Origin of the sequence: Arthrobacter sp. SO5, assembly GCF_020532805.1 — a bacterium.
In the GTDB taxonomy this organism is placed as follows: Bacteria; Actinomycetota; Actinomycetes; order Actinomycetales; family Micrococcaceae; genus Arthrobacter.
The window spans coordinates 1-56,681 of the sequence record NZ_MQTQ01000006.1 but is presented as its reverse complement, the minus strand read 5'-3'; the positions used below and the strand labels follow the sequence as shown (position 1 = coordinate 56,681).

General features: G+C 68.2%; 52 protein-coding genes and 1 tRNA gene (1 of these 53 running past the window's edge). 21 read left to right on the top strand and 32 right to left on the bottom strand.

From position 1 onward, the window contains the following. The 6 genes from BJG92_RS01305 to BJG92_RS01280 form a co-directional block, all read right to left on the bottom strand. Positions 1-996, bottom strand: partial view of a TIGR01906 family membrane protein gene (locus BJG92_RS01305; RefSeq protein ID WP_232082212.1) — the 5' portion only. 342 nt of this gene lie to the left of the window's left edge; 996 of the gene's 1,338 nt are visible here — the first part of the coding sequence; it begins with the start codon at positions 994-996; the stop codon falls past the left edge of the window. A 186-nt stretch (positions 997-1,182) separates the two neighbouring features. Further along, on the bottom strand, positions 1,183-2,475 hold the full coding sequence (locus BJG92_RS01300) for an Ig-like domain-containing protein (RefSeq protein ID WP_374199749.1): 1,293 nt from the start codon (positions 2,473-2,475) through the stop codon (positions 1,183-1,185). Between the two features lie 71 nt (positions 2,476-2,546). After that, the gene (locus tag BJG92_RS01295) at positions 2,547-3,782 is read right to left on the bottom strand and encodes an Ig-like domain-containing protein (protein WP_269461622.1); all 1,236 of its coding nucleotides are present in this window, start codon (positions 3,780-3,782) and stop codon (positions 2,547-2,549) included. Between the two features lie 151 nt (positions 3,783-3,933). After that, positions 3,934-5,412 (bottom strand): adenosylhomocysteinase, encoded by a 1,479-nt coding sequence (gene ahcY, locus BJG92_RS01290; protein ID WP_232082210.1) that lies wholly within the window; start codon positions 5,410-5,412, stop codon positions 3,934-3,936. 144 nt (positions 5,413-5,556) lie between these two features. Beyond that, positions 5,557-5,814 (bottom strand): Trm112 family protein, encoded by a 258-nt coding sequence (locus BJG92_RS01285; protein ID WP_232082209.1) that lies wholly within the window; start codon positions 5,812-5,814, stop codon positions 5,557-5,559. Between the two features lie 82 nt (positions 5,815-5,896). Beyond that, positions 5,897-6,301, bottom strand: coding sequence for a DUF3499 domain-containing protein (locus BJG92_RS01280; protein WP_232082208.1), 405 nt, complete (start codon positions 6,299-6,301; stop codon positions 5,897-5,899). 106 nt (positions 6,302-6,407) lie between these two features. Between BJG92_RS01280 and BJG92_RS01275 the strand changes: the two genes are divergently transcribed. Continuing rightward, positions 6,408-6,935 carry a metallopeptidase family protein gene (locus tag BJG92_RS01275; protein WP_232082207.1) on the top strand — a complete coding sequence of 176 codons (528 nt, stop codon included), beginning with the start codon at positions 6,408-6,410 and terminating at the stop codon, positions 6,933-6,935. 42 nt (positions 6,936-6,977) lie between these two features. On the opposite strand, the gene BJG92_RS01270 is transcribed toward BJG92_RS01275, so the two are convergent. From BJG92_RS01270 to BJG92_RS01260, 3 genes are read right to left on the bottom strand one after another with little or no spacing between them, the layout of a single operon-like run. Continuing rightward, positions 6,978-8,675, bottom strand: a complete 1,698-nt coding sequence (locus BJG92_RS01270; protein ID WP_232082206.1) for a DUF5719 family protein — start codon at positions 8,673-8,675, stop codon at positions 6,978-6,980. Beyond that, positions 8,668-12,045 (bottom strand): glycosyltransferase family 2 protein, encoded by a 3,378-nt coding sequence (locus BJG92_RS01265; RefSeq protein ID WP_232082205.1) that lies wholly within the window; start codon positions 12,043-12,045, stop codon positions 8,668-8,670. The genes BJG92_RS01270 and BJG92_RS01265 overlap by 8 nt, the downstream gene beginning before the upstream one ends. Before the next feature lie 29 nt (positions 12,046-12,074). Continuing rightward, the gene (locus BJG92_RS01260; RefSeq protein ID WP_232082204.1) at positions 12,075-12,617 is read right to left on the bottom strand and encodes a WhiB family transcriptional regulator; all 543 of its coding nucleotides are present in this window, start codon (positions 12,615-12,617) and stop codon (positions 12,075-12,077) included. 350 nt (positions 12,618-12,967) lie between these two features. Here BJG92_RS01260 and BJG92_RS01255 point away from each other — a divergent pair, with 350 nt between their 5' ends. Continuing rightward, a complete protein-coding gene (locus BJG92_RS01255; protein ID WP_232082203.1) occupies positions 12,968-13,672 on the top strand; it encodes a TIGR03089 family protein in 705 nt (234 codons plus the stop codon). A 38-nt stretch (positions 13,673-13,710) separates the two neighbouring features. Here the strand turns inward: BJG92_RS01255 and BJG92_RS01250 are convergent, their stop codons facing one another. Further along, the gene (locus BJG92_RS01250; protein WP_232082202.1) at positions 13,711-14,274 is read right to left on the bottom strand and encodes a GtrA family protein; all 564 of its coding nucleotides are present in this window, start codon (positions 14,272-14,274) and stop codon (positions 13,711-13,713) included. Positions 14,275-14,540: 266 nt separating this feature from the next. Here BJG92_RS01250 and BJG92_RS01245 point away from each other — a divergent pair, with 266 nt between their 5' ends. From BJG92_RS01245 to BJG92_RS01225, 5 genes are all read left to right on the top strand, one after another. After that, positions 14,541-15,686, top strand: coding sequence for a 5-(carboxyamino)imidazole ribonucleotide synthase (locus tag BJG92_RS01245; protein WP_232082224.1), 1,146 nt, complete (start codon positions 14,541-14,543; stop codon positions 15,684-15,686). 83 nt (positions 15,687-15,769) lie between these two features. Then, positions 15,770-16,300 carry a 5-(carboxyamino)imidazole ribonucleotide mutase gene (purE, locus tag BJG92_RS01240; protein WP_232082223.1) on the top strand — a complete coding sequence of 177 codons (531 nt, stop codon included), beginning with the start codon at positions 15,770-15,772 and terminating at the stop codon, positions 16,298-16,300. Between the two features lie 10 nt (positions 16,301-16,310). After that, positions 16,311-17,963 (top strand): LCP family protein, encoded by a 1,653-nt coding sequence (locus BJG92_RS01235; RefSeq protein WP_232082201.1) that lies wholly within the window; start codon positions 16,311-16,313, stop codon positions 17,961-17,963. Between the two features lie 76 nt (positions 17,964-18,039). Next, positions 18,040-19,344 carry a mannose-6-phosphate isomerase, class I gene (gene manA / locus BJG92_RS01230; protein ID WP_232082200.1) on the top strand — a complete coding sequence of 435 codons (1,305 nt, stop codon included), beginning with the start codon at positions 18,040-18,042 and terminating at the stop codon, positions 19,342-19,344. A 4-nt stretch (positions 19,345-19,348) separates the two neighbouring features. Next, positions 19,349-20,320, top strand: a complete 972-nt coding sequence (locus BJG92_RS01225) for a GNAT family N-acetyltransferase (RefSeq protein ID WP_232082199.1) — start codon at positions 19,349-19,351, stop codon at positions 20,318-20,320. Positions 20,321-20,517: 197 nt separating this feature from the next. On the opposite strand, the gene galE is transcribed toward BJG92_RS01225, so the two are convergent. Continuing rightward, positions 20,518-21,492 (bottom strand): UDP-glucose 4-epimerase GalE, encoded by a 975-nt coding sequence (gene galE / locus BJG92_RS01220; RefSeq protein ID WP_232082198.1) that lies wholly within the window; start codon positions 21,490-21,492, stop codon positions 20,518-20,520. A 111-nt stretch (positions 21,493-21,603) separates the two neighbouring features. Beyond that, positions 21,604-22,641, bottom strand: coding sequence for a class II fructose-bisphosphatase (glpX, locus tag BJG92_RS01215; protein WP_232082197.1), 1,038 nt, complete (start codon positions 22,639-22,641; stop codon positions 21,604-21,606). A 196-nt stretch (positions 22,642-22,837) separates the two neighbouring features. Here glpX and BJG92_RS01210 point away from each other — a divergent pair, with 196 nt between their 5' ends. The 3 genes from BJG92_RS01210 to BJG92_RS01200 all read left to right on the top strand — a co-directional run bounded on the left by BJG92_RS01210 (position 22,838) and on the right by BJG92_RS01200 (position 25,701). Beyond that, the gene (locus tag BJG92_RS01210; RefSeq protein ID WP_374199748.1) at positions 22,838-23,554 is read left to right on the top strand and encodes a DUF4245 domain-containing protein; all 717 of its coding nucleotides are present in this window, start codon (positions 22,838-22,840) and stop codon (positions 23,552-23,554) included. Positions 23,555-23,563: 9 nt separating this feature from the next. Next, positions 23,564-24,178 carry a carbonic anhydrase gene (locus BJG92_RS01205; RefSeq protein WP_232082196.1) on the top strand — a complete coding sequence of 205 codons (615 nt, stop codon included), beginning with the start codon at positions 23,564-23,566 and terminating at the stop codon, positions 24,176-24,178. Positions 24,179-24,249: 71 nt separating this feature from the next. Further along, entirely contained in the window at positions 24,250-25,701 is a 1,452-nt protein-coding gene (locus BJG92_RS01200; protein WP_232082195.1) for a class II fumarate hydratase, read from the top strand. A 76-nt stretch (positions 25,702-25,777) separates the two neighbouring features. On the opposite strand, the gene BJG92_RS01195 is transcribed toward BJG92_RS01200, so the two are convergent. From BJG92_RS01195 to BJG92_RS01185, 3 genes are all read right to left on the bottom strand, one after another. Then, positions 25,778-26,392, bottom strand: a complete 615-nt coding sequence (locus BJG92_RS01195; protein ID WP_232082194.1) for a VWA domain-containing protein — start codon at positions 26,390-26,392, stop codon at positions 25,778-25,780. 214 nt (positions 26,393-26,606) lie between these two features. Beyond that, on the bottom strand, positions 26,607-27,077 hold the full coding sequence (locus BJG92_RS01190; RefSeq protein WP_232082193.1) for an NUDIX domain-containing protein: 471 nt from the start codon (positions 27,075-27,077) through the stop codon (positions 26,607-26,609). Positions 27,078-27,157: 80 nt separating this feature from the next. Continuing rightward, positions 27,158-27,721, bottom strand: a complete 564-nt coding sequence (locus BJG92_RS01185) for a prepilin peptidase (RefSeq protein WP_232082192.1) — start codon at positions 27,719-27,721, stop codon at positions 27,158-27,160. 59 nt (positions 27,722-27,780) lie between these two features. Between BJG92_RS01185 and BJG92_RS01180 the strand changes: the two genes are divergently transcribed. Beyond that, positions 27,781-28,596, top strand: a complete 816-nt coding sequence (locus BJG92_RS01180) for a hypothetical protein (protein ID WP_232082191.1) — start codon at positions 27,781-27,783, stop codon at positions 28,594-28,596. A gap of 47 nt (positions 28,597-28,643) precedes the next feature. Beyond that, positions 28,644-29,288 carry a GNAT family N-acetyltransferase gene (locus BJG92_RS01175; protein WP_232082190.1) on the top strand — a complete coding sequence of 215 codons (645 nt, stop codon included), beginning with the start codon at positions 28,644-28,646 and terminating at the stop codon, positions 29,286-29,288. Positions 29,289-29,488: 200 nt separating this feature from the next. On the opposite strand, the gene BJG92_RS01170 is transcribed toward BJG92_RS01175, so the two are convergent. Both BJG92_RS01170 and BJG92_RS01165 read right to left on the bottom strand, forming a co-directional pair. Then, on the bottom strand, positions 29,489-30,931 hold the full coding sequence (locus BJG92_RS01170) for a PhoH family protein (protein WP_232082189.1): 1,443 nt from the start codon (positions 30,929-30,931) through the stop codon (positions 29,489-29,491). A 234-nt stretch (positions 30,932-31,165) separates the two neighbouring features. Next, positions 31,166-31,927, bottom strand: a complete 762-nt coding sequence (locus BJG92_RS01165) for an isoprenyl transferase (protein WP_232082221.1) — start codon at positions 31,925-31,927, stop codon at positions 31,166-31,168. 153 nt (positions 31,928-32,080) lie between these two features. Here BJG92_RS01165 and BJG92_RS01160 point away from each other — a divergent pair, with 153 nt between their 5' ends. After that, on the top strand, positions 32,081-32,803 hold the full coding sequence (locus BJG92_RS01160; RefSeq protein WP_232082188.1) for a hemolysin III family protein: 723 nt from the start codon (positions 32,081-32,083) through the stop codon (positions 32,801-32,803). Positions 32,804-32,817: 14 nt separating this feature from the next. On the opposite strand, the gene BJG92_RS01155 is transcribed toward BJG92_RS01160, so the two are convergent. The 5 genes from BJG92_RS01155 to mca form a co-directional block, all read right to left on the bottom strand. After that, positions 32,818-33,501, bottom strand: coding sequence for an HAD family phosphatase (locus tag BJG92_RS01155; RefSeq protein ID WP_232082187.1), 684 nt, complete (start codon positions 33,499-33,501; stop codon positions 32,818-32,820). A gap of 9 nt (positions 33,502-33,510) precedes the next feature. Continuing rightward, positions 33,511-34,515, bottom strand: coding sequence for a squalene cyclase (locus BJG92_RS01150; protein WP_232082186.1), 1,005 nt, complete (start codon positions 34,513-34,515; stop codon positions 33,511-33,513). A 50-nt stretch (positions 34,516-34,565) separates the two neighbouring features. Beyond that, positions 34,566-36,848, bottom strand: coding sequence for a thioredoxin domain-containing protein (locus BJG92_RS01145; protein WP_232082185.1), 2,283 nt, complete (start codon positions 36,846-36,848; stop codon positions 34,566-34,568). Next, a complete protein-coding gene (locus tag BJG92_RS01140; RefSeq protein ID WP_232082184.1) occupies positions 36,826-37,215 on the bottom strand; it encodes a hypothetical protein in 390 nt (129 codons plus the stop codon). Before BJG92_RS01140 ends, BJG92_RS01145 begins: the two co-directional genes overlap by 23 nt. A gap of 111 nt (positions 37,216-37,326) precedes the next feature. Further along, a complete protein-coding gene (mca, locus tag BJG92_RS01135) occupies positions 37,327-38,232 on the bottom strand; it encodes a mycothiol conjugate amidase Mca (RefSeq protein ID WP_232082183.1) in 906 nt (301 codons plus the stop codon). 119 nt (positions 38,233-38,351) lie between these two features. Between mca and BJG92_RS01130 the strand changes: the two genes are divergently transcribed. Both BJG92_RS01130 and greA read left to right on the top strand, forming a co-directional pair. Beyond that, the gene (locus tag BJG92_RS01130; RefSeq protein ID WP_232082182.1) at positions 38,352-38,810 is read left to right on the top strand and encodes a DUF4307 domain-containing protein; all 459 of its coding nucleotides are present in this window, start codon (positions 38,352-38,354) and stop codon (positions 38,808-38,810) included. A gap of 184 nt (positions 38,811-38,994) precedes the next feature. Further along, positions 38,995-39,486, top strand: coding sequence for a transcription elongation factor GreA (greA, locus tag BJG92_RS01125; protein WP_232082181.1), 492 nt, complete (start codon positions 38,995-38,997; stop codon positions 39,484-39,486). Positions 39,487-39,604: 118 nt separating this feature from the next. Here the strand turns inward: greA and BJG92_RS01120 are convergent, their stop codons facing one another. From BJG92_RS01120 to BJG92_RS01105, 4 genes are read right to left on the bottom strand one after another with little or no spacing between them, the layout of a single operon-like run. Beyond that, positions 39,605-40,225, bottom strand: a complete 621-nt coding sequence (locus BJG92_RS01120; RefSeq protein ID WP_232082180.1) for a rhomboid family intramembrane serine protease — start codon at positions 40,223-40,225, stop codon at positions 39,605-39,607. 8 nt (positions 40,226-40,233) lie between these two features. After that, entirely contained in the window at positions 40,234-41,472 is a 1,239-nt protein-coding gene (gene ilvA / locus BJG92_RS01115; protein ID WP_232082179.1) for a threonine ammonia-lyase, read from the bottom strand. Positions 41,473-41,486: 14 nt separating this feature from the next. Continuing rightward, entirely contained in the window at positions 41,487-42,695 is a 1,209-nt protein-coding gene (locus tag BJG92_RS01110; protein ID WP_232082178.1) for an AI-2E family transporter, read from the bottom strand. Continuing rightward, positions 42,682-43,743, bottom strand: a complete 1,062-nt coding sequence (locus tag BJG92_RS01105) for an aldose 1-epimerase family protein (protein ID WP_232082177.1) — start codon at positions 43,741-43,743, stop codon at positions 42,682-42,684. The genes BJG92_RS01110 and BJG92_RS01105 overlap by 14 nt, the downstream gene beginning before the upstream one ends. A 47-nt stretch (positions 43,744-43,790) precedes the next feature. Here BJG92_RS01105 and galK point away from each other — a divergent pair, with 47 nt between their 5' ends. Beyond that, entirely contained in the window at positions 43,791-44,942 is a 1,152-nt protein-coding gene (galK, locus tag BJG92_RS01100; RefSeq protein ID WP_232082176.1) for a galactokinase, read from the top strand. A 72-nt stretch (positions 44,943-45,014) separates the two neighbouring features. Here galK and BJG92_RS01095 read toward each other — a convergent pair whose 3' ends face one another. Then, the gene (locus tag BJG92_RS01095) at positions 45,015-45,929 is read right to left on the bottom strand and encodes a Bax inhibitor-1/YccA family protein (RefSeq protein ID WP_232082175.1); all 915 of its coding nucleotides are present in this window, start codon (positions 45,927-45,929) and stop codon (positions 45,015-45,017) included. Positions 45,930-46,470: 541 nt separating this feature from the next. On the opposite strand from BJG92_RS01095, the gene BJG92_RS01090 reads away from it, so the two are divergent. The 4 genes from BJG92_RS01090 to BJG92_RS01075 are packed head-to-tail and all read left to right on the top strand — an operon-like array spanning position 46,471 to position 50,596. After that, a complete protein-coding gene (locus tag BJG92_RS01090) occupies positions 46,471-47,754 on the top strand; it encodes a branched-chain amino acid ABC transporter permease (RefSeq protein WP_232082174.1) in 1,284 nt (427 codons plus the stop codon). A gap of 9 nt (positions 47,755-47,763) precedes the next feature. Then, positions 47,764-48,732 (top strand): branched-chain amino acid ABC transporter permease, encoded by a 969-nt coding sequence (locus BJG92_RS01085; RefSeq protein ID WP_232082173.1) that lies wholly within the window; start codon positions 47,764-47,766, stop codon positions 48,730-48,732. After that, entirely contained in the window at positions 48,729-49,829 is a 1,101-nt protein-coding gene (locus BJG92_RS01080) for an ABC transporter ATP-binding protein (RefSeq protein ID WP_232082172.1), read from the top strand. Before BJG92_RS01085 ends, BJG92_RS01080 begins: the two co-directional genes overlap by 4 nt. Then, positions 49,826-50,596 (top strand): ABC transporter ATP-binding protein, encoded by a 771-nt coding sequence (locus BJG92_RS01075; protein ID WP_232082171.1) that lies wholly within the window; start codon positions 49,826-49,828, stop codon positions 50,594-50,596. The genes BJG92_RS01080 and BJG92_RS01075 overlap by 4 nt, the downstream gene beginning before the upstream one ends. 190 nt (positions 50,597-50,786) lie before the next feature. Here BJG92_RS01075 and BJG92_RS01070 read toward each other — a convergent pair whose 3' ends face one another. After that, positions 50,787-52,145, bottom strand: coding sequence for an ABC transporter substrate-binding protein (locus BJG92_RS01070; protein WP_232082170.1), 1,359 nt, complete (start codon positions 52,143-52,145; stop codon positions 50,787-50,789). A 413-nt stretch (positions 52,146-52,558) separates the two neighbouring features. Between BJG92_RS01070 and BJG92_RS01065 the strand changes: the two genes are divergently transcribed. Next, complete coding sequence (locus tag BJG92_RS01065; protein ID WP_232082169.1) at positions 52,559-52,897, top strand: hypothetical protein; 339 nt, start codon at positions 52,559-52,561, stop codon at positions 52,895-52,897. Between the two features lie 80 nt (positions 52,898-52,977). Here BJG92_RS01065 and BJG92_RS01060 read toward each other — a convergent pair. The 4 genes from BJG92_RS01060 to BJG92_RS01045 form a co-directional block, all read right to left on the bottom strand. Continuing rightward, positions 52,978-53,051: transfer RNA gene (locus BJG92_RS01060), tRNA-Leu, on the bottom strand. 48 nt (positions 53,052-53,099) lie between these two features. Continuing rightward, positions 53,100-54,041, bottom strand: a complete 942-nt coding sequence (locus BJG92_RS01055) for an N-acetyltransferase (protein ID WP_232082168.1) — start codon at positions 54,039-54,041, stop codon at positions 53,100-53,102. 140 nt (positions 54,042-54,181) lie between these two features. Further along, entirely contained in the window at positions 54,182-55,654 is a 1,473-nt protein-coding gene (locus BJG92_RS01050) for an NAD(P)/FAD-dependent oxidoreductase (protein WP_232082167.1), read from the bottom strand. Positions 55,655-55,692: 38 nt separating this feature from the next. Continuing rightward, positions 55,693-56,681 (bottom strand): S8 family serine peptidase (locus tag BJG92_RS01045; protein ID WP_232082166.1); only part of this gene is annotated, 989 nt, incomplete at its 5' end.

The window sequence follows — 56,681 nt, the reverse complement described above, 5'->3', positions numbered from 1 at the left end:
GATGCCGCCGTCAACCCAGAACTGCCCCGGGAACAGCCTGATCAGTGTGTCCTGCAGAGAGAACGTCCAGGTGCCGTTGGCGAAAAATACTGCGTGGAACTGGGTGAAGAACTGCTCCCAGCCCAGCGCGGCCAGCGTTCCCAGCCCGAGAATGATCACCAAAGTAATAATCGAGCCGGCGAACAGTCCGCGGCGCACTCCCCCCGGGCTGCGGCGCCGCAGGTAGATGATGGCGATCAGGCTCAGCAGGACCAGCAGGGCGCCGGCGCCGAAGGCGGTCAGGATGACGAACTTGACGTCGGCCATGTGGCTGACTTCGCCTTCCTTGAAGAGCCTCTCCCCGCCGCGGTTGACGAGTTCGCCCAGGTAGCGCGGGCCGGCCCAGTTGCTGAGGTAGTCCACGGCGTAGGACCCGTAGGTCATGCGGTCATCCGTGCTGAAGCCGTAGCCGTCGCCGGGGAAACCCGGGCGGTTGTACTCGATCCAGAGGAACAGCGGGCTGGCGATCGCGCGGACGGCCAGCACCAGCAGGATGATGGGGAAGCACATGGCGAGCAGGACCTGCATGACGCGCGGCGCGACCGGTTTGGCGTTCGCGGCGTGCTCGCGCTCGGCGTTCCGACGCTCCACGTCCTCCTGCGGCGGCCGGATCTGCAGGGCCGAGGTGGGCAGCGGCTCGCTGAAAAGCGCGTCGCTGCCGGCGGTTTCCGCTGCACGCCGGTCCGCCCGGCCACCCGACTGGCGGCGGACGGGGGCTGCGGCCGAGGCGGCCTCGGGAGCCGTCGATGGAGAACCGGACCCGGGTGCCGGGCGGGCCGGCGTCGGCTCTTCCGGGTCTGTGCCTTCGGCCGTTCCGGGGGTGCCCCCGGAGGCGTCGTCGGCCCTCTTGCCCGCGGCGGCCGGCTGCATCCACTCGAAGGCGGGCTCGTCGGCGTCGTCGGCCGGATCCAGCTGCGGATCCTGCCGGTTCGGAGGGGTGGGACTCTTCTCAGTCACTGCTCTTCGCTTCCGTAGGCTTCCGCGCCGCCCGGCCTGAGCCTGGCAACGCCATGTATCTGCCTCCGAGCCTACCGCCAGAGCCTCTGGCCGGGCGAGATGCCACCCCGGTGGCGGCGCGGATTCAATCGGCTATTTCGGTGTGCCGGCGCCCCGGACTTCCAGCGCAGCCGCGGCGCCGACCCCTCAGCGCCTGGCGTACTGGCCCCAGGGGATGTTCCAGTCCCCGAAACCCTCCAACGGTTCCACGGCCGCGGCGCCGGTGTTCAGGGTCTGGACGAGGTCGCCGGTCTTCATAGTGTCGAAGAACCAGGCTGCGTCCGCCGGCAGCAACCCGACACAGCCGTGCGAGACGTTGTACTTGCCCACCGCACCCCACGCCGACTCAAGGGCCTGGTGGACGTAGACGCCGGAACTGGTGAGGCGGTTGGCGTATTCCACCGTCAGGGGCGGGTAGTACCCCTTGTCTCCGGGTTCCAGCCCGATGCTGCCGGCATTGAATTTGGAGTGGCGTTCCTGCTCCATGATGACGGCGAAGCCGGTGGGCGAGAGCCAGTCGGCGTCCCCCAGCGTGACCGGCGCGGTCCTGACCAGGCGGCCGTCGACGTACACGTTCATGGTCTTGGTGACGTCATCCACAACGGCGAGGCGCTGTGGCCCCACCTTGAATGAGACCTTGGAGTCGGCGTTGCCGATCATCTTGTTGCCGAAATCGACGCCGAAGAGCTTCAGGTCCACGGTGATCTCGCTGTTGGCAGCCCAGAACGCCTCGGGCCGGATCCGGACGCGGCGGTCCGAATACCAGCGCCATGCGACAGCCTGGCCGGACGAGGCCGTGACGGTGACGGCCTTTTCCGCGGCTTCCTTGTTCAGCACCGGCTCGCTGAAGACAATCTCGATGGGCTGGCCGGCGCCGACGGTGCTGCCGTTGAGCGGGTACACCGCGGCGTCGGCCTCATTGGCCCTGGCGACGGTGGCGAAGGTCTGCTTCTTCCTCGTCTCGCGTCCGGCCTGATCGACGATCGTGAAGGCGTAGCTGTACTTCGTGTCGAACTCGAGCGGGTCCTCGGCGGTCCAGGTCGAGCCGTCCGGGCCCGTGGTCCCCGGGACGCGGTCGCCGCCCGGGAGGGGCTCCAGCACGACGTCCTTCACCACGCCGTTGACCGCCTTGACCGAGGGCAGCGCTGCAGGGTTGACGGCCCGGGCGCCGTCGGTCGGGGTCACGCCGAGTTCGACCCGCTTGACCACCGGGGCCGCGAGGCCGGCGACGTTCCGCATCGGGGCCGCCGCCTCTGACGGCAATTCGGCCTCGGCGCGGCCGGGCGCCGCCACGATGCCGATTCCGCCCGCCCCGACGACGGCGCAGAGCGCCAGCACCGCCAGCATCTTCCCGCTGACACTTCCGCTGACCTTGCCGCCGGGCTGCGGGCTGCCCGCGGACGTGCCGCGTCGGCTCCCAGCGCCCCGGTCTCTCCTCATCTCATCCATTTCCTGTCCCCCCACAGCCTGTGCACTCCCAGCGTCCGCGGAACCGTCCGCGGAGCTCCCCCTCAGTTCGCGTACTGCGCCCAGGGGATGTTCCAGTCCCCGTAGCCGTCCTCCACAGCGGCGAAGTCACCGTCCGTGTTTACCACCTGGACCACGTCGCCGCTTGTCATGTTCTCGAAGACCCATTTCGCGCCGTCCGGCCCCAGGCCGATGCAGCCGTGGGAGAGGTTCGCCTCGCCGAGGAAGGGCATGGCGGACTCCGTGGCCTGGTGGATGAACTCCCCGCTCGGGGTCAGCCGCGTGGCGTAGTTGACGTCGAGCTGGCCGTAGTAGGCCGGGTCACCGGGCTTAAGCCCGATCGTGGCGGCATCCATGTGCTCCACGCGGTACTTCTCCATGAACACCAGATACCCACGGGCCGAGGGGAAGCGGGTATCGCCCATCGTCGCGGGCCACTGGCCGGCCTGCTGGTCATTGACGCTGGCAGTGAACGTGTGGGCCGTCGCGTCCGCGACGGCAACTTTCTTATCGCCGATACGGACGGTGACCTTCTTATTGAAGTTACCGATCTGCCCGTTGCCGAGGTCGACCCCGAAGAGCTGAAGGTCCATCGTGATGGTGCTGTTCGCGGTCCAGAAACTCTCCGGACGGTACCTGACCATCGTGTTGCTGAACCAGTGGAAGTCACCGGCCTGCCCGGAGGTGGAGCTGATCTTGATGGCCTTCTCGACGGCGTCCCGGTTCAGGACCGGCTCGCTGAAGGTGATCTGCAGCGGTTGCGCAACTCCGACCTTCATCCCGTCCAGCGGGTAGATGGCGGCATCGGCCTCGTTGGCGGCAGAGACCGTGGAGAAAGTCCGGGTGGTGTTGCTCTTGCGGCCCGCGGCGTCCACCACGGAGAAGGTGTAGCTGTAGCGGGTGTTGAACTTCAACGGTGCATTCGCGGTCCAGCTGGAGCCATCGGCGCTGAGGGTTCCGTCCACGGCAGCACCGGAACCGCTGGTAAGCGCCACGCGGTCGATGCGGCCGTTCGTGACCTTGAGGCTCACGGGCGCGGCGGGGTTGACCTGTTTGGCCTCATCCGCGGGCAGGACCGCCAGCTGCGCCGGCGCCACTACGGGGAAGGCGAGTCCCGGCGTCGAGCGTTCCGGGGAGGCTGCCTCGGAAGCGAAGGATGCGGGGGCCAGGCCGGGACCGGCCGCAAAGACTCCGCCGGCCGCGGCCAGGGCGCAGACCGCCACGAGCAGGGCGAGCTTACGGCCGGTGCTCCGGCTTCTCGGGGCGTTCACAATACTCAGGTCCTTCCAGACGTTACCTTGAAAGCATAAGTGAATTTCCGCTGCTGCCAGGTGTCGGTTCCGCCACGATCGGGTGACGAAGAGGGCCCCGGACCGAAGTCCGGGGCCCTCCACGAGCTGCCAGCAGGCGCGGCGCCTGCCGGCGCAGCCGCTAGTAGCGGTAGTGCTCCGGCTTGTACGGGCCGGCCACCTCGAGGTCCAGGTACGCGGCCTGGTCCTTGGACAGCTCCGTCAGTTCCACACCGAGGGCGTCCAGGTGCAGCCGGGCGACCTTCTCGTCGAGGATCTTCGGCAGCACGTAGACCTGCTTTTCGTAGTCGCGCTCACCCTCGGGCTGGTCCCGCTTCGTGAACAGCTCGATCTGCGCGATCGTCTGGTTGGCGAAGGAGTTGCTCATCACGAAGGACGGGTGTCCGGTGGCGTTGCCGAGGTTCAGCAGGCGGCCCTCGGAGAGGACAATAATGGAGCGCTCGTCCGCGGTGCCGGCGTCCAGGACCCACTCATGCACCTGGGGCTTGATCTCGACCTTACTGATCCCGGGGATCCTGGCCAGTCCGGCCATGTCGATCTCGTTGTCGAAGTGGCCGATGTTGCCCACGATCGCCTTGTCCCGCATCCCGGCCATGTGCTCGGCCATGATGACGTCCTTGTTGCCCGTGGTGGTGATGAAGAGGTGGCCCTCGGCCAGGACGGATTCCAGCTTCGCGACCTGGTAGCCGTCCATGGCTGCCTGCAGCGCGCAGATCGGATCAATTTCGGTGACGATCACGCGCGAGCCCTGGCCACGGAACGCCTCGGCGGCACCCTTGCCGACGTCGCCGTAACCGCAGACGACGGCGACCTTCCCGCCCATGAGGACGTCGGTGGCGCGGTTGATGCCATCCGGCAGGGAGTGCCGGATGCCGTACTTGTTGTCGAACTTGCTCTTGGTGACGGAGTCGTTGACGTTGATTGCCGGGAACAGCAGCTTGCCCTGCTCGGCCAGCTGGTAGAGGCGGTGCACGCCCGTCGTGGTTTCCTCGGTCACGCCGAGCAGGCGCGAGCCGATCCGGGTCCACTTCCGCGGGTCCGCCTGCAGCGAGGCGCGCAGCACCTCAAGGAAGACGCGGCCTTCCTCGGACTCGTCGTCGCCCGCCGCCGGCACGGCGCCGAGGGCTTCGAATTCCGCGCCCTTGTGGACCAGCATGGTGGCGTCGCCGCCGTCGTCGAGGATCATGTTCGGGCCGAGGTCCGGATTGGCGTCCGCCCCGGGCCAGGTCAGGATCTGCTCGGCGGTCCACCAGTATTCCTCCAGCGTCTCGCCCTTCCAGGCGAAGACGGGAACACCCTGCGGGTCCTGGACCGTTCCGGTGCCGACGACGACGGCGGCAGCGGCCTCGTCCTGGGTCGAGAAGATGTTGCAGGAGGCCCAGCGGACCTCGGCACCGAGCGCGGTGAGGGTCTCGATCAGGACGGCGGTCTGGACCGTCATATGCAGGGAACCGGCGATCCGGGCGCCCTTCAACGGCTGGCTGGCGCCGAATTCCGCGCGCAGGGACATGAGTCCGGGCATTTCATGCTCGGCAAGCCGGATCTGGTGGCGGCCGGCCTCGGCCAGGGAAATGTCCGCAATCTTGTAATCGAATGTCATGTCAGTCCTTTGTTGAAGCCGGCGGGGAGGCCGGCGACCTGCGTTTGGTCACCTTGTTAGCCGGTGACAGGAAGTGGTTCGGCGCCGGAGGGCGGCCCGATGGGCCGGCGCGGCGCCTGGTCCGCGGCGCTTCGTCGGCGCTGCCTAGGTGGCGGCGTGGCCGGCCGGGTTATGCCGGGCGGCCCGCTTGCCGGCGTCGTGCTGATCAGAGGGGGCCGCGGCGGCGGCTGGGAGCAGTTCCGGCGGCAGCAGCAGGGGGATGCCGTCCTCGATCGTGTAGCGCAGCTTCTCGCCGTTCCCCCCGGCCGTGGCGGTCACGAGTTCCTCGCCCTCCTGAACCAGGGCGGACCCGGTGACGGGGCATCTCAGGACAGACAACAGTTCGGGACTGATCTTCGGCATGGTGAACGCTCCCTGGTGGGCGCCGCAGCGGGCGCCGGCGGCTTACGGATTATGCAAATCCCAGCCTACCGCCAGTTCCGGTCTAGGACGGTTCGCGCAGGATGCGCAGGTGCCCCCGGCGCGCGCCGTCGGCCGCCGCGGGCGCTTCCAGTGCGGAATGGGCGCCGCGCTGGCCTTGGCCGGGATGTCCCTTGCCCGGCGCTGCCCCGTCCGGACGCACGGCCGCCTCACGGACGGCGTTGGCCAGTGCGAGCAGGTCATCGGGTCCGGGTCCGGCGGGGGTGGCCGGCATGGCCAGCCGCAGCACTTCCCAGCCGCGCGGGACGGTCAGCGATCCGGCATGCTGATCGCAGAGGTCGTAACAGTGCGGTTCGGCGTAGGTTGCCAGCGGCCCGAGGACGGCGGTGGAGTCGGCGTACACGTACGTCAAAGTGGCCACCGCCGAATTGCGGCAGGCTGACCTTGAACAAAGACGAATTGCACCCACGAGAGCACAGACTACTCCCCCTCGGCACGGCCTGCCGTGCGACGCGCTGGCGGCGGGTCGCGAAGCCCATATCGCGGAAATCATCCGCCGGGTTTAGAGTCAAGCTATGCAGTCATCGCACCAGAATCCCGGCTTTACGGTCCGGTTGGCTGAACCCGACGCCGGATGGCATGCCACCGGTTCTGCTTCCAGCGGGTCCGTCGTGCCCCGCAGCTTCCGCCAGCGCCGGAGGAACAGGCACGGCCGCGGCCTCCGCGGTGAGCTGATGCTGCCGACGCTGCCCGGGTACCGCACCCGCTCGGACCGTTTCGATGACCTCGTGCTCGACTCGGCCCAGCGGCTGCATGACATCTGGGGCAAACCGCTGGACGGCGTCCGCTTTGCGGTGGACGAGATACCGCCGGGCCTGGAGAAGCTCGTCGCCGACGGCGCCCCGGCCCAGATGGGCTCCTACACTGCCGCGACGGCGGAGGAGGGACCCGTCATCACGCTGTACCGGCGGGTTGTCGAGCACGCCTGCGGCAGCCGGGAGGAACTCCAGGATCTGGTGCACGACGTCGTCGTGGAGCACACGGCCGAGATGCTCGGAGTGCCGCCGGAATCCCTGGACCCGGTCTACCGCCGCCGCTACTAGCCGGCAGCCCGGCTTGCCGCCGGGCCGGGCGCTCCGCCGTGATTAATACCCCAGCGTGACGGGCACCTGTTCCTGCCCTGCCGCTCCCGGCGCGACTGCGATCGCCGAAACGTCCTGCGTGCCGTCCTGCTGCAGCAGGACGGCGCCATAGGCGGGATCGCCCGCGGCGGACACCAGATAGCCGACGAGCGGCGAGCCCCCGACGTCGGCCGGGACCTTGAGGGATGCCGTAGTGCCGCCGGCGATGTCAACGGCCGCAGCGGCGCGGATCTTGCCGTCAGCGGTTATCGGCGTGTAGCTGATCTTGGCCCGCCCCTCCGGCACGCCGAACACCAGGAACCGTTCCCCCGTGCCGGGAACGGGGACGACATGCTGGCTGCCCAGCCTGGCCGAGGCGGGTGACCACGCGAGGTCGGAAGCGTCCTCGGCCTTGACACCCCTCGTGACGCGGGCGGCGGCAGCGAAGGATACGTCCGAGCTCGCTGCCACGGTGTAGGGACCGGCGGGAACGCCTGCCAGCGAGACCTCCGTGACGGAGCCGGCCTTGGCTGTGACCACCCCGCCGGCGGGGAGGGCCTTTTGGCCGTCGCGGCCGTAGAGCTTGATCGCGACCACCGCGTCGGCGGAACCGGGCACGGTGATCTGCAGGGCAGGTCCGGCATCGGCAAAGCCGGACCTCGCCGTGAGGGCCGTGAGGCTGGCGGGGTCCTGGATATCGACGGCGGAGATCACCTGGCGGGCGGCCGGCGCCGTGCCCGGGGCAATGAAATCAACGCCGCCGGGCGTGAGCCCGCGCAGCACACTCTGCTGGATGACGGCCGCCACCGGTCCGCCGGCGCTGCGGATCCGGACGCTGAGCCGTTCCTGCCCGGGGGCAAGCCCGGCCAGGATGATGGAGCGGGTGCTGCCCGGCGCGACGAGGAGGCCGCGGCCGCCCGGGGCCTGGACCGGGCCCTTGGCACCGAAGAAGTCCAGGCTCACGGTGGCCGCGGTGCCGGACGTGTTGCTGAGGTTGAGGACGGCCGACCGGCCCACCGCGGTGTTCGCGCCCACGAGCCAGAGATCGTTGGCGGGCTGCTGGCACGCGGCAGCCGCCGCACCCCGCAGGTCCCCGTCGCTGGCCGTGTAGCTCATGACGGCGCCGGCTGACGGCTGGCGGTCTGCCAGGGCCTCGGCGCTGAGGACGCTCACGGCGTCGACCGCCTTCTGGGACACCACGCCCGCCAGCAGCACGGGCGTGCCCGCGGCCGGCTTGGGGGTGGCCGCCGCCGGGCTCGGCGAGCCCGCTGCCGTGGCCCCCTTGGCGAGCTCCACCAGGGTGCCGCCCTTCAGCGAGGCGAGCCGGCTGCCTGGCAGGAGGCCAGCACTGGAGCTGAGCACGACGGCGTTAACAACACTCTTGGCCGTTGCGGATTCCGGGCTGAACTGCGGATCGGTGCCCACCGGGGTGCCTTCGAGCAGCCGGGCCGGCCCCGGACAGACGCCGACGCTGCTGCCGGCCGGAACGGCAGCCAGCGGCACCTCAAGCTGACGGCTGCTGCCCGGGCCCTGGGCAGACAGCGCCGTTGCTGACACGAGCCCGCCGCCGGCGGCGAGCAGGACCAGGGCAGAGAGGATTCCGGCCGCCCTGCCGCCGGGCGAAAACGCCGTGAGGCGCGCCCGCAACGGGACAGCCGGCTGCGGCGGGACGCTGCTGCCGGTGGCGCCTTCGGTCGCGGGCGCGTTCTGATCCTCATGCATGCTGATGTTCCTTACGCAGGGAGCCTTCGTCCCGGGACAGGCCGGTGTTTGGCCGGCGGGCAGGCACGGGAATGGCCAGCAGGACGGTCAGGCCGATCACCACGGCCTGGCTGATTCCTGCCCACAGGGCCCACGGGGATTCGTAGCGGATGCTGAGTTGCCCGCCCTGGGCGGGCAGTGTGAAGGCCTGGGCCCAGTCTGCGGTGGTGGCGGTCAGGCGCCGGCCGTCGAGCCAGGCGCTCCAGCCCGGATCGGCGCGTTCGGCCAGCACCACGAGCCGGCCTTCGGGGCCGGCCTGGACCGCCGCATCGGCGGAGACGGCTCCGGAGGGGACCAGACCGACTGTGGCCCCCGCGCCGTCGACAATCCGCACGCGGTGTGCAACATCGGCGGCCTTAATGACCGGCTGGTTCAGGGGACTGATCCGCCACAGCCAGCCGACGTCCGTCTTGCCGACGGCCACGAGCCCGGGGACGGCGTCCATCCGGCTCGCCGTCAGCTGGGCCGCGCTGTCCGTCGCCCGCAGGACGATGAAGCCGACGCCGAGGCGTTCCAGGTCTGTGCGCGGATCGACCCCCTGTCCGGCCACAATCGTCGCCACGACTCCCCGGAGTGAACCGGCGACGGCGTCGTCGTCGCGGGCTGTCTCCTGTCCGGGATCCCCCAGGACCGGACGCGCCGCGGCGACCGTGGAGAGCGAGTCGAGGGTGGTGCCGGCACCGCGCATGAGGGACGCATCGTACGCCCCGTCCTCGCCGGAGGAGATGAGCAGGGTGCGGGATTGTTCGGGTCCCTCGCCGCGGTCGATTGCCGTCGCCGGGAGGGTGCGGGCCTTGGTGGGCCGGACCAGCCGGGGGGCGCCGAGCGAGCCGGCTGCCGCCGACAAGGACGCGTCGTCCGCTGTGGCTGCGGCCGGCACCGTGGGCTGCGCGAGGTTTTGCGCGGCCCAGACGGTGAGTCCGGCGAGCGGACCGGCGAACAGCAGCACCATGGCTGTGACCGCGGCGGACCGGATCAGGATGTTGCGGCCCGTCGTTGCGGCTGCCGCACGGTCGGCCGAGTCCAGCAGGCTCTCGGCACCGATCAGCGATGCGCCCAGGACGGCGAATGCGGCGGCGGACACGGCGGGCCCGGTGAACGGGGTGACCAGGACGGCGGCGCTGACGCCGGTGGCGAGGTGCCCGGCCAGCCAGCCGCCGGCCAGCATCAGGACCGCGGCGGCCCAGAAGCTGCGCGCGACCCGTGCCCGCCGGCCCGGCAGGAAGAGTGCGCAGACGGCAAGGAGCAGGGCTGGCACTCCGATCAGCAGGGCCAGCAGGAGCCCCCAGGGAACGGCCGGAGACCCCGCGGTGGCACCGAAGGCCTGGAGCCCGGTGAGGCCGCCGTCTGTCGCGAAGCGCAGCGGCTGGCCGAGGGCCTGTTGCCAGAGCGGGGCGGCCTCGAAGTCCAGGGGCAGTCCCGGGTCGGCGAAGAGCGCCCGGGGCCGGTCGAGGGTGGAAAGCAGGAACGGCACGAACAACATGAGGCTCGGAAGCAGCGCCCACCACACGGTACGGCCGCGGCGGCGCAGGAGCAGTCCGCACAGCACCACCAGAACGACCGAGGGCAGCAACAGGGACGGTGCCGCCGCCGTGACGACGGCCAGCGCGAGGCCGGCTGCGGCGGCGGCGGTCCAGGACGGGGTGCCGTTGATGCCCGGCTTGGTGGGTGGCATCTCCGTGAAGCGGCGCTCCCCCGGGGCGGGCACCGCGAAGATGCCGCGGCCGGCGGCGGAACCCGTCGCGCGCAGCAGGGCAAGCACCAGCAAGGGCATCATGACGTGGGCCAGCAGGGCGCCTACCCGTCCCTGGTTGAGGGCGACCTGAAGTGCCGGCGCACCGGCCCAGACCAGGGCGGCCGCCAGCCGGAGCCGGCGCCGCTGGGTCAGGGCGCCGGCAGCAAACCAGGCGCCGAGCGCGGATAGCGGCATCGCGAGCAGCAGCAGCCAGATCAGGGCGCCGTTGGCGTCGCCGGCGCCGAGCAGGCCCAGGACCCACAGGACGTACCCAAAGGGATCGCCGTGGCCCGGAAGCCCCGCGCCCAGGGTGATCCACCAGCCGGAGGCGTGGTTCCACACGTCGGCGAGCCGGAGCGAGACAGGAAGGAGGGCACCTCCCGAGACCGCCTCGGCCCGGAACACGCTCAGCAGTCCGATCAGGGACACGCCCGCAGTGACGAGCACGGCGAGCAGCGCCCCGTTGCCCACCCAGCCGCGCTCGGAAGTGGTCAGCGCGGCGAAGTCATCGGCGGAGTCGCCGCTGGGCTGTTCTGCCAGCGGGTCCTGCGCGGACGGCCCGTCGCCGGCATCGTCCGCGCCGAGTGCCTCCATCAGGGAGCGCCGGTGGGCCCAGACCTCACGCCGGGATGTCTGCAGTCCCTTAATGACGGAGCGGCGGATCTGCCGGGTCCGGGCGGCGTTGCGGCGGCCGCGGATGACGGCGGCGGGACGGCCCAGCGCGGCCAACGTGGCCAGCAGCTGGGAGAATCCGTGCCCCGGATCCTTGACCGCGATGCTCAGGACTAGCTTGAAAAGGCTTCCCAGCAAAGCGCCGAGCGCCTGCGGGAGCACCATCCACGCAGCGGAATGCTTGAGCCGCAGGTGGACCTGGGCCTTGCGGGCCGCCGTCGGGTTGCCAAGGGCGTGCGGGCGGTGGGAAACGTGGAACATCCTGGCGCTGGGGACCACCACCACGCGGTGCCCGGCGAGCCGGTTGCGCCAGCAGAAGTCGACGTCGTCGCCGCTGCCGGGCAGCGCCGGGTCAAAGCCCTTGAGGTCTTCCCAGACGTCACGGCGGACCAGCATGCCGGCCGAGTTCACCGCGAAGGTGTCGCTGCGTCCGTCGTATTGCCCCTGGTCCAGCTCGTCGGCATCGATGAGCGTCAACCGCTCGGCCCAGCGGCTGGTGGAGAGCCCGACGTCGATCAGGCGCCGTCCGGCATGCCAGTCCAGCTGCTTGCAGCCTGCCACGGTCACCGACGGTGCCCGTTCCACGGCTTGCAGGAGTTCGGCAAGGGCCTCGGGGCCGGGGGCGGCGTCGTCATGCAGCAGCCAGATCCATTCGGATCCCGGTCCGCTGCCGTCGGGCGCAGCCCCCCGGCGGCCGTCGCAGGGCGCCAGGGCGTTGAGGCCGGCCATGACCGCGCCGCCCATGCCGCTCCGGGTCTGGTCGAACACCGTGACGTTGGCCTTGCCGAACGACAGTTCGAGGAGGGCTGCCGAGTCGTCTCGGGAGCCGGTGTCTACGCCGATGAAGGCATCGGCCGGTCGGGACTGGCCCGCCAACGCCGCGAGGGTCCTGGGGAGAAAGTCACCGCCGTCGTGGGAAACCACGACGGCGGTAACTCGTACTTCCTGAAGAATTAGATCGCTCGCTTCCTAAGCCGGCGCCGCTCGCGCTCGGAGAGGCCACCCCAGATTCCGAACCGCTCGTCATTGGACAATGCGTATTCGAGGCACTGCGAACGCACATTGCACGCCCCGCAGACCTTCTTGGCGTCGCGCGTGGAGCCGCCCTTCTCAGGGAAGAATGCCTCCGGGTCCGTCTGCGCACACAGCGCATCCGTCTGCCATCCGAGCTCGCCTTCGTCGTCGAAGTCCTGCTGGGAGGGCAATCCGATCCAGACCGGCTGCGCGGTGGTTCCTGCGTGGAGTGTCTGCAGTTCCATCGGCGGGTCGTGGAGATCGTTGTCCTGGTCCGGTCCGGCCAGAAGGTCATCGTGCGCTGCGAGGAAGGCCGTGGCCTGGTCCTGCAGGGAATCCTTGGTGTGTTCGTTGTAGCGGTCCGCAGCGTCCGGATCGGCTGGATCCACATACCAATCACTTGGCACTCCGCGCGAACGGTACTTCGCCGTGGCCTGGCCGGCAACGACGGCATCTTCATGGATACGCTCTGCTAGCCCCATTGGCGTTCCCTCTCTGATTTTGCAGCCTTGCCTGACACTTGGACACTCGGTTGTGTGCCGGTTTTTGGGCATTGGCTTTCGATACCTAATTACACGTGTGTAAGTATCCGGGAGTCAAGCCACGGCGGAGATAATAATCAACCTGGGACCCAAAGCCGGGGCGCGCCACGCCCGGTTTTTTTCGGCCGGGCCGTGGAGATACCGCGGAATAATCAGGGTGCTGAGGAGTTACTGAAATTTCTGGTGAAATTCCGCGGAAATTCCGGCATCGCCGCGCCGCAGCGTTTCGGGCCCCCCACGAGGGAATATGACAGAGATCACGCCCCCTGGGGCCGTGGCAAGATGATCCCATGAGCATCCCGGCAATCGAACTGATGACAGCCCTGCGGTCCGGACAATCCACCTCGCCCCGGCTGACCTGGTACGGCCCGGACGCCGAGCGCGTTGAACTCTCGGGACGGGTCCTGGACAACTGGGTAGCGAAAACCAGCAACCTCCTCCAGGACGAGCTCGACGCCGAACCCGGAACTCGCCTCCGGCTGGACCTGCCGGCGCACTGGAAGTCCGTGATCCTGGCCCTCGCTGCCTGGCAGTTGGGCCTGGAGGTGGTGCTCGGCGATGCCGACGCCGATCTGCTGGCCACCGCGGACCCCGGACCCGGCGCGGCCGCGGGGGCCTTTGACGTGGTGATGGCGGTGGCATTGCCGGCCCTGGCCATGCGCTGGCAGGGTGAGCTGCCGACCGGCGTCGTCGACTACGCCGCCGAGGTGCGCTCCCACGGCGACGTCTTTATGCCCCATGTGGATCCGGATGCATCGCGGCGGGCTGTTGAGACGGCCGCCGGCACGGTCCACACGCACGCGGAACTGCTGGACGGTTTCGCGGCAGCCGACGGGCAGGGAATGCGGGTGCTCGTGCCGGCCGGCGACGGCCTGGAAAAGGTGCTGGCGCAATCACTCGGGGCCTGGCGCGGCGACGGTTCTGTGGTGCTGGTGCACCCCGACGTCGGGGTGACGGAGCAACTGCTCAACGGAGAACGGATCGGCGGGCGCTAAGCCCGCGTCCGCGCCCGGGCCGGACCGGCTGGCTCTGACTAGGCCGGCGGGCCCGGAATTTCCGGGTCCTGGCCGGACCGCTCCGAGACCCGCACGCCCGGCTGGGTGTTCGGGTACCGTTCGATGATTTCGTGGTCGTGGGAGAACTCCGGCTCTTCGTCAAGTTCCTTGTTGAAGACCAGGAAGCGGTAGGCGAAGAAGCGGACGACGGTCGCCACGAGAATACCGACGATTCCCGCCGCGAAGAGCATGTTCTTGTCGGTGATCCCCAGGCTGTATTTGGCAATGGCGGTGAACCCGGTGGAGATGCCGATGCCGATGCCGTTAATCAGGATAAACATCCCGAACTCGCGCAGCACGTTGTCCTGGCGGCGGTGGCGGAAGGTCCAGAAGCGGTTTGCGATCCAGGAGAAGACCGTGGCGATGCTGGCGCCAAAGAACCGGGCCTTCGCCTCGCTGTCGGTCATCGGGCCGTGCATCAAGTAGTACGTGAGTCCGTTGTCAATGATGAACGCGACACCGCCCACGGCACCGAACTTGGCCACCTCGCGCCAGAAGAGCGAGGCAAGGCCCCGCATGCGATCGGCAAGTGTATTAATCATGACCCTCCGTGGCCTGTCTGAACTTTTGGCCATTGGACCAACGGCCCATTTTAGCGCCCCTTCCCGGGAACGCGCCCCGTGCGGGCGCATCACCGCGGTCTGGCTGCCGCCCACCCGCCCCGCAGGGAGGGCCCTAAATATCCCAACGGGCCAGCTCCGGAAGTGCCCGAAAGCCGGATTAGCGCAGTTGCGGCGAGGTTTTCGGTAGGCTGGGACTTGTGACTTTTCCTGTGATCGGTGTTGTTGGCGGCGGCCAGCTTGCCCGAATGATGGCCCCGGCGGCCACCGCCCTGGGCTTTGAGCTCCGCGTCCTCGCCGAAAGCGGGGACGTCTCCGCGGTCTCCGCCGTGGCCAACGCCCCGGTCGGTGATTACACCGATCTGGACCACCTGCTGGAGTTCTCCCGCGGGCTGGACGTCCTGACCTTCGACCATGAGCATGTCCCCACAAGCCACCTTCGGGCGCTGCTGGAGGCCGGCGTCAACGTGCAGCCCGGCCCCGACGCGCTGGTCAACGCCCAGGACAAGCTCGTGATGCGGGCGGCCATTGACGCCCTTGAACTGCCCAACCCCCGCTGGGCCGCCGTCGACGACGTGGCCGCACTGATTGCGTTCGGCGAGGAAATCGGCTGGCCCGTGGTCCTGAAGACCCCCCGCGGCGGCTACGACGGCAAGGGCGTGCGGATGGTGGACTCGGCCGCGGACGCCGAGGCCACGTCAGACTGGTTCGAGGCCATGTCCCCGCTCCTGGCCGAGGCCAAGGTGGAGTTCAGCCGCGAACTCTCCGCCCTCGTGGCACGGACCCCGGAGGGCGAATCACGCGCGTGGCCGGTGGTCCACACCATCCAGGTGGACGGTGTGTGCGATGAAGTGATCGCCCCGGCCCTGGACATTCCCCTTGAGGTGGCCGCCGCGGCCGAGAACGCCGCGATCCGGATCGCCAACGAACTTGGCGTCACCGGCGTCATGGCCGTGGAACTGTTCGAAACTCCGGGCGTCGGCACAGGCTTCCTGGTCAACGAACTCGCCATGCGCCCGCACAACACGGGCCACTGGACCCAGGACGGCTCAGTGACGAGCCAGTTTGAACAGCACCTCCGCGCCATCCTCAACCTGCCGCTCGGCGCCACTGACCTGCTGGGCCCCGTCGTCGTGATGAAGAACTTCCTCGGCGGCAGCAACCAGGACCTGTTTTCCGCCTACCCCGCGGCCCTCGCCAGCGAACCCGCCGCGAAGGTCCACTGCTACGGCAAGGCCGTGCGCCCGGGCCGCAAGATCGGCCACGTCAACCTCGTCGGCGGTTCCGCGGCAGAGGTCGACTCCGTCCGGGAGCGCGCCGCCACCGTCGCCAACATCATCCGGAACGGCCGGGAGCAGCCCGGCACCGCAGGACTTTCCGAGGAGAACGCATGAGCGCCAGCACCGCAGACGGCACCGCAGACGAGACCGCAGAGACCCGGGGCTCCGGGGCCGCTGCCCCGATCGTGGGCCTAGTCATGGGCTCGGACTCGGACTGGCCGGTCATGGAGGCCGCGGCAGAGGCCCTCGCCGAATTCGGCATCCCGTTCGAGGCCGACGTCCTCTCCGCGCACCGCATGCCCATCGAGATGATCCGGTACGGGCAAACCGCGCACAGCCGCGGGCTTCGCGTGATCATTGCCGGTGCCGGCGGCGCGGCCCACCTGCCGGGCATGCTCGCCTCCGTTACGCCGCTCCCGGTGATCGGCGTGCCCGTCCCCCTGAAGACCCTCGACGGCATGGACTCCCTGCTGTCCATCGTGCAGATGCCCGCCGGAGTTCCTGTCGCCACCGTTTCCATCGGCGGCGCACGGAACGCAGGACTCCTCGCCGTGCGGATCGTGGCCTCCGGCGCCGATGCCCGCGCAGCGGAACTGCGGGCCGACCTCCTCGACTTCGCGCAGGAACTCAACGCCGTCGCCACCCGCAAGGGCGCAAACCTGCGGGACAAGGTGCGGGACGTGTTCCCGGACGGAAACCCGAGCGCCGTCGGCCGGGGCAACCGTTAGGGCTCGCCAGATGACCAACAGTTACGCTCCTGCCCATCAGCCGGGCCGGCCGTCCGGCCAGCAGCCCCGGACGCCCCAGGCGCTTTCGGACCCCGTCCGCTTCCCCTCGGGGGCGGCGGCGCCGGTCCTGACCAAGCGTGCGTTCCTCCTGATCATCATGACCCTGTTGGTGCCAGGCAGCGCCCAGATCGTCGCGGGCAACCGGAGGACCGGGCGGATCGCCCTGCGGGTCACGCTGACCGTCTGGGCGCTGGGCGTCGCAGCGGCCCTGCTCCTCGCGGCGTCCCGTTCAACTCTGATCAACATCCTCACCAACCCCATCACCTCGCTGCTGCTGGTCATCGGCCTCACGGCACTGGCCATCGGCTGGGCCGGCCTCTTCCTCAACACCCTGCGGCTGATCCGCCCCGTGCTGCTGGCCCCCCGGATCCGGGCCGCCGTCGTCGCGGCCCTCGTGCTCGCCATGATCCTCAGCAGCGGCTCGCTCGGCTACGCGGCGTACCTGCTCAACGTCAGCCGCGACGCCATCGGCAGCATCTTCTCCACCGGCCCCACCATGGAGCCCTCCGAGGGCCGCTACAACTTCCTGATGATGGGCGGCGACGCCGGGGCGGACCGCACGGGCCGCCGTCCGGACAGCCTCTCCGTCATCAGCGTGGATGCCAAGAGCGGGAAGACAGCGATCATCTCGGTCCCCCGCAACCTCCAGAACGCGCAGTTCAGCGAGGACTCGCCGATGCGCAAGATCTATCCCGACGGTTACGACTGCGGCGACGAATGCCTTATCAACGCCATCAACACCGAGGTCACCAACGAACACAAGGATCTCTACCCCGGCGTGGAGGACCCTGGCGCTCAGGCAACCCTGGAAGCCGTGTCCGGCACCCTCGGGATCAAGGTCCAGGCCTACGTGCTGGTGGACATGGACGGCTTCGCCAAGCTCATCGACGCCATGGGCGGCATCCGGATCAAGGCCGGCGGCTGGGTTCCGATCAGCGGCGAGACCATTGACGAGGCCAACGGCATCCACGGCATGCCGCTGGGCTGGATCCCGGCGGGCGACAACACGCTCGACGGCTACCATGCCCTCTGGTACGGCCGCTCCCGCGAATTCGTCGACGACTACGCCCGCATCGCGAGGCAGCAGTGCGTGCAGCAGGCCATGCTCAAGCAGCTCGATCCCGCAACCCTCCTGTCGAAGTTCGAGGACATCGTCAAGGCCGGCACCAAGGTGGTGGACTCCAATATTTCCGCCGGCCAGCTCGGCAGCTTCGTTGATCTGGCGATGAAGTCCAAAGGCCAGGACGTGAGCCGGCTGACCATCGGGCCGCCGGACTTCGATGCCTCCTTCTCCACTGTTCCGGACTTCGGCCAGATCCACGACCGGGTGGACAAACTCCTCGCCGCCCAGTCGGCGGCCGCCGCCGACGACGGCATCGTGCAGCCGGGCACGGCGCCCGGACCGCTCTCGGCAGCCGGCGCGGTGCCGCTCACGCTGCCCGGCACCCAGCCCGCTCCGCCGCCGTCGGACTTCACCCCGGTGACCACAACGCCTGAGGGCGAGCCGATCACGGAGGAGATGCTGAACCAGTTCAAGCGCGACGGCGACGAACAGTCGATCCGCGACCTGGTGGCCACCAACGGCCAGTGCGCGCCGCTGTAGCCAGCGGGACTGTGCCCGGCCCGCAGAAGCCGGGCACCAGCGACCATATTCCAGTGACCAGACAGGGACCCAGGCAGTGTACGAACTCGAGAACGTCCTCAGGCCCTACGCATGGGGCTCCACGACAGCCATCGCCGGACTGCTCGGCAGGCCGGCATCCGGTGGTCCGGAGGCGGAGCTGTGGATCGGGGCCCACCCGGACTCCCCGTCGGTGGCGCTCAGCCCGGCCGGCAAGCGCGCCGCGTCCGGCTCGGGCGGCGCACACGCCGCGGTCCCGGACGACGGCGGCCGGCTGGCACTCGACGAGCTGATCGACCGGGACCCGGAGCATTATCTGGGCGCTGAGAGCGTGGCCGCCTTCGGACCCCGGCTCCCCTTCCTGCTCAAGGTCCTGGCCGCGGAGAGCCCCCTGTCGCTGCAGGTCCACCCGACGCCCGACCAGGCGCGGGCGGGCTTTGCCCGGGAGGAGGCCGCCGGCGTCGACCGTTCGGCCACCGAGCGCAACTACAAGGACGCCTTCCACAAACCGGAGATGATCTTCGCGCTGACCCCGTTCGAGGCTCTGTGCGGCTTCCGGCCGGCCGCGGAATCCCGTGCCGTCTTCCAGCTGCTGGCCGCTGATTTTGCGCTGGCCGGGCTGGAACTTCCGCCGCTGGTGCCGCAACTTCTGGAGGACCTTGCCCAGCCGGACGGGCACAATGCCCTCCGCACCGCGTTCGAGCGGCTGATTGCGGGCGGCACGGACGTCTCCGAGGCGACCGCCGCCATCGTTGCCGCCCTGGTCTCCGGTGCCCCGACAGCGCCGTACCAGGCGGAACTGTCCACTGTGGTCACCCTCCATCACGCGTACCCCGGGGATCCCGGCGTGCTGATCTCGCTGCTCCTGAACCGGATCTCGCTCGCCCCCGGCGAGGCCGTCTACCTTCCTGCCGGCAATGTCCACGCCTACCTCCACGGCCTCGGCATCGAGGTCATGGCGTCCTCGGACAACGTGCTCCGCGGCGGTCTGACGCCGAAGTTCGTGGACGTCCCCGAGCTGCTGAAAACCGTCGAGTTCGAGGCCGTCGCCGTGCCGATGCTGAGCCCCGAGACCACCATGCTGGGCCAGGAACTGTTCCGGCCGCCGTTCCGTGAATTCCAGCTGCAGCGGATTGTGCTGGCGCCCGGGGCGGAACCGGTCCCGCTGGCGCAGTCCGGTGCGGCCGCGATCCTTGTGGTCTCCGGTTCCGTGCTGCTCGACTCCCCCAAGGGGGACCTGCAGCTGGGCCACGGCGCCAGCGCCTTCCTGCCCGCCGCCGAGGCTCCGGTCAATGTGCACGCCGTGTCCGGAGCCACCGGGACCGCCCTGGCCTTTGCCGTCACCACTGCCCTGAAAGACTGAGACCGTGGACTACTTCCTGCACAGCCCGGCCTGGGCCAGCTTCCAGCGCGCCCTGGGCCGCACCGTCCACGAGCAGTCCGGGCCCGGCTGGCAATTCCTGGCGATCGAGGAGACAAACCCGGCCGGGAAGCTGCTCTACGTGCCGTACGGCCCCGTGGCCCTCTCCCTCGCAGCGTTCGACGCCGCGCTGGCGGCGCTGACTGCTCTGGCACGCAGCTGCGGGGCCGTGTTTGTCCGGATTGAACCGGTCAGCGCCGGCTTCGCGGCGGAGGACTCCGACGCCGTGCTGCGCAGCCGCGGCCTGCGGCCGGCACCGGCGAACCAGCAGCCCGAACTCAGCTGGATCGTGGACCTGGACCGGGACTTCAAGGACGTGCTGTCAGACATGAAGCCCGTCAACCGCAACCTGTATCGGAACATCCACAAGAAGGGCGTGACGTTCCGCTCAAGCCAGGACCCGGCCGAGATCTCTGTGCTGCTGAAGTTCCTGCACATGACCGCGGCCCGCAACGGCTTCAAGCCGCAGAGCGATGAATACCTGAGCCAGGTGGCCCGCTCGCTGATGCCCGCCGGTGCGGCGACGCTTTTCGTCGCAGAGCTGGAGGGCGAACCCATTGCCGCCGCCCTGGCTTACGACTCCGCGGACACCCGCACCTATGCCCACGCCGCGCTGGATGACACGCACCGGAAGCTCAGCGCCGGAATCCCGCTGCTGGTCACGCTGATGGCCGATGCCAAGGAAAAGGGCCTCCGGCACGTCGACCTGTGGGGTGTGGCCCCCGCGGACCAGCCAGACCACAAGTGGGCCGGTTTCACGGCGTTCAAGAAGTCATTCGGCGGCCGCGAGGTTGCCTACCCCGGAACCTGGGACCTGCCGGCGCAGAAACTGCGCTACGGCGGCTATAAGCTCGCGCGCAAGGCTGCCCAGGCCGCGAAGAAGCTTGTCGGCACACTCAGGGCGCGCCTCGGCCGCTAGGAGTTCCCCCGGCTGCCCGCCGCACCACTGGACATGTCCCCCGCCAGGGCCTGCCGCAGGACATGAACCCATTGTGCCCACTCCCCGCCGCGACCACCGGACATGTCCCGCGTGCAGGGGCCGGCCTCCCCCGCCGCGACCACCGGACATGTCCCGCGTGCAGGGGCCGGCCGCGTTCGGGCAGGTCCCCCGGCGAGTTACCGTCCCGCTAAGGAGGCCCTCTGCTGTGCCTCGTAGGCGCTGGCCACCATGTCCTCGACGGAGTGGCGCATCTTCCAGTCAAGGTCCCGGGCGGCCAGGGTTCCGTCGGCGACGATCCTGTCCGGATCGCCGGCCCGCCGGGGGCCGATCTCCGGTTCGAAGTCAATACCGGTCACTGTCGCCATCGCCGTCATGATCTGCCGGACGGATAGTCCGTCGCCTGAGCCGAGGTTGTACACCCGTTCCAGCGGCCTGCCGGCGGCGAGGGCCCGGGCGGCGGCGACGTGCGAGGTCGCAAGGTCAGCCACATGCACGTAGTCACGCACGCAGGTGCCGTCGTCGGTGTTGTAGTCGATGCCGTTGATGCGTGGCGTCTGGCCGGCTGTCAGCGCCCGAAGCACGATCGGGAACAGATTGTGCGGGCTGGTGTCGTACAGCTCGGGCGAGCCGGAGCCGACAACGTTGAAGTAGCGCAGGGAGGTGTGCTTCAGGCCCCTGGCCCGGTCCTGGTCCCGGATCAGCCACTCGCCGATGAGCTTGCTCTCGCCGTAGGGCGATTCCGGCAGCGTGGGAGTCTCTTCCGTCACGACGGCGCCCGTGGGTGTGCCGTAGGTGGCAGCGGAGGACGAGAAGACCAGCTTGTCCACCTCTGCCAGTTCCATGGCCTTGAGCAGCTCAGCGGTGCCCGTGACGTTCTGTTCGTAGGTCAGGAGCGGCTCCTGCACGGAGACGCCGGCGTATTTGAACCCGGCCAGGTGGATCACGCCGGTGACCCCATGGTCGAGCATGGTGCGGGCCACGAGGTCGGCGTCGAGGATGCTGCCGTGCACAAAGGGCACCCCGTCCGGGACGAACTCCCGGTGGCCGCTGGACAGCGAGTCGATCACCACCGGCTGGATCGAGGCCGCGCGCAACGCGGCAACCACATGAGAACCGATATATCCTGCACCGCCAGTTACAAGCCAAGTCATGGCTCCACCCTACCGAACGGCGCACCCTCCGTGAGACAGCGGATCCCGGGGCGCACAGTGGCGGCCCCGGGATCCGGTGGTGGTGCTGCGTGCCCGAGTTCCAGCCGGGTTTTAGCTCTTGCGGGCGTAGCCTTCCCACTTGCTGGCCTGGTGCTCGCCGTCGACGAACCGGATGGTGCCGGACTTGGAGCGCATCACGATGGACTGGGTGAGGACCTTGTCCTTGGAGTAGCGCACGCCCCTGAGCAGGTCGCCGTCCGTGATGCCGGTGGCGGCGAAGTAGCAGTTGTCGCTGGAGACGAGATCGTTGGTGGACAGCACCCGGTCCAGATCATGGCCGGCGTCGATCGCTTTCTGCTTCTCTTCATCGCTCGTTGGCCACAGCCGGCCCTGGATCACGCCGCCGAGGGACTTGATGGCGCAGGCCGAGACGATGCCTTCCGGCGTTCCGCCGATACCCATCAGGGCGTCGACCCCCGTCCCGGCGCGTGCTGCAGCGATGGCGCCGGCGACGTCGCCGTCCATGATGAACTTGGTGCGGGCACCGGCCTCGCGAATTTCGTCCACCAGCCCACGGTGGCGGTCCCGGTCCAGGATCATGACGTTGAGCTGGTTGACCTTGACGCCCTTGGCCTTGGCGATGAGGTGCAGGTTCTGCTTGACCGGCAGGCGCAGGTCCACCATGTCGGCTGCCTCCGGGCCGGTCACAAGCTTCTCCATGTAGAACACCGCGGAGGGATCGAACATGGAACCGCGCTCGGCGACGGCCAGGACGGCCAGAGCGTTATTGATGCCGAGGGCGGCCAGCCGGGTACCGTCGATGGGGTCGACGGCGACGTCGCACTCGGCCCCCGTGCCGTCACCGACGTTTTCACCGTTGAACAGCATCGGGGCCTCGTCCTTCTCGCCCTCACCGATGACCACGACACCATTGAAGTGAACAGTCTGGAGGAAGGAACGCATGGCGTCGACGGCGGCTCCGTCTGCCTTGTTCTTGTCACCGAAACCAACCCAGTGGCCGCCGGCGATGGCCGCGGCTTCGGTGACTCGGACCAGTTCCAGCGCAAGGTTGCGGTCTGGCTCGTCGATTCCGACGGCGAGCGACGGGGAGAGAGTGGAATACTTCTGGGTCATGGACGCTGGTGACATGTGAACCTCTTCTTCGAGTGGCGATCATGGAACCCGGACGGCCAGGATCGATCCGTCGCGGTGATTCGTCTGCTACCGATCATAGCCGCGACGGTAACCCACGTCTCGGGATGACCGGACCGTGAAACAGTCCGGTCCGTCCCCGGCCGATGCAGCCGAATGTGAGATCGCACCGATCATGGGCGACTATAGAGGGGTGAGTGAATTGCAGGACACGCCCGCGGCGGACCCAGGTTCCGCCTCCCCCACGGCCAGCCAGGCGGCCGCCGGCGGGGCCGGCCAGCCGCCCGTCAAGCCTGTCATCGCCCCGGGCGCGGCGAAGCGGGCCAATGCCTCGGTCATCGGCATGTTCATCGCGCTGGTGCTGAGCATCGGCGCGTTCCTGCCGATCGTCCTGATGAACGCCTCGCCGAAGACCGACGGCTACCGGCCCGACGTCAACGTCAGCGCCGTCGCACGGAACGCCGCAGATGTGGCGGGATTCACACCGGTAGCCCCGGCGGCCGGTGACGCATTCCGCCCGAATTACGCCCGCTGGGAGTCCGGCGCCGCCAGCGGAGTCGCGACGTGGGAGGTCGGCTACCTCACGCCCAGGGAATCCTTCATCGGCCTGGTGCAGACACGGCAGTCCAATCCGACCTGGCTGCTGCAGCAGGTCAAGAACGCCCCCGTGACGGGAACCCGGAACGCCGGCGGACGCGACTGGGAGCTGCGCGACACCGGCAAGGGCGAGAAAAGCATGGTGCTCGTGGACCGGGGCGCCACCATTATCCTGACCGGCACAGCGCAACTGGACGAGTTCTCGGTGCTCGCCGCCGCCGTCGTGACGTCCCTTGACAGCAACGCCACCGGCGCGTCCCCCGGCAATGCCCCGGCGGCAACAGTTTCACCGTCGGCTGTCCCTTCGCCGTAAACTGGGGCCGTGGCCACTTATCTGACTCCCCCGCTCGCCTGGCAGCGCCTCCGTGAAGGCAACCAGCGCTTCGTCGCCGGCACTGCCTCCCACCCCAACCAGGACGCCTCGCGCCGTTCCTCCCTCGTGGAGAACCAGCACCCTTTCGCCGTGATCTTCGGCTGCTCCGATTCCCGGCTCGCCGCCGAAATCATCTTCGACCTCGGCCTAGGGGACGCCTTCGTGGTCCGCACGGCCGGCCACGTGGTGGACGACGCGGTGCTGGGCTCGCTGGAATACAGCATCAGCGAACTCGACGTTCCCCTGATCGTGGTCCTGGGCCACGACAACTGCGGTGCCGTCACCGCCACGAAGGCGGCCGTTGAAACGGGCCAGATGCCGGTCGGCTTCATCCGCAGCCTGGTCGAGCGCATCACGCCGTCCGTGCTGACCTCGCTGCGCAACAATCAAAGCGAAATTCACGACATGGTGGTCGAAAACGTCAAGCAGACCTCACAGCGGCTGGTGGACAGTTCCCGTGTGATTTCCGGCGCAATCGACGGCGGTCGCGCCGCCGTCGTGGGGGTCGCCTACAGCCTGGCCGACGGCAGGGCCGACCTCGTCTCCAGCATCGGCCGGCTGTAGTCCACTGCCTTCACCCCCGGGCGGCCGTTCGCGGTTTTCGGTGGGGCGCCCGCTCCCAATAAGCTAGGGCTATGACTTCCACTGAAGAGTTGAACACCGAAGAATTCCGGATTGAGCACGACACGATGGGCGAGGTCCGCGTCCCCGTGAACGCGCTGTACCGTGCGCAGACGCAGCGTGCGGTCGAAAACTTCCCCATCTCGGGCAAAACCCTGGAGCGCGCACACATCGAAGCCCTTGCCAGGGTCAAGAAGGCTGCTGCCCAGGCCAACGCGGAACTGGGCGTGCTCGACGGCGAGCTGGCCCAGGCAATCGCCGACGCCGCGGATGAGATTGCCACCGGGAAGTACGACGGCGACTTCCCCATCGACGTCTTCCAGACCGGCTCCGGCACGTCCTCGAACATGAACACCAACGAGGTCATCGCCGAGCTCGCCACCCGCGCGCTCAAGGCCGCCGGCAGTGACAAGGTGGTCCACCCGAACGACCACGTCAACGCCTCGCAGTCCTCCAACGACGTCTTCCCCACCTCCGTGCACGTCGCCGCCACGTCGGCCCTGATCAACGACCTGATCCCGGCGCTGGCCTACCTGGCTGATTCGCTCAGCCGCAAGGCCGTCGAGTTCAAGGACGTCGTCAAGTCCGGCCGCACACACCTCATGGATGCCACGCCGGTGACCCTGGGCCAGGAGTTCGGCGGCTACGCCGCGCAGGTCCGCTACGGCATCGAGCGCATCAACGCCTCCCTCCCCCGCGTCGCAGAGGTTCCCCTCGGCGGCACGGCCGTCGGCACCGGCATCAACACCCCCGCCGGCTTCCCGGAGCGCGTGATCGAGCTGCTCGCCGCCGACACGGGCCTGCCGCTGACTGAGGCCCGCGACCACTTCGAGGCCCAGGCAAACCGTGACGGCCTGATCGAGGCCTCCAGCCAGCTGCGCAACATCGCAATCTCCTTCATGAAGATCAACAACGACCTGCGCTGGATGGGCTCCGGTCCCAACACCGGCCTCGGCGAAATCTCCATCCCGGACCTGCAGCCGGGATCCTCGATCATGCCCGGCAAAGTCAACCCGGTCATCTGCGAGGCCTCCATCATGGTGTGCGCCCAGGTCATCGGCAACGACACCGCCATCGCCTGGTCCGGCACCAACGGCGCGTTCGAGCTCAACGTCGGCATCCCCGTCATGGCCGCCAACCTTCTCGAATCGGTGCGCCTGCTGGCCAACACCAGCCGGGTCATGGCCGACAAGATGATCGACGGCATCACCGCCAACGTCGAGCGCGCACGCTTCCTGGCCGAGGCCTCGCCGTCCATCGTCACACCGCTGAACAAGTTCATCGGCTACGAGAACGCGGCAAAGATTGCCAAGAAGGCCGTGGCCGAGGGCCTGACAATCCGCGAGACCGTGGTGGCCATGGGCTTCCTCGAGCGCGGCGAACTGACCGAAGAGCAGATGGACACCGCCCTGGACGTTATGTCCATGACGCGTCCGCCGCACAGGCCTAATTCCCTGCACTACTGACGTCCGCATTTTTGACGTCCGACGGCGGCCGGCACCTTTCCCAGCGAAAGGCGCCGGCCGCTGCCGTTGGTGCTGCCTAGTTCCCGGGCTGGCCTCCGCCGGCCGCCGCCCGCTCCTCTGCGGTGTAGGCCGCCGCTGCCGAGGCCTCGGCCATGCTGGCACCGCCCAGGCGTGCCTCACGCAGCCGGCGCATCTTGGCGGACTGGACGGAGAAGGCCGCGTCGACGTTGCCGGCCGCGTAGGTGAGGGCGTCCTCGGCCTTGATGCCGAGGCCGCCGGCCGTCAGCACGGCGTCCTGATTGGCACCCAGGTACGTGAACTGCCAGCCCCACTTGCCCTGCTGCCGTTCCACCAGCGCCTTCACCATGGCGCCGTTGGCCTCGACGGATGAGTTTTCGTGGCCGTCCGTGAAGACCGCCACCAGCACCGTGCCCGGGCGCTCGTCCTCGGGCAGAGCGGCAAGCTCCGCGCCGGCCTCGCCGATCAGCCGGACCATGGCATCGTGCAGGGCCGTGCTGCCGCGGGGCTGCAGGTCCAGCGGCGGCACGTCGGCGATGTCCACTGCGGCATAGACCAACTCGTAGCTGTCATCGAACTGTGCGAGTGAGAGCCGGCACCGGCCCGCCACAGCCTGCTGGTCACGGATGAAGGCCGCGAAGCCGCCCACCGTGTCATCCGCAATGGCACTCATGGAACCTGAGCGGTCCAGAAGGACATACACGTGAGTGAGCGCTGAATCTGTCATGCTTCCCCATTTCCGGCCAGGGTGCGTCCCGGACCAACTCTTTCCAGCGGATGGCTGGACACGAGCAGGCTATGGCACGGCACCGACAATAAGTCCCAGAACCTCCTCCGAGGACACCCTTGGTGACCGCGGCGCCCGGTCCAGGACCGGCCGGAAGTCATCACCGCACGAAGTGGGCGGCACCGTCCGGGTCACTCGCCCGCCGGATCGACTCAAGGTGCCCCGGCGTGAGCTCCGGGAACTCGTCGGGCCGGAACCAGCCCACTGCGAGCGACTCGTCGTCGTTGACCCTCGCCGCCCCGGAGACATGTCGGCAGCGGAACACAAGGGTGAGGAAGTGGCAGACGTCGCCGTTTGGGTACGTCACAGGGCCAACGGAGTCAACCGAGACAAGCCGTTCCGCGACAGCCACCACGCCGGTTTCCTCCTGGATTTCGCGGAGCAGGCCCGGCGCGGGTTCCTCACCGGGCTCCAGTATTCCCGTGATCAGGCCCCACTGGCCGTTGTCGGCCCGCTGGCCCAGCAGGATCCGGCCGTCGTCGTCGAAGACCACTGCCCGGGCGCCCGGGATCCAGAGAGTCTCGTGGCCGATTTTTTCGCGGAGTTTGAGGATGAAGTCGGGAGTAGCCATACGGCCAGCCTAGCCAAACGCGTCGGGGCCACTGGCACGCGGCTGGCGCCTCAGGGCGCCTCAGGGCGCCTCGGGGCGCCTCAGGACGCCGGCAGCAGGAGCATGGCCGCGGCCGCGCCGGCCAGCATGAACGGGCCGAAGGGAATGTTCGATTTCAAGGTGCCGCGACGGCCTACCAGCAGACCCAGGCTCCACAGGCCGCCGAAGAAGAACGCGGCGAATGTTCCGGCGAAGATGTGCGTCCAGCCCAGAAACCCCAGATACATGCCCAGCACTCCGGCCAGCTTCACATCGCCGAACCCCATGCCCGGCGGATAGGCTGCCCGCAGCAGGAAATAGAAGAGCCACAGCACCGCTCCCCCGGCGAGGATACGCAGACCCGGCACGCCAAGGAATCCGGCGCCGCCGTCGGGCTCCGACACCGCGGCCTGCGCCCCCGAGGCGGCGGTACCGGCTGCTGCGCCGATCAGCAGGACTCCCGCCACGACGTAGGACGGGAAGACAATCCGGTCCGGCAGCAGGTGGTGCCTGATGTCGATCACGGTGAGCCGTACGGCCATCACGGCGAAATATGCGCAGGCAGCCGCAGCCAGCCAGAAGGCCAGCGGCGTCGCTTCGCCCAGTGTGCCGAGTCGTTGGATCACCCTCGGATGCTACTGGATATTCTCGCTGCTGCGGCTTGGCCCGCGCGTAAACTGTGGATATGGCGGCATGGGAGAGCAGGAACCGGCAAGACCGGCGCGTGCGTGGCGGACCGGCAGAGCAGGCCTCCGCGTTCCGGCACCTGTGCCGTTCCTCGCCGTGGAAATGGCAGTCGCTGCGCTTTGAATACCTTGACCGGCCGCTTGCGGACCCGGCGGCGGCGGACGATGCCGCCGCCGGCGCCACCGACCTGGTCCGGGCGTGGCTTCGTCGTCCGGGCGCCCTGCGGCTGGAGACCGCGGACGGCCTGGTCCTGTACAGCACCACCGGCATCAATGACTCCCGGGGTGGCCTTTACGTCAGTTCCACGCGGAAGTCCTGGCTGCTGCCACCGCAGCTGGTCACCCCGGTCTACGACGACGCCGGCCTGGTCCGGCGCCGCCCCGAAGCGGCCTACGGGGAGCCCGGCTTCGGCAACGGACGCTTCTCGGCCGCCCTCGACCCGGTGGAGCTGGCCGGCAACGCCCCTGTCCCGCTCGAATTCCCCAACTCCAACGCGGTGGAGCTGGGCACCATCTCCGAGGTGGAACACGAGGGCCGCCCCGCGCTGGAAACAATCGTCATGCCCAACCCCGGTTACCGCCCCGCCGACGCCGGGGCGCCGCTCTGCCGGCCGGGACGCACCCTCGTGCGGATCGATGCCGGCACCGGCGTCTGCGTCGCTAGCCGCTCGCTGGAGGACGGCGCTGACGCTTACGGACACTGGCTACGAATCCTGGCCGTGGACGAATACATGCTCGATGACCTGTTCCTGGCCGAATCCATGAACCTCACTGACGTCCGCCGGCACATCAGCTGGGACGTTCCCGCCGGCTGACCGCGCTGTGACTGGCCGGAGGCCGCCCGCACCGCTAGGCTTCCGGGATGATTAATCTCGCCCCCTACTGGCCGCCTTTCGGCCTGACGCTGACCACACCGCGCCTGATCCTGCGGCCCATCCGCGACGAGGAGATCCCGGCTGCGGCGCACGCGGCGCTGAGCGGCATCCACGAACCCGGCCGCAGCCCCTTCAGCAGGCCTTGGGCCGAGGCCCCGGCCGCACAGCTCGGGACGAACATGGCGCAATGGTACTGGCGCTGCCGCGCAAACATGTCCCCGCAGGAATGGACGCTCCTGCTCGGGATCTGGCACGACGGCGAGTTCGTCGGCTGCCAGGACATCGAGGCCAAAGACTTCGCCACGCTCAAGACGGTGGGCACTGGCTCCTGGCTCCGCCGGAGCGCCCAGGGCCGCGGGCTTGGCAAGGAGATGCGGGCCGCCGTCGCCCTCTACTCCTTTGACTGGCTCGGCGCAGAAGTCGCCGAATCCGAGGCGGCAACCTGGAACCAGCAGTCCCTCGGCGTCTCCCGATCCCTCGGCTACGAACTCAACGGCGTCACCCGCGCCTCCTGGGGCGGCCAGCGCCAGGAGGCCCAAAAAGTCCGGCTCACCCCCGCAACCTTCAAACGCCCCGACTGGACCCTGGAAGTCCAAGGCCACGAACCCACCGCGCAATACCTCGGCATCTAGCGGAAGCAGCCCAGCCGCCGCGAAAGGTGACCGCGGCAAACGCCGGGCCGCGGTCCTTCGCAAAGGAGCGCATCGCGACGCGTCGGTCCCCGGAGGTCGCCCAGCGACCGCAGGGGACCCTACGCGTCGTGTCTAAGCGACGGCGAAGGGCCGCGGCCCGGCAAACCGGACCACGGCCCCAAGCCAAAGACGACCGAGACTTAGATCTCAGCCCCTTCGAGCAGCTCCGTCACCAGCGCAGCGATCGGCGAGCGTTCCGAGCGGGTCAGCGTGACGTGGCCGAAGAGCGGGTGCCCCTTGAGGGTTTCGACGACGGCGGCCACGCCGTCGTGCCGTCCGACCCGCAGGTTGTCGCGCTGGGCGACGTCGTGGGTGAGGACGATCTTGGAGTTCTGCCCGATCCGGCTCATCACGGTGAGGAGGACGTTCTTCTCGAGGGACTGCGCCTCGTCCACGATCACGAAGGCGTCATTCAGCGAGCGCCCGCGGATGTGCGTCAGCGGCATGACCTCGAGCATGCCGCGGTCCATGACCTCCTCCACGACTTCCTGGCTGACCAGCGCCCCGAGGGTGTCGAAGACCGCCTGCGCCCACGGATTCATCTTCTCGGCCTCGGAACCGGGCAGGTAGCCCAGTTCCTGGCCGCCCACCGCGTAAAGCGGCCGGAACACGATCACCTTGCGGTGTTCCTGGCGTTCCAGGACGGCCTCGAGGCCGGCGCACAGGGCCAGTGCGGACTTGCCGGTGCCGGCGCGCCCGCCGAGTGACACAATGCCCACCGAGGGGTCCGTCAGCAGGTCAATGGCCAGCCGCTGCTCCGCCGAGCGCCCGTGCAGTCCGAAGACGTCGCGGTCTCCGCGCACGAGCCTGACCTGCTTGTCCGAACCTACCCGGCCCAGGGCCGAGCCCCGGTTGGAATGCAGCACCAGGCCGGTGTTCGCGGGCATTTCGGCCGCTTCCGGGACGAACACCGGTTCGTGGCCGTACAGCGTGGAGATTTCCTCCTCGCTCACGTCGATCTCGGCGACGCCGGTCCAGCCCGAGTCCTTGACCAGCTCGTTGCGGTATTCGTCGGCCTGGAGCCCCATGGCGGAGGCCTTGACGCGCATGGGCAGGTCCTTGGATACCACCGTGACGTCCCGGCCCTCGTTGGCGAGGTTCTTGGCGACGGCGAGGATCCGGCTGTCATTGTCCCCGCCCCGGAAGCCGGCCGGGAGCACCTCGGCTGAGATGTGGTTCAGCTCCACCATCAGCGTGCCACCCTCGTGGCCGAGCGGGATGGGCCGGTTCAGCCCGCCGTGCTCCACCCGAAGGTCATCGAGGAGTCGGAGCGCTTTGCGGGCGAAATAGCCAAGTTCAGGATCGTGCCGTTTGCCTTCGAGCTCGGTGATGACGACGATCGGCAGAATCACTTCGTGCTCCGCGAAGCGCAGCAGTGCCAGCGGATCCGAGAGCAGCACGGAAGTGTCGATCACGAAGCTCCGGGCCGGTTCCTTGCTTGCTGTCCCTTCCCCGGAAACAGCAAGACCGGCCGCGGCGGTGGAATCCGCTGCTCCGGTCTTTGAGGTGGCTCGCTTGGCGCGAGAGGTAGCTTTCTGTCCCTGGTCGGTCACGACGTCGGGCAGTTGTTCAGAAATAGCCACATCGACTCCAGCCCCGGGGCACATGCCCGGAATTGTTAGTGGTGAGGCGGCTCGGCCGTGAGGCCGGACGCGGCCTCCCATACACCCGGTGCGAAAATCCGCTCCATGTACTGGCCTCCCCGATTGGCCGGCAGTTTGCCCGCTAATGACTTCAACGTACGTCCCGAACGCGGCATTCCCGCGACTATTTTGCGGCGATTCTTGTGGCCGTCAGGTGAACCATGGATGGACGCCTCAGGAGCCGAAGCGGCGCTGCCTGCCGGCGAAGTCGCGCAGGGCGCGGAGGAAGTCCACTTTGCGGAAGGCGGGCCACAGGGCCTCGCAGAAATAAAACTCGCTGTAGGCGCTTTGCCACATCAGGAAGCCGGAGAGCCGCTGCTCCCCCGAGGTTCGGATCACGAGGTCCGGATCCGGCTGGCCGCGGGTGTAGAGGAACCGCGAGATGTCGTCCACGCTCAGTTCGTCGGCCAGTTTCCCGATGTCCGCGCCGCGGGCGACGGCGTCATGGAGCAGTTCACGGACGGCGTCGACAATCTCCCGGCGTCCGCCATAGCCGACGGCGACGTTGACGTGGATCTTCTCCCGGACGGGGGTGCGCGCCGTGAGCCTGTTGAGCCGTTCGGCGAGGTAGTCCGGCAGCAGCTCCGGGGCCCCCATGGCGTGTACCGAAATGTCCGCGTCCTCATCCAAGCGGTCCAGGGTGTTGGCGATGATGCCCATGAGCAGGTCCAGCTCTTCGCCGGATCGGTTCATATTGTCCGTGGAAAGCATATAGAGCGTGACCACTTTAACGCCCAGCTCCTGGCACCAGCCAAGGAACTCGTGGATCTTGTCGGCCCCGGCCTGGTGCCCCTGGCTCGTGGGGGCATTGAACTGGCGGGCCCACCGCCGGTTGCCGTCCACCATGACGCCGATGTGCCTGGGGATCCGCTCCGGGTCCAGCGACCGCTGGAGGCTGCGCTCGTAGAAGCCGTAAAGAAACCCGGGCAGTTCCATCCGGACATTCACCTGGCTTCCTCGAAGTACGACTGCAGTGCAAATCCTAGGCTACCTGCCGGAGGGCAGGGCCGGGTGCATGGTCCGTCCGGTGCTCGACCCACCAAATGTTACTCGCGGGTAACTTACCGGACCGTAGATTATTATGGGGCCATGGAAAGCAACAGTCCTGATCCCCGCGCGCAGCATCCGGCGGACCCGAGAACCGGACCGCTCGATGATGCTGCGGTCCGGCTGGCCGAACTTCTGATGATCAAGCCGAAGTGGCGCGGCTGGATCCATACCGTGACGGCCCCCCTGGCCCTTGCGGCCGGCATCGTGCTGGTGGTCCTCGCGCCGACGCCGGATCTGAAGATCGCCTGCGCCGTCTACGCTGTCACCGGCGTCCTGCTCTTTGGCATCAGCGCCATCTACCACCGCGGGAACTGGTCCCCCGGCGTGAAGGTGGTTCTGAAGCGGCTGGACCATACGAACATCATGCTGGTGATCGCCGGCAGTTACACGCCCCTGGCCTGGGCCCTTCTGGAGCGGCCCAAGGCCGAACTGCTGCTGTGGGTCATCTGGTCCGGCGCCATTCTTGGCGTGCTTTTCCGGCTGCTGTGGACGGACGCCCCGCGCTGGCTCTACGTGCCGATCTACATCGCGCTGGGTTGCGGCGCCCTGTTCTACCTGCCCGACTTCTTCGCCGCGAATGTCGCGTCGGCCGTCCTGATCTGCGTCGGCGGAGTCCTCTACATCACCGGCGCCGTCTTCTACGCCTTGAAGAAGCCGAACTTCAGCTACCAGCACTTCGGATTCCACGAACTGTTCCATGCCCTCACGGTCTTTGCCTTCGCCGCGCACTACATCGCGATTGCCATTGCCGTCCTGGGCTGACCCCCGGTGCGTGCTCAGCCCTGCGGGGGGCGCCCCGCGCCGATCAGTTCCGGCAGCCGGCGCATGTCATGGAACACCGTGGTCCCCGGACCTGCCAGCCGGTCCGCGGGCGTGACGCCGCCGGCGTAGGCGAAGACATGCATTCCCGCGGCGCGCGCCGCCTGGACCCCGTAGGCACTGTCCTCGACGACGGCGCAGCGCTCAGGTTCCGCCCCCAGGGTTCCCGCCGCGTGCAGGAACAGATCCGGGGCGGGCTTGCCGTTCCGGACCTCCGTCGCGCTGAAGATCCGCCCTTCGAAGCGGTGCAGCAGCCCGGTCCGTCCAAGCGTGTGCTGCATCTTCGCATGGCTGCCGCTGGAGGCCACGCAGTGCGGGAGCCCGAGCCCGTCCAGCGCTTCCACCACGCCGTCGACCGCTGCCAAGTCACGCTCGAACGCCGCACGGTACCAGGGCTCGTATTTCCGGTCCCAGCCCTCCTCCAGCGCTATGCCTAGCTGCTCCTCGATCGCGGCAATGAAGTCGGACTCGCTCCGGCCGACGAAGCGCTCCACAATCTCCCCGAGCTCCAGTTCCCAGCCGAGGTCCGCCAGCACCAGCTGGTCCACCCGGACGGAGATCACCTCGGAATCCACCAGGACGCCGTCGCAATCAAACACGACGAGCTCGAAGGGGTCCGGGGACGACGGGGAAGAAGTCATTCCGCCATCCTAGCGAGCCGCTCCCGGGCTACCCCGGCGACCGGGACGGCCGTCCCACCAACGGACTACACGTGCGGCGTAAAGAGTGAGCCATTTGGACGGCTCGCCGGCAGGCACGTCAACCTCGAACCACACCCGTCCCGGGTGACGGCGCTCCTGCAGCCAGGCGCCGTCGGGGTGGCGGGCGGAACGGATGACCTCGATCGCGTCGGCGAGGCGCGGGTCCGGCACGGTGCCATCGTGCTGCGCGGCCGCCCGGAAGTAGTCCGCCGCGTTCAGCGCGCTGTAGAACCATCGGAACGGGTAGGCGAACCTGGTCGCCCACGGACCGACGGGTTCGCCGGTGGACAGGGTTTTCAGCAGCCGGCGTTCGAGCAGGTACTCCTCACCGGCATGCCGGGCCGCGCGCAGTGCCTCGCTGCCGCCGGTCGCCGCCTCGTAGTACAGCAGGCCTTTCAGGGAGTTGAGCGTGGAATGGAACGAGGAGCGGGTCGAACCCTCAACCCACTCGCAATTCCAGCCGCCGTCGGCCAGCTGGTGATCCAGAAACCACTGGGCGAGTCCGGCCACATCCGCCCCCAGCCACACGCCATTGGCGAGCGTGTTGGCGTTGATGCAGCAGTCGACCTCGCCTCCCCAGTACGGCAGGTCCTCGTATTCCCAGCGGCTGTTCGCAGCGAGCAGCTCGGCCGTGCCGGCCAGGGCCGTAGGGTCCAGACCCCAGTCGCGGAGCGTGACCAGAGTCCAGGTCGTCGCGGTCCACGGCTGCCCCGCACCCTCGGCCGCCTCGGGGCCCTGGAAGTCGAAGTCCTTCGGGAAATACGCCCCGCCGGCCCACTGGCCGTCGGAACCCTGCAGCGCGAGCAACTGCGCCCCGAACCCCTCGGTCCGAACACTGGCCCGGGTCGCCTCCCACTCCAGCGGCGGCGAACCCGCGAGGTCACGCTCGACCTGCCAGCGCAAGGCCGGATCGGAGTCGAGCATCCAGTCGAGAAATGCGGGGTCGAGCGTCATGGCCGACAGGCTACCGCGCCGAGGGTCGGAAGTCGACGGCACGGTTTGACTCACCCCGTCATGGTGCCGAGCCGCTCCCGCACTGCCCCGGCAGAGCCCACGGGAAGCCCGCAGACCATGCCGCGGCACAGGAAGACCAGCGGCGAGCCGTCGGGGCCCGCCTCCCGGCCGCGCAGCAGGGCCGGCCCGGGGCCTTCCTCCTCCGGCTGCACCGCGATCACCAGCCCGGGGCTGGGCGAGTGCAGGAGTTCCCGGTGCAGTGCCGCCCGCTCTGGCGTGTCCGGGCCGACGACGGCGGCCTCCACCGGGCCTGCCAGCGCGGCCTGCGCCGTCGCGAGCAGCCAGCCGGCCGCCCGGGGCGCCCGGGCCGCCAGCGGAGGAAGCAGAGCGAGGATATTGCCGGCCAGGGCCCGGTATTCGCTGGCACCGGAGAGCGCGGAGTAGGACAACAACGCTCCCGCGAAGGCCGCGGCGCCGCTCGGCGTGGCACCGTCGAAGGGATCCAGCACCGCACGCCGGCCCTGGGCGTTGAAGACCTGTTCCGATTCCCCTGCGGTGTCCCGCAGCGTGCCGTCCGCAGCGAACCGTACGACGGCGGCACCCAGCAGGTCCCCGGCCAGCAGGTACCAGCGCGTCCGGCCGGTGACGGCATAGAGCGCGAGCAGGCCCTCGGCGCAGTGGGAATAGTCCTCCAGCAGTCCACCGATCCCGCGGGCCGATCCCCCGTGGGAAACCCGGGTGAGGGTTCCGGGCGCTCCCGGGGAGCCCGGCCGCCAGTGCACGCGCTCAAGGTAGGCAGCGATCCCTTCCGCGGCGGACACCAGTGCGGGCTGCTCCAGCACGGCCCCGGCCTCGGCCAGCGCCGCCACGGCCAGGCCGTTCCAGCCGGCCACCACCTTCTCGTCGCGGGCCGGCTGCGGCCGGTGCGAGCGGGCCGCCAGGAGAACCGGCCGGACCCGCTGCCACAATTCGTCATCCCCGGCCGTGAATGCCCGCCCGGGGTGCAGCGGGGAGCCGCCGGCGGTGACGGTGCCGCGGGCGTTCACGTTCATCAGCCTGGCAACCGCCGGGCCGTCCTGCGGTCCCAGCACCGCGGCAAGCTCCGCAGGGGTCCACAGGTAGGTGGCACCCTCGGCATGTATTCCGTCCACGACGGTGTCCGCGTCCAGGGAGGAGGCCAGGGCTTCCGGAACAGTCCCGGAGTCCGGACCGGCGGCCGCCAGTCCCAGTGACGCCAGGAGCCAGCCGGCGGTGCGGCCGGCCACACCGGCTGCCTCCGCAGCGGGGTACTCTGGCGTGCCGCCCAGCCTGATCCAGTGGACGTAGACGCGCAGCAGCTGCGCATTGTCGTAGAGCATTTTCTCAAAGTGCGGGACGGACCAGTCGCGGGTCACCGAATAGCGGGCAAATCCGCCGTCGAGCTGGTCGAAGAGTGCCGACCGGGCCATCGCAGCGAGGGTGCGGCCGGCCATGTCCCGGGCCGCCCCGGCGCTGCCGGAATCAGCCGACTGTGACGGCGCCGTCCCTGACGGATCCGGGCTCGGCGGATCCGAGCTGGGCGGATCGGAGCTGGGCGGATCGGAGCTGGGCGGAAATGTCGGCGGCGGAACTGCGGCGTGCCGGACGAGGAATTCCAGGACGGCCGGGGGCGGGAACTTCGGCGCGGAGCCGAAGCCGCCGCCCGACGGGTCTTCTGAATCCGCCAGTGCCTGGACGGCATCCGCGAGCAGGGCCGCATCGAGGGGGTCTGCCGGGCCGTCGAGCCGCACTGCGGAGCCAAACTGCGACGCCGCCAGGCCGCGGGCCAGGGTGCCGGCGTTGTGTTCCACGGCGGCGCGGCGCTCTACCCAGGCTTCCCGCACGGCCTCGAGCACCTGGCGGAATGACGGCCGTCCCGGCAGCTGGCGGGGCGGAAAGTAGGTGCCGGCGTGGAACGCCCGGCCGTCCGGCAACAGGAAGACCGACATCGGCCAGCCGCCTTCGCCGGTGATCGCCTGGGTCGCGGCCATGTACACGGCGTCAACGTCGGGCCGCTCTTCGCGGTCCACTTTCACGGCGACGAAGTTGGCGTTCAGGTAGTCCGCGGTGGCCTGGTCCTCAAAGGATTCGTGGGCCATGACATGGCACCAGTGGCACGCCGCATAGCCGATCGAGACGAACACCGGAACGTCGCGGGCCGCCGCAAAGGCAAAGGCCTCCTCGCCGAAGGGCCGCCAGTGCACCGGGTTCCCGGCGTGCTGGCGCAGATAGGCCGAGGGTTCCCCGCCCAGGGCATTCGCAGCCCCGGGGTAGGCCTGGGGCGCACCGCCGTCAGCGGGTTCCGGGCCCTGCATCGCCGTTGGCTTCCGGGCGGGTTCCGGGCGTGCCCGCAGAACCCTGGCCGTACGGGTCCCGGCCCTGCGGGTCCCGGCCGTGCGGGTCCCGGCCCTGCGGATCCCGCACGTCGAGGGGCTGTGCAGCCCCGTCGAAGAGGGCGGCTTCCGCGGCGGCGCGCTCTTCCTCCACCTGGGCCCGGTAGCGGACCCGGCGGATGCGCCGCACCATGTCCACGATCAGCAGCGCCGTCAGCAACACAATGAAAGCCGTCAGGACGAAGCCCAGCAGGCCGGGCGTGACCTGGTCCTGGGAAAGCCCTGGTCGCAGCGACGGCGAAGGGGCAGGCGCCGGGGATGTTGCCAGGGCGATGAGCAAGGAATACACGGTGAGGACCTTCTGTGGGACTGGTGGCGGCCCGACGCCGGGGCTTCGGGACTACTTCTGCACGGCTGACTCCACACGGTTTCTACACGGCATAGAAGTGGCCTGCTGGGTCTATCTTAGCCCGGCGAAGAAGTCCTTTTCCGGGAGTTCGGCTGGGATCCGGGACTGGATCAGCGAGTAGTCCTCCCACGGCCAGACCCGGCGCTGCATCCCCGGCGACACGGCGAAGAAGAAGCCGTTGGGATCCACCTGGGTGCGGTGTGCGCGCAGGGCGTCATCCCGGGCCTCGAAGAAGTCCCCGCATTCGATCTGGGTGGTCGTGGGGTGGGTCGGCGCCGGCGGCGTGTGTCCTTCGGCGTCGGCCTCGAGCCAGGCGGCGAGCCGTTCGGCGTAGGGCGACTGGAGCCCGGCTTCCTCCAGCGCGTAGTGCAGGGCGCGGAAGCGTTCCGGGCTGAAGGCCCGGTCGTAGTAGAGCTTGCTGGGCGCCCAGGCATCGCCTGTTCCCCGGTAGCGGGCAGGATCCCCCGCAGCCTCGAAGGCCTCGACGGCCACGCGGTGCGCCATGATGTGGTCCGGGTGCGGGTAGCCGCCGTTCTCGTCGTAGCTGAGGATCACCTGAGGCTTGAAGTCGCGGACCAGCCGGACCAGCGGCGCAGCCGCCCGCTCCAGTGGCAGCGTCGCGAAGGAACCGGCCGGCAGCGGCGGCAGCGGATCGCCCTCGGGCAGGCCGGAATCGACGAAGCCGAGCCAGCGCTGGCTGACGCCCAGAACCCCGGCCGCACGGTTCATTTCGAGCCTGCGGGCACCGGCCATGTCGCGCTTGGGGTGGGGCTCGCTTTCCATGTCAGGGTTCTGGATGTCACCGCGGGAGCCGTCGGTGCAGGTTGCCACCAGGACCTCGACGCCGGACGCGGCGTACATAGCCATCGTGGCGGCGCCTTTGCTGGATTCGTCGTCGGGATGAGCATGGACAGCCAGCAGACGAAGCGGCGCTGACGGGCTGGGGGACGCTGTCATCGTGGGACGGCTCCTCTTTCTTCGGGTCGATCTTCTTGGCGTTCGGGTCTGCAGGGGCGGCACCGCGGCGGATCGGCGGCGCGGAAAATCCCGGTCCCGATCCACACTAAACTGGAGTGGTGACTTCCGAGGATCAGCCCGCCGCGCCCGCGCCGGCATCTACCAGCCTAGCCAATCGTTACGGCGGCCAAAAGCGCGCGCTGACCAGCAGGGCCAGGCGCACCATCCTGATTGCCGGCCTCGCGGTGGGGATCGGGTTCATGGCCTGGATTTCGACGTCGTCCGCCACCTCCTCGGTGTCCTTCAAGGACGTCGGCTACAGTACCCCGGACGCCACGCTGGCGGAGATCGACTTCCAGGTCACCAAGGAGCCGGCTGCGGACGCTAAATGCGCCGTCAAAGCCCTGGATGCCAAGTTCGCCGTCGTCGGCTGGAAAGTCGTGGACATCCCGCCCAACGCCGCCAACGCCGGGTCTGACGGCGGCCGCACCACCACCCAGCGGGCAACGGTGCGCACGGAATCACAGGCCGTTTCCGCCGTCGTCGACAGCTGCTGGATTCCCGACGCCGCCAAGTAGCCCGCCCGGTGATCCCGGACCGGCGGCAGGCAACACGGTGTGATCCACGCCGCAGGGGTTCTTTGGTATATCCCCGGGATTGACTACAATGGACCAATACGTTTCCCCCGCTGAGCTGGTTACTGCATCCCAAAAGTGGCCACCGTGGCGGGGTATTTGCTTGTTTGACCAAAAGGAGAAGTCCGTGACCACCAACAGCGCAACTGCAGCTTGGCTCACCCAGGAAGCTTTTGACCGCCTGAAGGCAGAGCTGGACCACCTCTCCGGCCCCGGCCGGGCGGAAATTGTTCAGAAGATCGAAGCTGCCCGCCAGGAGGGGGACCTCAAGGAGAACGGCGGCTACCACGCCGCCAAGGAGGAGCAGGGCAAGATCGAGGCCCGCATCCGCCAGCTCACCGCCCTCCTCCGCGATGCCCACGTGGGCGAGTCACCGGCCGACGACGGAATCGTCGAGCCGGGCATGATTGTTGTTGCCAAGATCGCGGGCGAGACCGAATCCTTCCTGCTGGGCTCCCGGGAAATCGCCGGCGACTCGGACCTCGATGTTTTCAGCGAGAAGTCCCCTCTGGGTGCGGCAATCGTCGGCCACAAGGAGGGCGACACGCTCAGCTACACAGCCCCGAACGGCAAGGTCATCAGCGTCGAAATCATGTCCGCCAAGCCGTACGCCGGCTAAGACCCGCACTCCGCCCCGGAGGCGGAAGACTTAGCGCACCGACGACGCCGGCCCTTACCAACAGGGCCGGCGTCGTTTTTTGCCATGCCGGTTTCTGGACAGCTTCGCACGGAGGACCCTAGCTTCCGGGGCGCACCCTGGCCGCGCGCCCGGTGCTCAGGAGCAGCGCCGCGATGACGCCGCCGACCGCGCCGCCGAGGTGCGCCTGCCAGGAGACGAAGCTCGCCACGGCGGGCAGGATCCCGAAAAGAATCCCGCCGTAGGTCAGGAAGAGCACCACGGAGAGCAGGATCTGCCACCAGTTCCGGTTGAAGAAACCGCGCACCAGCAGGAAAGCAAAGAGCCCGAACACGAGGCCGGATGCCCCGACGGTGGTGTTGACGCCGATCAGCCACACCACCACCGCAGAGCCCAGCCAGCTCAGGGCCAGTGCCGTGGCGAACACCCGCGCACCGGACAGGAACACGAGGAAGCCGAAAATGATCAGCGGCAGCGTATTGGAAAACAGGTGTGCGAGGTTCGCGTGCAGCAGGGGAAACGTCAGAATGTCCAGGATTCCGTCGAGTCTCCTTGGCCGCAGGCCGAACGTGCCGTTTAGGGCATGCAGCGTCAGGCTGTTGATAATTTCAATGACGTACAGCAGCACCACGAACGAGCCGACCACCACCAGACCCTGCCTGGCCCGGCCCGCGGCCGTGTCGCCGGCCCGGGGTTTGTCGTTACGGGTGGAGTCGAGCATCAGGGCTCCTAGTGCACAACAATCGGCTGGAAGCCCTCAGCCCGCAACGCCGCGAGGACCTGCTCGCAGTGTTCGTGGCCCTTGGTTTCCAGGTTGATGGTGATGGAAACGTCGCCCATGCTGATCGAGCCGCCCACCCGGGTGTGGTCAAGGCCCGTGACGTTGGCGTCGTTCTCGGCGATGATCCGGGCGATCGTGGCCAGCGAGCCGGGACGGTCGTCCAGCATCATGCGCACCGTCATGTAGCGGCCGGCGGCGGAGAGGCCCCGCTGGATGACTTTGAGCATCAGCATGGGGTCGATATTGCCGCCGGAGAGGACGACGGCGACGGTTCCGGGGTTCTCAATCTTGCCTTCCATGAGCGCCGCGACGCCCACGGCGCCGGCGGGCTCAACCACCATCTTTGCGCGCTCCAGCAGGAAGATCAGGGCGCGGGCCAGGGCGTCCTCGCTGACCGTCACAACGTCGTCGACGAGTTCGCGGATGATGCTGAAAGGCAACTGCCCGGGCCGGCCGACGGCGATGCCGTCCGCCATCGTGGAGACGCGTTTGAGCGGAACCAGCGCGTCTGCGGCGAGCGAGGGCGGGTAGGCCGCAGCGTTTTCGGCCTGGACCCCGATGATCCGGATCTCCCGGCCAAGTTCCCGCGCCCGGGCCTTGACGGCCACGGCGACTCCGGCGAGCAGCCCGCCGCCGCCGACGCCCATCAGGATGGTGTCCACGGTGGGGATCTGTTCCAGGATTTCGAGTCCGACCGTGCCCTGGCCTGCTACGACGTCGACGTCGTCGAACGGGTGGACAAACACGGCGCCGGACTCATCGGCGTACCGTTTTGCTTCGGCGAGGGCCTCGTCGACGTTGTGGCCGTGCAGGACCACCTCGGCGCCGTGGCTGCGCGTGGCGGCGAGCTTTGGCAGGGCAACCCCCAACGGCATGTAGATGCGGGCCGTGATGCCGAGGCTCTTCGCCGCGACCGCCACGCCCTGTGCGTGGTTGCCGGCGGAGGCCGCCACCACGCCGCTCCTCTTTTCCGCCCGCGAGAGCTTGGCCATCCGGACGTAGGCGCCGCGGACCTTGAAGGAGCCGGCACGCTGGAGGTTCTCGCACTTGAGGTAGACCTGCCCGCCCACCATGGCGCCCAGGGCCCGGGAGGATTCGACCGGCGTCCGCGTAATAATCCCATCGAGCAGCTTCTGCGCCTCCAGGACATCGTCCAGCGTGACGGGCAGGCTCTCAAGGTTGTTCACGAACTAGTCTCCTTCTACGGATCAGTGCTGTCTGCGCCGGACGCAGGAGCAGGTTCGTCCCGGTGGCCAGCGGTTTCCAGCACCTCATCATGTTCCCACGTTCTGGCGGCAATGTAGCGAATTGACGAATTTGCTACGGCTAGGATCGGCACGGAGAAGAGGGCGCCGGGGATGCCGGCGAGATAGGAACCGGCCGCGACGGACAGGATCACGGCGACCGGGTGCAGGGACACGGCCTTGCCCATGACCAGCGGCTGCAGGATATGGCTCTCGAGTTGCTGCACCAGCAGCACGATCCCGAGCATGAACAGGGCATTGACGGGGCCGTTGGCGACGAGGGCCAGCAGGACGGCAACCGCCCCGGTGACCAGGGCACCGACAATCGGGATGAAAGAGCCCAAGAAGACCAGGACGCCCAGCGGCAGGGCCAGCGGGACTCCGATGAGGGCGGCGCCCACTCCGATGCCGACGGCGTCCACGAACGCCACGAACATCTGGACCCGCGCGTAGATCACCATCGAGGCCCAGCCCGTGCGGCCGGCTCCGTCGGCGGCGGCGCGGGCCTTCCGGGGCAGCAGCCGGACGAGGAAGCCCCAGATCCTGTCGCCTTCCAGCAGGAAGAAGATCAGGACGAAGAGGGCCAGGATCAGCCCGGCGGCGAAGTGCCCTGCGGTGCTGCCGAAGTTCAGCGCCCCGGTCAGGATGCTGCTGCTGTTTTTTTGGAGCGCGTCCGACGCATCCTTGATGTACTGGTCGATCTGGGCCGCCGTCAACTGCAGCGGGCCCTCGGAGAGCCACCCCTGGATCTGCTGGACGCCTGCGAGCGCCTGGGCCCAGAGTTCGCCGAAGCCGGAGGCCAGCTGCCGGCCGACGAGGGCCAGCGCACCGGCGATGACGCCGATGAAGCCCAGGACGGTGATGGCCACAGCGAGTCCGTTGGGGACCCGGCGCCGTGTCAGCCACCGGGTGACGGGGCTGAGCAGTCCGGCCAGCAGCGCCGCCACCATCACGGGAATGATGAGGAAACTAATGTGGCTGAGCAGCCAGATGAGCAGGGCGGTGAACACCAGGATCAGGCCCAGCCGCCAGGACCACGCGGCAGCGATGCGCACCCCGAAGGGAATGTCCTGGTTCAGCTCGCGGTCCGTGGGCACCCGGCCGGGAGCCTGCGGGCGGGCGGAGCCTACGGATTGGTACGGGGTGGCGTCGTCAACTGGCGTCATAGCCCCATGATTCACCAGCGGCGCCCGGATGGGAAACCGGCGAGTCCAGGGATGCGCTGATCCCCCAGGCCATGGTGAAGCGCTCCCCCGGAGCCAGCCAGCGCAGGCCGTCGCCGCTGTTAAAGGCGTTGGCCGGACCGGTCATCGGCTCGATCGCCACGGCCTTCGTCCGGCCGGGGAAGTTCGTGGTCACAAAGACATGCACGTAGCCGCACGCGTGGTCCTGCCAGAGGCTCACGCTCCGTCCGTCCGCCGCGCGGAGCGTGTGGCGGGCCACGCCGCCGTCGAACTCCAGCTCCGTGAAGGCGCAGTCCAGGTCCAGGTCGGCAACCAGCCGGCCGGTGCGCAAATCGAAGTCGCCGCCGACCGGTTCCGTGCGGCGCGGGATCAGGCGTTCGTCCGTCACAAGCCTCCTTCGGGCGCTGACCGTGACGGTCAGTTCCTCGCTGGGCACGTCCCCGAGGCGCAGGTACGGATGGGCGCCGAGGACAAACGGCGCAGGCTCCTGGGAGTCATTGATGAGCATCTGCCGGACCACCAGGCCCTGGTCCTCGGCCAGTTCGTAGCGCACCCGGTGACGCAGCAGGAATGGGTAGCCGTGCTGCGGGAACACCGCCGCTTCCAGCGTGAGCGAGAACTCGGATTCGTCCACCAGTGCGTACGAGGAATTGCGCAGCAGGCCATGGCTGGCGTTGTTGCGCGAGACCTCGGTGATGTCCAGTTGCTGCTTGGTGCCGTTGAGGTACCAGACGCCGTCCTCCACGCGGTTCGCCCACGGCGCGAGCGTGATCCCGGTGGCGCCGGGCGGAATCTCGGCGTCGCCGTAACTTTCGGTCAGCTCGGTGCCGGCGCGGCTGTACCGCCGCAGACCGGCGGCCAGTTCGGTCACGACCGCCAGCGCGTCGCCGCGGCGCAGTTCGAACTGCCGGCCCGAAGCGTACCGCCGCGCTTGGCTGTCCGGGGAGCTGCCGGCCGCGCCGCTGGCACCGCGGTCGTTGCCAGCAGGCCCGGCGGCCGAATACGGGGAAGGTGAATTCGTCAGGTCCATAGGGACCACCGTACCGAGCCGCACGCCCGGGCGTATACCTTGGATCCATGAGCAGCACGGATGACCTGCGCGCCCGGTTCGAAGGCGCCTTTGGTGCGGCGCCGGACGGCGTCTGGCAGGCCCCCGGCCGGGTCAACCTGATCGGCGAGCACACGGACTATAACGAGGGCTTCGTGCTGCCCTTCGCCATCGATCGGGCCGCGCGGGTGGCGGTCCGCCTCCGGCCGGATTCCTCCGTCCGGCTGCTGTCCACGTTCGGCAGCCAGGGACTGACGACGGCGGACACCGGCTCGCTGGACCGCGGAACGTCGAAGGGCTGGACCAGATACCCGCTGGGCGTCCTGTGGGCACTGCAGCAGCGGGGGCTTTCCGTGCCCGGCCTGGATCTCCTGCTGGACTCCGATGTGCCCCGGGGCGCCGGGCTGTCCTCCTCCCATGCCATCGAGTGCGCCCTGATCCTGGCACTCAACGAGCTCACCAACGCCGGCCTCAGCCCGGAGGACATGGTCCTGGCCACCCAGCGCGCAGAGAACGACTTCGTCGGCGCCCCCACCGGGATCATGGACCAGTCCGCCTCCCTGCGCGGCTCCGCGGGACATGCGCTCTTCCTCGACTGCCGGGACCGGAACGTGCGCCTGATCCCTTTCGACGCCGAAAGTGCGGGGCTGGTCATGCTCGTGATCGACACCAGGGTGTCGCATTCCCACGCCGGCGGCGGCTACGCGGCACGCCGCGGGTCCTGCGAGCTTGGTGCCGAAGTGCTCGGGGTCAAGGCCTTGCGCGACGTCGACCTCACAGATCTGGAGGAAGCCTGCGGCCTGCTGGATCCGGAGACTTTCCGCCGGGTGCGTCATGTTGTCACCGAAAACGACCGCGTGCTCCAAACCGTCGATCTCCTCGGCAGCTCAGGGCCGCGAGCCATCGGGCCGCTGCTCGATGCCTCCCATGCATCGATGCGGGATGACTTCGGGATCTCCTGCCCCGAGCTCGACCTCGCGGTGGAAACGGCCCGCTCCGCCGGTGCAATCGGGGCCCGGATGACGGGGGGCGGTTTCGGCGGTTCGGCGATCGCCCTGACGCCGGTCGCCGCTGAGCCGAGGGTGCGGGCCGCCGTCGAACGCGCCTTCGCCCGGGCCGGGTACACCGCGCCGGACATCTTCAGCGTCCGCACCGCGGCGGGGGCCCGGCGGGTGGAATGACGAAAAGAGGGCCCCGCCGCGGCGGGGCCCTCTTCCTGGTTCCTGGCCTTTACTCGGCGCCAGTCTGTGGAGTTACTCGTCGCCGCGAAGGATCGACAGCAGGCGGATGATCTCGACATAGAGCCACACCAGGGTGACGGTGAGGCCGAAGGCTGCGGTCCAGGAGAAGCGCTGCGGGGCCCCGCTGCGGACGCCGGCTTCGATGCTGGTGAAGTCCATGATCAGCGAGAAGGCGGCGAGCCCGATCGCCAGCAGTCCAATGAAGACGCCCAGGGGAATGCCGAAGATCTCCACACTGGTGCTCAGGCCGAACGGCGAGTTCACCACGCCCGTCCACACCATGACCATGTTGACGAGGGCGAAGACGGCGTAGCCGATCATCGCGATCATGAAGAAGCGCATGGCCTTGGGAGTGGCCCGGACCTTGCCGCTCTTGAACAGCACCAGCGTCACGGCGAAGACGGAGAGCGTGCCGATGACGGCCTGCAGGCCCACACCCGGGAACATCCCGTCGAGGATCCGCGTCAATCCGCCGAGGAACAGCCCTTCCAAGCCTGCGTACGCGAGGATCAACGCCGGCGAGGGCTGCTTCTTGAAGGTGTTGACCATGGCCAGCGCGAAGCCGCCCAGGACGCCGACGAGCATCAGCATCATCGAAAGCCCCTGCGGCGCGATGAGCGTCACGGCAGCACCCACCACCAGCACGCCCAGGCAGGCCGCCGTCTTCATGATGACGTCGTCAAAGGTCATCCGGCCGGTGTCGGCGGGGCCGGCTGCCGGCCGGTTGTACATGTCCTGGAGCTGATCCTGGGTCATGGCCTGCTGCCCTGCGCTCCAGCCGCCCTGGGCGTCCATCACCTGGCCGGGGGCGCGGCCGAAGCCGTTCTGGCCGTAGGCTCCCTGTCCGTACGCCTGCGGGACAGGCGGCGCCTGGGTGGCTCCACGGAAAGATTTTCCGTTGAAGATCGGGTTTCCGCCAAGTGCCATTGCGGGTGTCCTCCAAATAGAGAGTAGTAAGTGATGATCCGGTGGTCAGCGTTCCTCTGTCCCACGCTACCAATTTCCACGGCCGGCGGGCAGGGATAGTTCCCCTGCCGGCCCCGCCGCAATGCAACCGTGATGTGTCTCTCGCCATTTCCTCGGCCGCACCCCTTGCGCGGACCGAATGTTTAGGCATACTCGGAATCAACAAAAGTTTTCATTAGCGCAGGTAAAGCAACCCGGTTGCCGGGCTTCACGGTTGTTACCCGATCGCGACGTTCTGCCTGCTCGCAGCGGCATTCATCGCCCCGCCCGGGCTGTAGCATGGGCCAAGCAGGGTGATGAATGTCACAGGCTGTACCGTTCCATCCGCATCGCACTATCCGCATCACTATCCGCACCGCATCACCAGGCACCACCCCTCACCCTGACTGTTCGCAGCGGTTGCAAAGGCGCAACCCACACCACCCCCCATGTGGAGGATTTCACTTTGAGAAGCACACCGAGAAGCCTGTCGTTGAGGCGGCGTGGCAGACTGCTGAAAGCTGTGGGGGCCGTCTTCGCCGCCGTCGCAGCACTACTGCTGATAATTGCCCCGGCATCGCAGGCCACGACTCCATCGCCGGCACCATCCCCGTCGGCAACCGCGTTCCAAAACAGCATCAGCGGCTTCCTGCGCGGCGACGACCGCGCGCCGATCGCCGGGGTCACCATCACGGCCAAGGGCGGTGACTTCACGGGGACCGCTAAATCCGGCGCGAACGGCGCCTGGACCATCGGCGTCCCCACCCAGGGAACGTACGAAGTCAAGCTCGATGAATCCACGCTCCCGGAAGGCATCAAGCTCGCCGACGGCCAGGAAAACCCCCGCAACGTCACTTTCAGCCAGACCTCAAACCTCTCGGTGATCTTCGCCTTCGGCAAGGGCATCGTCGTCCAGCAGCAGGACTTCGGCCAGAACCTGATCAACCGCCTCGTGGCGGGCCTGAGCTTCGGTCTTCTGCTTGCCCTCGCGTCGGTGGGCCTCTCGCTGATTTTCGGCACCACAGGGCTGACCAACTTCGCGCACGGTGAAATGGTCACCCTCGGCGCCGTCCTGGTCTTCGCCTTCAACGCCATGAACCTCCCGTTCTGGCTGGCGATCGTGCTCGCCCTGCTCGGCGGCGGCTTGTTCGGCTACGTCCAGGACGCCGGCCTGTGGAAGCCGCTGCGGCGCCGCGGGACCGGACTGGTTCCGATGATGATCGTCAGCATCGGCCTCGCCCTGGCCGTCCGCTACATCATCCAGTTCTACTTCGGCGGCGCCACCCAGCAGCTGCCTTTTGCCCAGAGCGCGGAAATCCTGATCGGCCCGGTCTCCATCTCGCCCAACAACCTCGGGTCCCTCATCATCAGCGCCGTTGTCATCGCCATCCTCGGCATCGTCCTGCTCAAGACCCGGCTCGGCAAGGCCACCCGCGCGGTGGCCGACAACCCGGCACTGGCGGCGGCCTCAGGCATCGACGTCGACTCTGTCATCCGGATCGTCTGGGTCACCGGCGGCATGCTCGCCTCCCTCGGCGGCATCCTGTGGGCCTACTACCGGCCAGGTGTCACCTTCGACATGGGTTCGCAGATCCTGCTGCTCATCTTCGCCGGCGTCACCCTGGGTGGCCTCGGCACAGTCTGGGGTGCGTTGATCGGATCAATCATCGTCGGCATCTTCGTGGAGCTGACCACCGTGTTCGGCCTCGCCGCCGACCTCAAATACGTGGGAGCACTGTTCATCATGATTATTGTCCTTCTGATCCGGCCCCAGGGTATCCTGGGCCGGCGCGAGCGCGTGGGTTAGGAGACAGCCATGGACTTCGGATTCATCTTTTCCAGCGCTGCCGGGGAACTTTTCAGCCCGACGACGGCGGCCTACGCCCTCGCGACGCTCGGCCTTGCGGTTCACTTCGGCTATGCGGGCCTGCTCAACTTCGGCCAGGCCGGCTTCATGGCGGTGGGGGCCTATGGCTTCGCCATCTCCACCCTGACATTCGGCGCGCCGTTCTTCGTCGGACTGCTCGTCGCGGTGGTCTGTTCGGCGATCTTTGCGCTGCTGCTCGGTATTCCAACCCTGCGGCTGCGGGCCGACTACCTGGCCATCGTGACCATCGCGGCGGCGGAAATCGTGCGCTACATCGTTACGACCAACCAGCTGACTGCCATTACCGGTTCAGCCAACGGACTCGCCGCCTTCGAGGGCGACTTCTATGCCATGAACCCGTTCCCCGTGGGTTCCTACATGGGGATGAACAACCGGGACTTCTTCATCCGGGTTGTCGCCTGGACGGTCGTGGCCATTTTCTGCACGCTCGTGTGGCTGCTGATGCGCAGCCCGTGGGGCCGTGTCCTCAAGGGCATCCGCGAGGACGAAAACGCCGTCCGCTCGCTCGGCAAGAACGTGTACGCGTACAAGATGCAGGCACTGATCATCGGCGGTGTCCTCGGCGCCCTCGCGGGCATGATCTTCACCCTCCCCCGCGGCGCGGTCCAGCCGGCGAACTACGGCACCGAGCTGACGTTCTTCCTCTACACCTGCCTGCTGCTCGGCGGCCTGGGCACGGTGCTGGGACCGGTCGTCGGCGCCATGATTTTCTGGGTCGTGCTGTCCCTCACGCAGGGCATCCTGTACGGCCTGATCGAATCCGGTGCCATCACGTGGCTGAACACGGTCCAGGCCGGGCAGCTGCGGTACATCCTCGTGGGTGTCGCCCTGATGCTGCTGATGATCTTCAGGCCCCAGGGTGTCCTCGGTAATAAGAAGGAGCTGGCGTTCGCATGAGCACGCAAAATGTAGAAGGAAACGAAGCAAACGAAACAGGCATTGACTACATGACGGACGCGCGTCCGATTGCCGCCGGGGAGCACGTGCCCGGCTGCAAGAAGCGCGATCCGATTGTGGTGGCGGAAAACGTTACCCGCAGCTTCGGCGGCATCAACGCCGTCGACGTCGAATACCTGGAGATCCCGCGGCACAAGATCACGGCGCTGATCGGCCCGAACGGCGCCGGCAAGACCACCCTGTTCAACCTGCTCACGGGCTTTGATACGCCGAACACGGGCACCTGGCAGTTCGAGGGCAACAACATCGCCGGCGTCTCGTCGTACAAGGTCGCCCGCATGGGAATGGTGCGCACCTTCCAGCTCACCAAGGTCATGGGCAAGCTCACCGTCCTGGAGAACATGAGGCTCGGTGCGTCCAAGCAGTCCGGGGAGCGGCTGTCCAGGGCCCTGTTCAAGGGCATGTGGGGCGGCCGCGAGAAGCAGATCACGGCTGAGGCCGATGTTCTGCTGGAGAAGTTCAAGCTGGACACCAAGAGGGAGGATTACGCCGCATCTCTCTCCGGCGGGCAGCGGAAGCTGCTGGAAATGGCACGCTCCCTGATGGTGCGGCCCAAGCTGGTCATGCTCGACGAGCCGATGGCCGGCGTGAACCCGGCGCTCACGCAGTCCCTGCTGGACCACATCAAGAACCTCAAGGCCGAGGGCATGACCGTGTTGTTCGTCGAACACGACATGAACATGGTCCGCCACATCGCCGACTGGGTGGTGGTCATGGCTGAGGGCAAGATCGTGGCCGAGGGACCGCCCGGCGAGGTCATGAAGAACCCGGCCGTCATCGACGCCTACCTCGGGGCCCACCACGACGTGGATCTGGGTGACTCGGAAGGCATCAAGGAACTCGCTGCCGAGCTGGTCGCCGACGAAGAGTCGATAGTCGGTACCGAAAACGCCGGCATCATTTCGCTCGAGGTCGTCGACTCGGAGGCTCCGACAAGGGTATTGCCTGGGGAAACGACGGAGCCAGGCAGCAACGGACCGGCGCGCGGCAGGCGCAGCGCCGACGAGCTGAACCGCACAGAGAAGGACACAGAATGAGCGCCACCAGCGCGGCACCGGCCGCCAAGCCCGTGCACGACGAGGATTCGGTGGTCAAGGTTACCGATCTGGTGGCCGGCTACATCCCCGGCGTCAACATCCTCAACGGCTGCAGCATCGAGGCCCGCAAGGGTGAGCTGATCGGCATCATCGGTCCCAACGGCGCCGGCAAGTCCACGCTGTTGAAGGCGATGTTCGGCCTGGTCAAAGTCCACTCGGGGTCCGTTGTGGTCCGCGGCCAGGACATCACCGGGCTCAAGGCCAACAAACTTGTCAGCAAGGGCATCGGCTTTGTGCCGCAGAACAACAACGTGTTCGCTGCCCTGACCATCGAGGAGAACCTCCAGATGGGCATGTTCCAGCGGCCTAAGGACTTCGCGCAGCGCTTCGACTTTGTCACGGGCCTGTTCCCGGAGCTCGGCAAGCGGCGCGCCCAGCGGGCCGGTTCCCTCTCCGGCGGCGAACGCCAGATGGTCGCCATGGGACGGGCCCTGATGATGGACCCGGCCGTGCTGCTGCTCGACGAGCCCTCGGCAGGCCTCTCCCCGGTCAAACAGGACGAGACCTTCCTCCGGGTCCACGAGATCAACCGTGCGGGTGTCTCCGTGATCATGGTGGAGCAGAATGCACGCCGCTGCCTGCAGATCTGTGACCGCGGGTACGTCCTGGACCAGGGTAAGGACGCCTACACGGGCACCGGACGTGAGCTCATGAAGGACCCTAAGGTTATCCAGCTGTATCTGGGCACGCTGGCCGACGAGGTCTAGCAGTACCGAATCACAGGAGGGCCGTCACCAGCCGGTGGCGGCCCTTCTGCGTGCCTGCCCGCTGTCGTCCGCCTGACGCGCTCCGGCGACGTCGGCACTGGGGCAGGCACTGGGGCGCATGCGGGCCACGCACACAAGAGACCCCCGTCCGGTGCGGACGGGGGTCTCTTGTGTGTCGGGAGGAAGCGGCTTACAGCTTGCCGAATTCTTCCTTGACGGGCTTGTAGTTGTTGTCGTCCTGGAACTCGTAGATGCCGATGTAAGCTTCCGTCGGGTCACCGGCGTCGGAGAACGTTACGGGGCCGGACTGGCCGTCGTAGTCGATGTCCTTGCCGTTGCGCAGCAGCGTGACGCACGACGGGAAGCTATTGCACTTCTCGCCGCCTTCGGACACGGCCTTGAGGTTCTTGGCGATGTCCACGCCCTTCGTGCTCTTGGCGGCTTCTGCAGCCAGGGCGATCAGGTTTACGGCGTCGTAGGACTCGCCCGAGTAGCTGTAGTCCTTCAGGGCGGGATCGATCGCGAGGAGCTGCTTCTTGAAGTTATCCTTCGCGAAGGTTCCGGGGATGGTTCCCTGGGCGCCCTTCAGGGTTCCCGCCTGGAAGTCCTTGCTGTAGTCGGACATGTTGCCGTCCACAAGGAACATCTGGGTGGGCTTGACGCCCTTGCCCGTCATCAGCGGAACAATGCTCTTGGCCTGGTCGAAGGTGATCAGGGCAATGGCATCCGGCTTGGCCGCGATGACCTTGTCCACCTGGCTGCTGAACTGGGAATCGCCTTCGTTGAAGAGCTCCTGGGCAACAACCTTGCCGCCTGCTGCCTCGAAAGCAGCCTGCACGTTCTTCGCAAGGCCGGTTCCGTAGGCGTCGTTGAGGACGATCATGCCGACGGTCTGCGCCCCACAGGTGGCCATGTAGTTGCCGAGGACCTTGCCCTGGAGCACGTCCGAGGGGGCGGTGCGCCAGTAGAGGCCCTTGTCGTCCCAGGCGGTGAAGTCGGGCGAGGTGTTGGCCGGGGAGAACTGCACGACGCCGGCACCGGTGATCTGGTTGATCACGGTCTTGGAAACGCCGGAGGAGGCTGCGCCCACGATGGCGCTGACGCCCTGGCCGAGGAGCGCGGTGGTGGACTGCGTGGCGATGTCCGTCTTGGTGTCACCGGAGTCGCGGTGGGTGATCTCGACGGGTTTGCCAAGCACGCCGCCTGCGTCGTTAACTTCCTTGATGCCAAGGTTGACACCCGCAATTTCGGGCGGCCCGAGGAAGGCAAGTGATCCGGTGGTCGGCAGGAGCGAGCCGATCTTGAGCGCCGTGGGCGTCGTTGTGGTGGACGCGGGAACCGGCCCGGCATTTCCGGCAGCCTGGCTGGCCCCCGCTCCGGCTCCGGCACTGGGAGCCGGGCAGGCGATGCCTGCGGCCTTGGCAGAGGCGGATCCACTGGTGGAGGTCGGTGTGGACGAACCGCCACAAGCCGTAGCCAGAAGGGCGACGCCGATGCTAAGCGCTGTGAGCTTAGCGATGCGGGGCGCCACCTGGTTGAGTGAAGTCATTGACAATCTCCTCGATCTAAAGGTGCGAACGGCCTTTGATGCGAAAGATCAGGTGTTCCTGATTTAACTTCAAGCTAATCTAAATCTGCCCCGAACATAAGTGACTACGGTCACATCCTTATAACACTCGTTGCATAGAGGAAACCAAGACGGTGATCCGGAGGGCGCGTAGGTGGGTATCGCGGCGCCCCGGCGGCCGTGCACTGGCCAAGAACGGAGCCACCACATAGCCTTGGCCCAGTGCTAACCCGATCAGCGGGGGGCCAGTCAGCGGGGGCAGTATGCGGCGATCCGGTCTAGTCATGGTCTGTGCAATTCTCTGTGCGGGGCCGGCCTTGGTTTCCTGCAGCACCCAGGGGCCGGAGCCGGTGCCCGCGTCCCCACCTGCTGCGTCGCCGGCTGCGCTGCCGGAGGTGCCTGAACCGCCGGCGGCTACGGGGGCAGCCGCGGCATCGGTCGAGCCGGGCGTGCAGCAACGCGTCAAGAACCTCTGCTTGGACCGTCTCAAGGCCGAAGCCGCCGGCCCGACGCCTGCGGCCGCCCAAAAGAGCCCCCCGAAGGTCACGCTCGTGAAAGTCGCATTCCGCGGCGACGTCAAAGAGATCCTGCTCCCGGCCAATGTCCCCGGATACGAACTCGGAATCGACTACGCCTACAAAGTGGGCAATAACGATGCCAGGACCGGCACCAAGTACTGCCGGGCCAATCTGACCGACTCCACTGTGGCCTGGCAGTGGACGGCTGGGCCCTAGAGTCCTGACGCCGCCCGAGCCCGGCGTGCCCTCACCGTGCACAGCGCAGTCCGCAGATCCGCCGCGGCGGATCCGGCGCGTGCCCCAGGTGGGACTCGAACCCACAACACGCGGATTTTAAGTCCGCTGCCTCTGCCAATTGGGCTACTGGGGCGCCCGGTCAATAGTATCCCGTCGGGCTTTCCTCCACGCCCGCCGGAGTTCAGCCAAACGGGCCGGCGTAGCGGAAGGTCCCACTGACTCCGCCGGGCCACACGGCCAGCGGAAGGAGCTGGAAGTGCGCTCCCCAGCCCGGGTCCGGCGCCTCGACGCCGAGGGAGGTCGATGCCACGAAGCCGAAGCGCGAGTAGTAGTCCGGGCTGCCCAGCAAGGCGATACCCCGCTCCCTCGCGGCGTTGGCCCGGTCAATCGTTTCCTTCATCAGCGCAGTCCCGATGCCGTGCCGCTGCAGCCTCGGCACCACGCCAATCGGGCCGAGGCCCAGGAGCTCCAGCGCCCCCACCCGGCCCCGCGTGCTGATCACGTGGCCGACGATCTCGCCGTTAAGCTCCGCCACGATGCTGTACGCGGGCAGGTATTCCCCGCACGCGAACAGCCGGGCGAGCAGGCCAACCTCCTCCGGCTCCCCGCTGACGGGCAAGCCGGTGACAGGCGAGAGCGCAAAGGCCGCGGCGGTCAGTGCCAGGATCGCGGGACGGTCGCCGGGCTGTTCAGCCCGCAGCACAAGCTCCGGTGCCGGCTTCTGTTCCCCGCTCGCCGCCACGAGCTCGTGCAGCACCTCCAGGGCGCGGTCCGCGTCCGCCGCGGGGACCAGGAGGTGGTCATGGTGGAAGCCGGCCAGGACGTTGCAGCTGATCTTGGCCTCGGCGAGGGCGGCACTGACGGCGGCCGTCAAGCCGATTGCTGCGAGGGAGGAATGAACCTGGAGGGTGATCCAGGCCCCGACAAAGTCATAGGCCAGGCCCAGGCCGTCTGCCTCCCCGCGGGGCAGCACCACGGACAGTCCCTCGGCCTCCCGGACGGCGGCGGCTACAGCCCCGGTCAGCGGCCGCCCTTCCGGCCACAGCACGTATACGAATTCGCCGTCACGGAGTGCGGGGTGCATCCCGGCCAGCAGCAAGTGGAGATCCTTTTCAGCTGTCATGGAGCCAGTCTAGGCGCGGGCACGCGGCCGGCCGGACCGCAAGGCCGGCGCCCGGCTTCCGAAGCGGACGACGACGGCGGCCGCTCCCCCGCAAGGGAACGGCCGCCGTCGAACGCTGTTTACAGACTACTGCTGACGGACTACTGGGCGTCAGCCGCGACAGCTTCCTTGGTCTCGGCCTTGGCAGGGCCGTTGGCTGGCTTCTCCGCCGCCGGAGCAACCGCCGGGGCAGCCGCAGGTTTCGGGGCCGGGGTCGCTGCTGCCACGAAAGCCCCGCGCGGGTTGTCCAGGTCCATCAGCTGGGTGGTGTCGCGCCCCAGGAAGAGGGCCCAGAACCAGCCGGAGATGACGCGGATCTTGCGCTCGAACGTCGGCATGGCCAAGCCGTGGTAACCGCGGTGCGCGAGCCAGGCCAGCGGGCCCTTGAGCCCGATCCGGCCCAGGAGGTTGATGTTGGCAACACCCTTCCATTCGCCGAAGCCGGCGACGGCGCCCAGGTTCTTGTGCTTGTAATCCTTGAGCTGCTTGTCCCAGCGGGAGGCCCACAGGTTCTTGGCCAGCAGCTTGGCCTGGCGCAGGGCGTGCTGGGCATTCGGGACGCAGGTACCGTCCGGCAGGCCGCCGCCCGTGAGGTCCGGCACGGCTGCGAGGTCGCCGGCAGCCCAGGCGTTCTCGATGATGCCTTCATCCCCCGCGATGCGCAGGTCCGGGAGGACCCTAATGCGGCCGCGCGGCTCCAGCGGGAAGTCGGTGGAGCGAACCATCGGGTTGGCCTGCACGCCGGCAGTCCAGACGAGGGTGTCCGCCTCGAATTCCTGCGCCGGGGACTTGTCCGGGAGGTTGATGAGCTTCAAGGAGCCCTCGGCGTTGTCCAGCGAGGTGTTGAGCAGGACCTCGATGCCGCGGCTGCGGAGGTGCTCAACAACCCATTCCGCCTGGCTGGCGGTGACCTCGGGCATGATGCGGCCCATGGCCTCGACCATGACGAAGCGGATTTCTTCCTGCTTGACGCGCGGGTTGTTCTTGACCGCGGCGCGGGCCAGGTCTTCCATTTCCGTGATGCATTCGATGCCGGCGAAGCCGCCGCCGACGACGACGAAGGTCAGGGCGCGGGCCCGTTCCGCCGGGTCCGCCATCAGTGAGCCGGTTTCGATGCGCTCCAGGACGCCATTGCGCAGGGCGACGGCCTCCTCGATGGTCTTGAGGCCGATGCCCTTATCCGCGAGTCCCTTGATCGGGAAGGTGCGGGTGATCGCGCCGGCGGCCATCACGACGTCGAAGTACGGGATTTCGAAGTTCTCGCCGCCGTCCGACGGGGCGATGACGGCGGTGCGGTTGGCGTGGTCGATCGAGGTGACGCGGCCCTGGATGAGTTCGGTCTGCTTGAGGTGCTGGCGGTGCGAGACGACTGCGTGGCGTGCCTCGATGTTGCCGCCGGCAACTTCCGGAAGGAAGGGCTGGTAGGTCATATAGGGCAGGGGATCAACGAGGGTGACGATGCCACCGGCGTTCGCGATCTTCTTCTGCAGTTTGAGGGCTACGTACAGGCCGACGTACCCGCCGCCGACGACGAGTACCCTGGGACGGTCCTGGAGCTGAGGGGAGGATGCCATTCATCCAGAATACAGTAGTTTGTGAAAAACTTCACTAACTACTCGTGGCCGCCGGAATCCACGGAATCAAGCTCGCCGGTGTCCGGGCCTCCGGCGCCTGCCGGGCCTCCCGCCGGGGCCGTCCGGACCACACGCCGGAGCTGGAGAGCGGCCGCCCCGATGATGCACAGGAACAGACCGCCGAAGCCCAGGACCACCATGGCGGGCACTGCGCTGTCCAGCTGGGAGGGCGGCTCGGCCACCGGCATGGTGGCTTCAGGCAGTGTCGGCGCGGCACTGGACGGCGTGGCGCCGGCGGCCGCCGGAGCCGTCGCGAGGCTTCCGCGCCGGTGGACACGGATCCAGTCCGCAATGGAGCCCAGCGGATTGACTTCGGTGTCCGGAACGTCGGCCTTGAGCGCCGCCTCGGCATTGAGCACCCCGAAGCCGTACAGCGGATCCTTGCCGGGCGCCCCGGCGTCCTTGGCCGTGCTGACGATCCGGTTGATGACCTGGCTGGCCGTCATTTCCGGCCATTTGGAACGAATGAGGGCAGCGACGCCGGCAACGATGGGCGTGGCGCCCGAGGTGCCGGCCCATTCGGCGTACCCCCCGCCGGGCATGCCCCCCAGAAGGTTCTCCGCTGGGGCCGCGACGCCGATGCTGATGCCCTGGGACGAGGAATCGATGCTGGCGTTACCCTTGCGGTCCAGCCCTGCGACGGTCAGCACCCCGGGGATGGTGGCGGGAGCCCCGACCTGGACGTTGCCGCCCAGCCGGTTGCCCGCCGCGGCGACGATCACGACGTCGTTTTGCTCGGCATACAGAAAGGCAGCGTCCCAGCTCTGCGGCCACTCCGGGGAGGTGCTGCCGAGGGAGATGTTGATGACGCGGGCGCCGTTGTCGACGGCCCAGCGGACTGCCTGGGGAATCTGGTCCTGGTCGCTCTTGCCGCCGGGGTTGGCGGATCCCAGCCAGGTGGACACGGACAGCAGCTGGGCCTCCGGGGCAACGCCCACGATCCCGTCCGCTCTGGCGGCAGGGCTGG

Bases quoted from the DNA above. Each gene is read 5' to 3' on its own strand.
- BJG92_RS01300 (WP_374199749.1), bottom strand. From the start codon at position 2,475: ATGAGGAGAGACCGGGGCGCTGGGAGCCGACGCGGCACGTCCGCGGGC.
- ahcY (WP_232082210.1), bottom strand. From the start codon at position 5,412: ATGACATTCGATTACAAGATTGCGGACATTTCCCTGGCCGAGGCCGGC.
- BJG92_RS01285 (WP_232082209.1), bottom strand. From the start codon at position 5,814: ATGCCGAAGATCAGTCCCGAACTGTTGTCTGTCCTGAGATGCCCCGTC.
- BJG92_RS01275 (WP_232082207.1), top strand. From the start codon at position 6,408: ATGCAGTCATCGCACCAGAATCCCGGCTTTACGGTCCGGTTGGCTGAA.
- BJG92_RS01270 (WP_232082206.1), bottom strand. From the start codon at position 8,675: ATGCATGAGGATCAGAACGCGCCCGCGACCGAAGGCGCCACCGGCAGC.
- BJG92_RS01260 (WP_232082204.1), bottom strand. From the start codon at position 12,617: ATGGGGCTAGCAGAGCGTATCCATGAAGATGCCGTCGTTGCCGGCCAG.
- BJG92_RS01255 (WP_232082203.1), top strand. From the start codon at position 12,968: ATGAGCATCCCGGCAATCGAACTGATGACAGCCCTGCGGTCCGGACAA.
- BJG92_RS01250 (WP_232082202.1), bottom strand. From the start codon at position 14,274: ATGATTAATACACTTGCCGATCGCATGCGGGGCCTTGCCTCGCTCTTC.
- BJG92_RS01245 (WP_232082224.1), top strand. From the start codon at position 14,541: ATGATGGCCCCGGCGGCCACCGCCCTGGGCTTTGAGCTCCGCGTCCTC.
- purE (WP_232082223.1), top strand. From the start codon at position 15,770: ATGGGCTCGGACTCGGACTGGCCGGTCATGGAGGCCGCGGCAGAGGCC.
- BJG92_RS01235 (WP_232082201.1), top strand. From the start codon at position 16,311: ATGACCAACAGTTACGCTCCTGCCCATCAGCCGGGCCGGCCGTCCGGC.
- galE (WP_232082198.1), bottom strand. From the start codon at position 21,492: ATGACTTGGCTTGTAACTGGCGGTGCAGGATATATCGGTTCTCATGTG.
- glpX (WP_232082197.1), bottom strand. From the start codon at position 22,641: ATGTCACCAGCGTCCATGACCCAGAAGTATTCCACTCTCTCCCCGTCG.
- BJG92_RS01200 (WP_232082195.1), top strand. From the start codon at position 24,250: ATGACTTCCACTGAAGAGTTGAACACCGAAGAATTCCGGATTGAGCAC.
- BJG92_RS01195 (WP_232082194.1), bottom strand. From the start codon at position 26,392: ATGAGTGCCATTGCGGATGACACGGTGGGCGGCTTCGCGGCCTTCATC.
- BJG92_RS01190 (WP_232082193.1), bottom strand. From the start codon at position 27,077: ATGGCTACTCCCGACTTCATCCTCAAACTCCGCGAAAAAATCGGCCAC.
- BJG92_RS01180 (WP_232082191.1), top strand. From the start codon at position 27,781: ATGGCGGCATGGGAGAGCAGGAACCGGCAAGACCGGCGCGTGCGTGGC.
- BJG92_RS01175 (WP_232082190.1), top strand. From the start codon at position 28,644: ATGATTAATCTCGCCCCCTACTGGCCGCCTTTCGGCCTGACGCTGACC.
- BJG92_RS01165 (WP_232082221.1), bottom strand. From the start codon at position 31,927: ATGGAACTGCCCGGGTTTCTTTACGGCTTCTACGAGCGCAGCCTCCAG.
- BJG92_RS01160 (WP_232082188.1), top strand. From the start codon at position 32,081: ATGGAAAGCAACAGTCCTGATCCCCGCGCGCAGCATCCGGCGGACCCG.
- BJG92_RS01155 (WP_232082187.1), bottom strand. From the start codon at position 33,501: ATGACTTCTTCCCCGTCGTCCCCGGACCCCTTCGAGCTCGTCGTGTTT.
- BJG92_RS01150 (WP_232082186.1), bottom strand. From the start codon at position 34,515: ATGACGCTCGACCCCGCATTTCTCGACTGGATGCTCGACTCCGATCCG.
- BJG92_RS01145 (WP_232082185.1), bottom strand. From the start codon at position 36,848: ATGCAGGGCCCGGAACCCGCTGACGGCGGTGCGCCCCAGGCCTACCCC.
- mca (WP_232082183.1), bottom strand. From the start codon at position 38,232: ATGACAGCGTCCCCCAGCCCGTCAGCGCCGCTTCGTCTGCTGGCTGTC.
- BJG92_RS01120 (WP_232082180.1), bottom strand. From the start codon at position 40,225: ATGCTCGACTCCACCCGTAACGACAAACCCCGGGCCGGCGACACGGCC.
- BJG92_RS01110 (WP_232082178.1), bottom strand. From the start codon at position 42,695: ATGACGCCAGTTGACGACGCCACCCCGTACCAATCCGTAGGCTCCGCC.
- BJG92_RS01105 (WP_232082177.1), bottom strand. From the start codon at position 43,743: ATGGACCTGACGAATTCACCTTCCCCGTATTCGGCCGCCGGGCCTGCT.
- galK (WP_232082176.1), top strand. From the start codon at position 43,791: ATGAGCAGCACGGATGACCTGCGCGCCCGGTTCGAAGGCGCCTTTGGT.
- BJG92_RS01095 (WP_232082175.1), bottom strand. From the start codon at position 45,929: ATGGCACTTGGCGGAAACCCGATCTTCAACGGAAAATCTTTCCGTGGA.
- BJG92_RS01085 (WP_232082173.1), top strand. From the start codon at position 47,764: ATGGACTTCGGATTCATCTTTTCCAGCGCTGCCGGGGAACTTTTCAGC.
- BJG92_RS01080 (WP_232082172.1), top strand. From the start codon at position 48,729: ATGAGCACGCAAAATGTAGAAGGAAACGAAGCAAACGAAACAGGCATT.
- BJG92_RS01075 (WP_232082171.1), top strand. From the start codon at position 49,826: ATGAGCGCCACCAGCGCGGCACCGGCCGCCAAGCCCGTGCACGACGAG.
- BJG92_RS01070 (WP_232082170.1), bottom strand. From the start codon at position 52,145: ATGACTTCACTCAACCAGGTGGCGCCCCGCATCGCTAAGCTCACAGCG.
- BJG92_RS01055 (WP_232082168.1), bottom strand. From the start codon at position 54,041: ATGACAGCTGAAAAGGATCTCCACTTGCTGCTGGCCGGGATGCACCCC.
- BJG92_RS01050 (WP_232082167.1), bottom strand. From the start codon at position 55,654: ATGGCATCCTCCCCTCAGCTCCAGGACCGTCCCAGGGTACTCGTCGTC.